Source organism: Longimicrobiales bacterium (assembly GCA_028823235.1).
Taxonomy (GTDB): domain Bacteria; phylum Gemmatimonadota; class Gemmatimonadetes; order Longimicrobiales; family Gaopeijiaceae; genus UBA2589.
Window position 1 is genome coordinate 1 of sequence record JAPKBW010000017.1, and the last position, 57,671, is coordinate 57,671.

The following is a 57,671-nucleotide window of genomic DNA, read 5'->3' on the forward strand; positions in this document are numbered from 1 at the left end:
GGTTTTTATTACCTTCCGAGCTGGCTATAAATACGTCGCGCCAGCGACCATACGTCCGAAAACACGAACTGAGCAGCATGATCATTTTCACAGATCGAGCCCGTGACATGGTGACCTCTTTCCTAGGCGAAGGAGACGACGCCGGCCAGGCTCTGCGTATTCGAGTGTCTGGGGAGAGCACCTCTCCGACCTTCGACCTCACGCTGGTCGACCCCGCCGAGAAGTCCGCCGACGAGAGTGTCGTCGATGCTGATGGCTTCGATGTGTATCTGCGTGAGGGCGACACGACGATGCTCGAAGGTGCGACCGTCGACTATGTAGACCGGGTCAACGAGAGCGGCTTTGAAGTTCGTCCGGCAGACGGCGTCGTGCCACAGGTCACGAATCGGCGAGGAAAGAAAGAGCCCACAGGCGAGATCGCCGAGCGTGTGCGGGAAATCCTGGACGCCCAGGTCAATCCTGCCATCGCATCGCATGGCGGCCTAATTTCGCTGGTCGACGTGAAAGAAACCGAGATCTATGTCGAGATGAGTGGTGGATGTCAGGGGTGCGCGCTTTCGGCGATGACGCTCCGGCAGAGCGTCGAACGAATGTTGCGCGAGGCAGTTCCAGAGTTGACTGCAGTTCACGACATCACGGATCACGCGTCTGGCGAGAATCCGTTCATGTAGGTAGCACCGAGGAGCGCCATGACATCGGGGTAACGTCGTCATGGAAGCGCACTGCCTTCCTGATCGCCTTCGCAGTGTGCACGGTAGGCCCAGTCTCGCAGTTTCTCGCCCAGTCATGCAGTGAGACCTCGTCGGTGGGGCCACCACGGGGGGGGCTCATCGCCGGCGGCGGCGGCGAGCTCGATCTCCAGATCTATCGGCGTTTCGTCGAGTTCGCAGGTGGCGGGACGGCCACATCGTGCTGATACGGTAGTCACGACGGATAGACCGCGATCGAAGAACTCCGAAAGGCTGGACCGGAGCGACTGGAGGTTCTTCACACGCGCTCGTGCTCAGTATCCGACCCGGAGGGTTTCGCTGCCCACTGCAACAGGCCACGGGGGTCTGGTTCTCCGGCGGACAACAGTGGCGACTTGTCCTTGGTGGCGGTGCTCATCGGCCGACCGAGGATGAAGAGCTTGGTCATCTGGATCTGGGTCTCCGGCGGATTCCCATCGGTGACAATCACATTGCCGAGCTTGCCCGGCTCGAGCGTACCAATGTGGTCGCCCAGGCCAAGCATCTCTTGCAGGGTTCCTGGTTCCGGCTTCCAGCGCAGCTTCGACTGAGAGGCCAAACGGGGCCGCAAGCGGCCCCATACTGGAAGGCCCGCGAATCCACGGAATTGGAGGTGGCGAACGCAATGTTCACCCCGGTGGCTATGCAATAGCCCCGGGTTCGCTTAGGCACCCGCCCCGTGATGAGGAAGCTCCAATTCTGCCCCTGCGCTCACTCGACCGCGTTTGGAATGTTGTGTTCGCCGTTCGCCGCAAGCAGCACCGTCGTGCAGCCGCGGTTCCGCCCGTCGTCGAGTCGCTGGTCGCCCGCAGTCATGTCTTCGGCGGCGCACGACCGGCCAACATGTATTCGGGGGCAGTCCTCTACGAATGTCGCCGTGCCTAGTTCATACCTCGTGCCAGGCCCATCGCCTCTGCCAATGCGGCCAAAGTCGGCACCTCGAGATCGGGCCGCGCATCGGACCGGGGCGTAGCGCCGGTGCCAGATCGTCCTGCCCGGCGGTTGACCCAGACGCAGGTGAATCCGAGTTCGGTGGCTGGAAGGATGTCGTGATAGAGGCTCTGCGCCACATGAAGTACCCGTTCTATCGGGAGCCCTAACCTCCGCACAACTTCGTGAAAATGTGCCGGCGCCGGCTTGTAACTCTCCACCTGACTGGCCGTCACCACCTGGTCGAAGTCGGCACCCAACTGCGCAGCCGAACCGGCGAAGAGGTCTGCGTCCACATTGGAGACGATCGCGAGACGGTAGCGCGTGCCGAGTGCGTCGAGGGCCGCAACGGTGTCGGGGAAAGGAGGCCACTGTGAAACCGACTCGGCGAACCGTTCCGCAGCCCTCCCATCAATCTCATGATCAAACTCTGCGGCAAAGCGTCGCGCCACGTCCTTGAGCACTTCGCGATAGTGGCGAAAATCGCCGTGCTCAGCCTCCGGTTCAAAACGCCCATACCGCTCCAGTAGGGCACCTGGTGGCTCTCCTTCAGCTGCCGCCCCCAGAAGATCACCAAGTGCCCGAAGGATCCCGGTCTCCCAGTCAATGAGCGTTCCATAGCAGTCGAAGGTCAACGCGTCGAATGCTTCAAAGTCTATCAATGGAGCCGCTTTAACGAGAGCCACTTCACTTGATGATCAGGATGCGGTTGTTCACCGGGTACAGCCACTCGACACCCCGCTCCGTGATGACAGCATCGTCCTCGAGCGGTACCCGGATCTTGGCGTTGTCCCAGTCGGGGTTCGCCGTATACGCGAACAGTTCAATCGAAATCAGCGTCCCGGGACGCAGCTCATAGGTCATTCGAGTTGGATTGAAGGACGCGAGCGACGGACCAAGTCCATGTCCCCAGTTCCCTACTGAGTGAGGCCCAAGAGCCACGTCGGTTATCGCAGGGTCTTGCGTAGGCTGGTTGAACTCGATTCGGTTGAATCCTTCCGCCTCCAGCGCGACCCATGTCCTTTCGAGCGCCTCTCCCGCGGACGCGGCGGGTCGGATGGTAGCCTTCATAACGTCTCGCACCTCACGTCCACGCTCGAACGCGTGCCGAATTCCAGAAGGCGCCTCTGTCTCATCGTCGCGAAGCACATAAGCGATGCGCTTCATGTCGGTGTAGAAGTCAAGGTACCCGACCCCCCAGTCGAGCATGAGAAGATCCCCACGCTGGATGATTCGGTCGGAGGACGATGCAACGATGCCTTCTGGTCCGGTGACGTAGACCGAGGGCATGTCGAACGACGATTCCAGGCCACGATCCAGCTGTTGGTCAGACATCCACCACGCGACATCTTCGAGCGTCGTCACACCGGGCGTGATCACCTCGTTCGAGAATGCGCGCTCTGCGATCTGGCGACTGATCTCGCCGGCTTGAGCAAACGTCGCGATTTCGAGGGCGGTCCTCGTGGATCGGAAGTCCGACACGAACCTCTCAGCGGACACCAGTCTATCGCCGTACGAGCCAAGCTCCTCAACGAGGTGGTTGTAGGACGTGTGAGAAAGACCGTCTGCCCCTCCGATAGACTCGGCCATGTTCACGCCGATGCGGTCCGGGTCACGCTCTGCCACGTAGGAGGCGAGTTCGCCAGCTCCACCGAAATAGTCGTAGACGTGGCATTGCTCCAGCCGGTATCCGCTCACACCGAGTGCGGCACGCTCGACACGGTCTCCCTGACTGGTGAAAACGTAGTAGGCCCAGTCCCCTACGTAGCCACGGCCCAATGCCTCCCACATCGGATCGAGAAGGCCTTCGCGCATCACCACGATCCACATATCGAGATCATTGTCCTGCATCGCCTGCGGCATGACAAGCTCAAATTTCTCCGATCGGATCTCGCACATGCGCTCCCATCGGGAACGTGCCTCCTGACCCGATACCGCGCTTGGTATTGTGGTGAGGATGGCTGCGGCAATCAGGCCTCGCGAAATCAACGTAGGGCTCATGGCGGTTCAGTTCGTCGGAGTGAACAAGTAGCTCAAGGGAATCTCCGTCGTCGACCATTGCATGGAAAGATCGGATGGCTCGGAAGACACTTTCAACCATCCCCCACCCACTATCAGAGACCGTCGCACGTGACCGTAGCACCGACCGCAGTTCGCGTTTCGGGCATCCTCTTCGCTGTCCCTAGCAGAGCGGGTCACATCACCTATCTCAATGCTCTGTGGCGGCACGCGCTCGGGCCCTAGGTCGCAGGAGACACGAACCCTGCGACGATTCGTCCTGCTCTGCGTCCACGCCGTGTTATCGGTCGAGTGCTGGATCCTTTGGATCGCGTTCGTTCGCAGAGACTCGAGGCACTGCTGGGCCGCGAAACACTCACAGGACGCAACCTGCGCCAAGGCGTTGGCACTGCCGTGTCGTTTGCCGTGATGCTTTCCACCTAGCTCAGTCTGTCAAAACTGATCGACCGATTGTTGCCGGTCTGAGCCAGCAAGAGCCGCGAGTCGTGATAGCTATGCTGTTTTCGGGCGCAAGCACCCTTGACCGAAACCCCGCGTGCGCTCTATTTACTCCGCGCAACGCAAAAGTCGTACGAGAAACAGGAGCTAGAATGTCGGAACACGGTGGCGGCCAGATCCGGGTCACGCTTCGTTGGGTCCAGATTAAGGACAACAAGGAAGCCATGTGGGACGACGAGGGTGAGTTCCGCTTCCGTTCCGTGATCACGACCGCTGGTGAATCGCACGAGATCGAGTTCCCGGAGCAGGGCTACTGGGCGATCTCTGACCACCCGCGCCGGAACAAGGTCGACAAGATAGACAAGGTTCTTTTCGAGGGTCACGCCGGTGACAACTTGGTCGTGGAGTTGTTCGGGTTAGAACTCGACAAATTTACGGCCAACGACCATCTAGCTAACTACCGCCGGGAGTTCACGGGCGAGGCAGCGAGCTGGATCGATCGACACCAGCCGGCCGACGAAGGGTCGGAAGATCCCGAGAACATGGTCGACTGGCGGGTCTGCTACGATATCGAGACCGTCTGACGCCGTAGCCTCCGCATCGAGGCCTCGCCCGAATTGGTTCCGGGCGGGGCCTTTTTTTGTCCATGTCCGATGCAGGACTGTCCCGAAACGCAGTTGTCCCATATCTCGACACTTCGGTGTTTATAGGGTTCCGGGTGGCTAGCGGTCCCGCGCGATCTCCGCCTGAAGTTCCAGCGCCTCCGCCCGAGCTTCGTGCTCCATCGGGGAGGTCGGAGTCATCGCGATCACGTGCTCCAGTTCCGCCTCAGCCAGCTCGGGTCGTTCAGTGTCTAGGAAGACTCGGGCTAGTTGCAGGTGATGATCTGGCACCTCTGGCGCCTTAGACTCAGCGAAGACTAGGTGCCGCTCGGCCTCTTCCCATGAGGCACTCTTCAACGTCGCACCTCCGAGCAGATTCGTCGCCAACCAGCGGGTAACACCCCCCATCCGCCGAATGCCTGCGTGCAGTCGACCCATCATGTAGCGAGCCTCCGCGTGATCCGGATCGAGTTCGAGCACGACCTCTAATTCGTCGTAAAGTGAAGACGCGGCACGGATTTTAGTGAGACCACCTTCTCGATCGGCGCGCATGCCGAGAACCGCTGCAAGAGCGAACCGACGTCCCACGTTGGTCTCATTGTCCACCACCGCATCCCGAGCATGCGTTTCCGCCTCGCGAAGCATCTCCTTCATGGTGTCGTCGTCCTCCGTCACGACGGAGGTCTCCATGAGGACCCACACGGTGTCCGGCACATCCCCGACCACCCAAGCGGGCTTGACCAGCTCTAGCTCTGATGTCTCGGCAGCTGACGGATCGACCCCAAGACGAGCCGTTTCGACAGCAGCGTCGAACCACTCTTGAGCCTGAGCAGGGCTGTGCCCGACTAGGATGAGTCCCAACAGACCGAATATTCGTGTGTGTCTGCTCATGCTTCCCTCTGCGCGGCGGCCCCAGATTTGACTTGTTGTCCTGGGCTAGGATCAGAATCAGGACTCGGCGCCCCTGAATGGGGGGCACAACAACAATAAAGCACAAGGCTATAAAGCACAGTCGGCCCATCGACTCAACAACTACCTGAGCGCGTCTGTCGAACTCATGAAATTCCTCGCTCGTGCGTGCAAACACGATCGTATCGGAGGCTGCACTCAGGATTATCTGACGACCTGAAGGACATCGCGGAACTCGCCGGTGTGGCCTACGCGGGCCTCTCGTAGTCCAAAACTGTGGGGACCTCTGTCATCACTGCCTCGTGTGACCATCTCCGAAGACAACGAACTTACGGGTCGTGAGCTCGTTGGCGCCCATGGGTCCGAACGCGTGCAGCTTCGAGGTCGATATTCCGATTTCTGCCCCGAGCCCAAGCTCGCCGCCGTCCGCGAACCGGGTACTAGCGTTCACCAACACCGTCGACGATTGCACCGCGCCGACAAAGGTCGCAGCACTGTCTTCGTCGTCCGTGACGATGGCCTCCGTATGCGACGATCCGTGCGTGGCGATGTGATCGAGTGCATCCTCCAGGTCGGGAACGATGCGGATCGCGAGAGTGAGATCCAGATATTCGGCGGGCCAATCCTCGGCCGACGCAGTGTGGATCGGGAGATCGGACAGTGCCGCCCTCACGAGTGGGCAGCCTCGAAGCTCCACCCCTTCCGCGATCAGCCGGGCCGAGATCGGACGGAGCACCCGGGGTACAGCGTCCGCGTGGACGAGCAGCGTTTCCAGAGAATTGCATACACCGGGTCGCTGGACCTTGGCATTGGTCACGATCTCGACGGCACGCTTGACCGGCGCGCTCGCGTCGATGAACAGGTGACACACGCCCTTGTAGTGCTGCAGGACGGGGATCCGACTCTTCTCGGTGACTGCACGAATCAGCCCTTCGCCACCGCGCGGAATCACGAGGTCGATCCAGGCTTCCTGGACGAGCAACACATCGATCGCGGCGCGGTCCACGACCGGGATCAGCTGCACCGCGTCGACCGGCAGCTCGGACGCTTCCAGCCCTGTGCGAATCGCAGCCGCGATCGCCCGATTTGAGTGGATCGCCTCCGACCCGCCTCGCAGTACGACCGCGTTTCCGGCCTTCAGGCATAGAACAGCCGCATCCGCGGTCACGTTTGGTCGACTTTCGTAGATCATGGCGACCACGCCCAGCGGAATCCGCATCCGACCCACGCGGAGCCCATTGGGTCGAACGATCTCGTCCTCCACGCCTCCCAGCGGGTCCGGCTGGGCCGCGACTTCGCGGATTGCCGAGGCGAGCTTCTCTACCCCCGCCTCGCCCAACTCCAGTCGATTCCTCATCGCGCCGGTGATTTCGTTCGCATCCGCAGCCGCGAGATCGGCCTCGTTTGAGGCAACGATCTCACCCGACGAAGCCTCGATGGCGTCAGCGATGTCATAGAGGGCCTCGGTGCGACTGGCCGGGGTCGATCGCGCCATCTGCCGAGAGGCATAACGAGCTCCCCTGGCCATTCCTTCAATCAGGTCGGCCATCGGCACCTCAGACGCGGGTGACTGAGGCTCGTCAATCAGGGGCTTAACGCTCATCCTCACTTTCCCTCTTCTCCAGTTAGGACCATCCGGTCCGGCCGCATGACAACATGTCCGTGTTCGACCCCGAGGGTCGTCTTGACCTCCAGCGTGTGTAGGCCCCGAATCCGCTCGACATCCCGATCGTCGAAGCGGACAATGCCCCTGGCGTGCTCGACCCCGTTGCCATCTACCACAGAAACGAGGTCACCTCTACGGAAGCGTCCGCCAACTCCCACGATACCACTCGGAAGCAAACTCGCCCGACGAAGGAGTGCCTGAACGGCACCATCATCAACGATGAGGTAGCCGGTCAGTCCCTTCTGTACGGCCATCCAGTGCCGACGGGCCGGGAGAGGTTTCTCGTCGGCCTCGATCCAGGTTCCGGTCGGCTGGCCACGGACCACAGCCTCGAGTGCTTGGCGGTCGGTTCCCGAGGCGATCACGGTCGGCACCCCGAACCGTCCTGCCAGTTCAGCCGCCTCGAGTTTGGTCACCATTCCGCCGGTAGACTCGAGGGCCCTTTTCTTGAAGCACCGTGCCCTGAGCTCTGCCGAACTCGAAGCATGCTCAATCACATAGGCATCAGGGTCCACCGCCGGGTCGGCGCTAAGCACACCGGGTACATCCGTGAGAAGCGCGAGCAGATCGGCCCCGACGAGCGCCGCCGTCATGGCGGCCAGATTGTCGTTGTCCCCTAGGCCGATCTCGTCGACGCGGACTGTGTCGTTCTCGTTCACGATCGGCACTACGCCAGCTTGAAGCAGAGCCCCGAGTGCACCGCGGGCCGCGTTGTAGCGTTTCCGGTCCGTCAGGCAATCGTTCGTCAAGAGTACCTGAGCGACGTCCCGACCGACCGAGGCGAACACCGCAGCCCACATCGACATAAGACGAGTCTGCCCAACGGCGGCCGCTGCCTGTCGGTCCCGGATCTTCGTAGGGGGGGTTGAGTGCCCCAGTACAGGAAAGCCGGCAGCGACTGCACCACTCGAGACAATCACGACGTCTCGCCCTGGAGCTCTCGCTACGGCCTGGGCGACAGCGTCCATTCGCACAGGATCCAACCGCGTTCCACCACCCGTAAGCAACCGACTGCCGAACTTCAGGACGACCGGTCCGGACTGGTTCACACCCCGGGTATCACACGATTCGGGAGTTTCGGCCACGGCTGTAGATTTATACATGGATAATGAATAATTCATCATCTCAAGCGGGCCAACCCTTTTGGACCCTCGCGCATGCCTTCGAGCACGTGCAAATTCCACGTACTCACTCCTTTCACTTGGATTCAGCTCCTGGTGCATCCACCTCTTGTCGTCCTCGCAGCCGGTCTGTCGACTCGCTACGGCCGATTGAAGCAAATCGCCCCACTCGGCCCCAGGGGCGAAGCGATCATGGACTTCAACGTCCTCGACGCCGCACGGGCGGGCTTCGGTAGCGTCACCTACGTCGTCCGACCCGGTATCCTCGATGACGTACGAAATCACGTCGAAGCGATGATTGGGAACACGTTTCCGACAAACTATGTTTGTCAGGAACTCGACACCCTCCCCGAGGGATTCCGGGCTCCTCCCGACCGGGTCAAGCCGTGGGGTACCGCGCACGCCGTCCTGTGCGCAGCTGCTGAGGTCAACGGGCCGTTCGGCGTGTGCAACGCCGACGACCTTTACGGACCTGGAGCATTTCGCCTGCTGCACGAACAGCTCACCATGGATCCTTCCCAGGCCGAGGCCACACTCGTCGGATACAAGCTCGAAAAGACGCTGTCCGGCGCCGGAGGCGTAGCCCGAGGGATCTGCATGCTCGCTAAGGGAGACGAACTGGAGAGAGTGACCGAGGTCCAGAACATCAAACGTTCCGATGGATGGATCACAGGACGCACGACCGACGGGACGCCAGTCGAACTGACAGGCCAGGAAATGACGTCGATGAATCTGTGGGGCTTCACTGCCCCCGTCATCGAGTTGATGAACAGACAGTTCACACGCTTCTTGGAATATTGGGGATCAGACACGCAGGAAGAGTGCTTTCTCTCTACGAGTGTGAACGCACAGATCGAGATCGAAGCCACGCTCGTGCGTGTCGTCCAAGCTCCGGACACCTGGCTCGGAATTACTCATGCCGCAGACCGCGAGTGGTCTGAGGCAATCCTTCGCGGGCGAGTCGCGTCGGGGGCGTATCCCTCGCGACTCGCAGACGCCCTAGCCTGCCTACGCTGACAACTATGCAACTATCTACCCTGGACTGGATCGTCATCGGCTCTTACGGGCTGCTCGCGGTCAGTGTTGGTCTCTACTTCGCTCGAAGAGCCGGTAGTGAGACGGGAGAATTTTTCCTGGGCGGGCGGAAGATGCCCTGGTGGCTCCTCGGAACGTCAATGGTCGCGACCACGTTCTCCACAGATACACCCAACCTGGTGACAGACCTGGTGCGTACCGGCGGTGTGAGCCAGAACTGGATCTGGTGGGCCATGGCGATCACCGGCATGTGCACTGTCTTCTTCTATGCGAAGCTGTGGCGAAGATCAGGCGTTACCACCGATGTCGGCTTCTACGAGCTCCGCTACTCCGGCAAACCGGCTGCCTTTCTGCGTGGCTTCCGAGCCATATACCTTGGCGTTTTCTTCAACTGCATGATCATGGCGACCGTCACGCTCGCCGCCATCAAGATCGGTGGAGTCGTGCTCGGAGCCTCGAAGTACGAGGTCGTCATCGTGGCCGGCGCCATTACTGCATTGTACTCCGCGACGTCGGGGCTCTGGGGCGTAGTCGTCACGGATCTGCTGCTGTTCGGTATCGCGATGGTCGGGTCGTTCGCAGCTGCGTGGTACGCTCTGGCCCAACCCGAAGTCGGCGGCCTTCAGGGCCTGTTTTCCCATCCTGACGTGGCCGGGAAGCTATCTCTGGTCCCGGATTTCACCGACTGGAAGACCGCTTCGACGGTCTTCATCATTCCGATTGCGGTCCAGTGGTGGAGTGCGTGGTATCCCGGAGCCGAGCCCGGCGGTGGTGGCTATGTCGCCCAGCGCATGCTCGCTGCCAAAGACGAGACACACGCCATGAAGGCGACGCTCTGGTTCAACATCGCCCACTACGCATTGCGGCCATGGCCGTGGATCATCGTCGCGCTCGCCTCGCTGATCGTGTACCCAACCCTCGAGTCGATTCAGGCTGCGTTCCCCTTGGTCGACCCGTCGATCGTACGAAACGACCTCGCCTACCCCGCGATGCTGGTCTTCCTGCCCTCCGGCCTGCTGGGTCTCGTGGTCGCGTCGCTGGCCGCCGCCTACATGTCGACAATCTCGACGCACCTGAACTGGGGTGCTTCGTATGTCGTCGATGACGTGTATCGACGCTTCGTAGCTCCAAACGAGGATGAGGCCCGTTACATCTTGGTCGGCCGCATTGCCACGGTCGCGCTCATAACGATGGCCGGCACGATATCGCTTTTCCTGGAAAACGCCTTCCAGGCGTTTCAGATTCTGCTTCAGGTTGGAGCCGGTACCGGGCTGGTCTTCCTTCTCCGCTGGTTCTGGTGGCGCATCAACGCGTGGAGCGAGTTCGCCGCCATGGTCATTTCCTTCGCAATGGCGCTCTACTTCCAGTTCGCACACGAGGCTCTTGGCTTCACGGCGCTCGACCCTGCTGTCCAGCTCGTCGTGGGTGTCTTCGTCACGTCCGTGGGCTGGATCACGGTCACTTTCCTGACGCCGCCGGCAGATCCAGAGACGCTCCGTTCATTCCACACCCTGATTCAGCCGATGGGTAATGGATGGAAGGGAGCAGGCCTCGAGCTTTCGGAGACGGAAGACCAGGACAGCCCGGCTGCAGCATTCCTCGCTTGGTTCCTCGGTTGCACCGTCGTCTACGGGGGCGTCCTCGGTACCGGGTATGCGCTCTACGGGCAGGTCATGCTGGCGGGTGTGTGCCTCGGGGCAGCGGCCATCGCCTCGGGCGCCCTTCTAAAGACCCTTCCACGCGTGGGCCTGCGCTGAAACAGAGAGAAGCGGCGTTAGCTGCGCGGCGTGACCCACCAGTAGCGGAACGCGATTGGCCAAAGCTTCGCCAAGAGCGCGACGAAGAAGATCAGCGAAATGAAGCCAGTCGACGCAAAGAGGATTCCGTTCCAAGCCGATAGCCACGCCGGCGGAACGTAGACCTCGCCAGGGGCGAATCCCGCACGGGAGATTCCAGTGATCGTGCCGGAGACGTGCAGCCATCCAACCAGAGCGGCCACGGAAAGATTTAGCCCCAGTACGATGCGGCGCATCCCCGGGGTATGAAGCACTTCAGAGGCGCCTGCACCCTCACGCGCACCCAGGTGCTCTCCAAGGATCCAGATAACCGCACCCAGCAGCACCATCGTGTCGATGCCGATAGTGGCGCCCATCGCATGCCCAGTAACCGCATACGTCCCGTGAATAATCGCGTTGAGGGGCGGAATTGAAATCAGAACCGCAGACAGGAGAATGAACACCGACCAGTATTTCGATGCGGCGAAAAAGCCTCGCGCGGCGCAGAACTCCGACTGATCCGTAGTGCGCACGAGCTTCCACAGGTCGTAACTGGCCCGACAGAGAATCAAGATCTCCATCGTGCTCACCACGAACGAGATCCACTTCACCAGGTGATCCTGGGGCAAGTGATAGGAGTGGTGTGCAAAGTTAGTAAAGGAGTTCAGCAGGCCGATCGAAAAGAGCCCGTAGGCAACCTTGGAATGCCCGTAGGCAGGGTCCCGGCTGATTCGCTCACCGATGTAGATGATCGACCCGTATACGAACAAGTTGAACGAGCCCACCAGCGTGCCCGTGGCCTTCCACTGAACCTGCATGTCCTGGAGAGGATCAGAAAAGATTCCGGGAAGCAGATACAGGTGCTGCTCAACAAACGTGACCATGAAGAACAGCATGCCCACACCCCACATCGTGAGGTAGAGCGGCCGCTCGAAGAAATTGGGACCCGCGATCCTGAAGAAATTCCAGGCATAGCAGATCCAACCGACCATGATCAAGACACTGAACACGGGGTGAAAGCCCACGTACTCGCGACCTGATCCGACGCCAAGAGTCAGTGTTACCAGAATGCCGAGTCCCGCAATTACCCACGAGATGATCTGAACCCGCATCCGCATCCGGTCGCCCCAGGTCGGCGTACCGCCGTAGTCCTGTAGCCAACGATGCACGACAGCAATGCCACCCAGGAAGATCCAAGCTGACGCGAACGTCGTATGCAACGGCCGAAGCTGCCTCAGATCCAACCCCATCGACTGAAACGCGGGGGCGAGCGAAGGGACAGAGTAGAGAGCGCCCAGGATCCCTCCCACGATCGTAACCCCGATCGCGATCAGTCCGCCGCGAATGAAAAGCAGCGTCGCCAGTTGGCGCGCCGGATCACCCTCTTCGAAGGGAAGCCAGAAGCCTCCGGTTGCCTGGCGGTTCGTCATCGAAACTCCCACCAGTCGAGCCGAGACCAGTCCACGCTACGCTGGCTCATTCTCTGATCCGTCTCACTCTCGAGCGCCACTCGGTTTTCATTCAGCCAATGGAACCAGGCAATCAGGTCAGTCCTCTGATTTTCGGAAAAATCTGGAATCGGCGGTGGCATCCCGAGCGCAGGACGGCCGTCGGTAAGAACCGTTCTCAGCTCTTCGTCGGAGACACGCTCAACCGCGGTAGAGAGATCCGGGGCGCCGACAATAGATCGCTGAAAGGGGAAATGGCAGGTTGAGCAGATACCACTGCGAAACGTCTCGAAGCCGGCCCCCGCTGCCCCCGCCGGCGCCAGCGTCGCGACCGCATTCTCGAAAGCCGCCTGCGGTGTCGTCCCCGAATCCGGGTCACCCAGGCGCAGCTGCCCGCGCCCGAGATCCGGTCGGTCGATTTCCTCAAGAAACGCGCGGAGGTGTCCAATCTGTTCGGGCGAATAGTTGAAGGCAGGCATCTGTCCGCTACCCACGGTCAGCAAAGAAACGAGCCGCGTCTCATCGAGGCGGCTCGCTGCATTTGTCAAATCAGGACCCAGGAATCCCCCCTGTCCCCAAAGCTGATGACAGACCTGACAGGAGCCGTCGTGGAAGAGTTTTCGCCCCTCGACCGCATCCTCAGACAGGGTCAGATCAACGCTGTCCGAATAGACCAGCCCCGTCTGGATCGCGAAACACACGACCAGAACGGAGAGCATGACCTTTTTCGTGAACGGCTGGAACATGGAGCAGAGGCAGAGAGAGTCGGCCGCGAGAAGACGGGCACGGAGGACTGAAGATTAGTTTTGGGAAAGTCCAGTCAAGTCGCAGACGCGAGATCGCATCTTCTTCAGCCGTCGATCGGACCGAATGACGCCCCTGGACTTGGAACTGCAACGAAGAGCCGATCGTCGATGCGGTCGGCCATATTCCGTGGTTCGAAGTACTCCGAGGCCAGCGTCTCAAGCACTCCCTCGACGGTCCGTCGGTCCGCGAGGGCGACAATACAACCACCGAAACCAGCACCCGTCAGACGAGCCCCGGCTGCGCCACCCTCGCGGGCGACCGCTACGAGTTCATCTAGCTCCGTAGAACTCACCGAGTAGTCGGTGCGCAGGGAGGCATGCGAGGCGTCCATAAGCGCGCCGAAACCGGTCACATCGGCAGAGTAAAGCCGATCGACGGCCTCCTCTACCCGGTCCGCTTCCGTCACGACATGGCGGAATCTGCGCAGCAAGTCGCCTTTCAATGCCTGTTCTCCCACGTCGACCAGTGTCTCGACATCGAGAGCGGCTAGAAGATCGGGGTACGAGCTCGCGAATTTCTCGGTGATGTGATTGGTAGCAGCATAGTCGGCCACCTTCCGCAGGGCCTCCTCACACTCACTGCGGCGTAGGTTGTACGCGACCATCGCAGCGCCCGACTTCTCCGCTCGAACCCCGGTGTCCGCGACGATGAAACACCAGTCTTCCGGGACGGCAACGTGCTTCAGTCGAACCGGGTTGAAGGTGATCTTCGCCGCGCATCGATCGCGCGCGCCAAGAGAGATGGCCTGGTCCATCCCACCTCCACGAGTACCGACATACTGCTCCGCGTGGGCCATAATCGCCGCGAAGTTGCCAACGGCGGCAGGCACCTGATTGAGGTGCCCGAGCGCGAGGCCTACCGCGTTCACGACCGCAGATGAAGACGACAGGCCTGCCGCAGGGGGAATATCCGACGATACGACCCCTTCGAATCCTCGCCAGATCGCGAATCGGCGTGCCAGTTCGCTGGCCGGAGCCTTCGCGTAGTTCCCCCATGAGCCCTGCACGTAGGGTGGAATCGAAGGCTCAATTTCGAACTCGACGGAGGGGAAGGCCGGGTTCGTATTGTGGACCACGACCAAACCGTCCTCGCGAGGGCGGAGCGCGATACGCACCTCGCGCTGGAGAGCCATCGGAAAGACCGGCAGGTCGTTGTAGTCCGTGTGTTCGCCGATAAGGTTTACCCGCCCCGGTGCACGGGACAGGTGAGTAGCTGACTCACCGAAGATCGACTCGAACGCCGCTTCGGCAGTCGGCCCGAAGGAAGAAGACACGTCCGCTAAGACGCGACCGCTGCACCGAGAAACTCCAGCGAGGGCCACTGCGCCCAGCGCCCCCTGGTAAAGTCAGGAACGTCCACGGGCCGTGACCGGTTGGCCACGGACCACTCGGTCAACGGGCAGATTACCGAGAGCATCGCGGCGTCGTAGACGTTCATATCGGTTGGCTTCCCTTCGCGGAGGGCCTTCACGAGCTGATAGTCCTCAATAAAGTCCATGCCACCATGACCGGCTCCGGCGGAGCGTTCCTCGAGTTGCTTCCAGATCGGATGGTCGAACTCGTCCCGTCGATCCATCCAGTCCTCCCAGCGATGGTCGGGACTCATGCCCTCCACATGTACCCGATGCGGGTAGCCCTGGAAAATTCCGCGAGTGCCCTGGACAGTGTGAAGTCGGGAGTAAGGCCGCGGGAGATTCGTGTCGTGGGTCACATAGATCGTCTTGCCGCTGACGGTCTTGATCATCGTCGTGTTCACGTCGCCCTGCACATAGCGCTCGCGCAGCTTCGGGTCGCCATCCGGATAGTGCTCTTCCGCCCAGTTCTCCAGACCCCGCGCCGGTGTACTCATTGAAACCAGGTAGTCGAGCTGGTCTCCTCGATTGATCTCGAGCACGTTCGCAACCGGACCGAGCCCGTGCGTCGGGTAGAAATTTCCGTCCCGAACCATGGCGTGAGCACGACGCCACAGCCCCTCGTCGCGGTCCTCGAACTTGATTGCGCGCAGGTCGTGATTGTAGCCGCACTCGGCGTGCAGGATCTCACCGAACAGACCTTGCCGGGCCATGTTGAAGACCATCATCTCCGGACGGTCGTAGTTGCAGTTCTCCATCATGACGCAGTGTTTTTCATACTTCTCTGCATACTCGACGAGCTTCCAGCAGTCCTCGACCGTATAAGCCGCCGGGACCTCGGTCGCCGCATGCTTGCCGTTCTCCATGGCGGCCACGCAGACCGGCACGTGCCATTCCCAAGGAGTGGCGGTGAATACCAGGTCGACGTCCTCTTCCGCGCACAGACGCTCGAAATCTGTCTCGTTCCGCGTGTACAGGGTCGGACGCGGTCGACCATCGGCCTCTACCCATCCGGCGACCTCTTCGGCGCGCGCTGCGTTGACGTCACAAAGCGCGACGATCTCCACACCGGCGAGGGCCAGAAAATTCTTGACGTGCGAGCCACCCTGGAGTCCGACGCCCACAAAACCGACTCGCACCACATCCAGTGCGGGAGCCGCGAACGGTGTCGCTGGCGCGGGGCCGAGTGCCGGTCTCTCCTGAAGGCGCTGGATCTCCTCCGCCGTGAGGGGAGCGAGCCCACCCGTCAAACCGAGACCGACCCCTGCGGCACCGAGGCGCAGCAGGTCACGGCGGTCGATCGATCGATTCGATTCTGTGTGGTCAGTCATCTGTTCCTCGTGGGATTCTCCGGAACCCGGAACGTGCGCGTCGCAGTCCTCCTGCTCAAGGGCCACCCGTTTCTCATTTGCGCACCCGCCAGTGCCTCCGCCAATTGAGGGGTCTTCTCTTGTGACTGGAGTCAAACCCGTGCGCTCGATACTTCGCCGCTTCGTATCCGTCACCCTGTTCTCAGCAGTGCTCGCGATCCCGGGCACCGGCCAGGAGCTCCCCAGAACGACTCCAGAGGCCGTAGGCATGTCATCGCAACGTCTCGACCGGCTTACCAATGCCCTGGACGGCTACGTAGCGGACGGGAAGCTACCCGGCGCAGTCGCCATGGTCCTGCGGGACGGTAAGGTTGCTTACTCATCGGCTGTGGGATATCAGGACCGGGAAGCAGGGATTCCGATGCGGGATGACGCGATCTTTCGCATCGCTTCCCAGACCAAGGCACTCATCAGCGTCGGGATCATGATGCTTCAGGAAGACGGCCGACTCCTGATTTCTGATCCCGTCGCGAAGTATCTCCCTGCGTTCGGTATTACGACCGTTGCCGCAGCTCGCGACGGGGGTGGTTATGACGTAGTCGATGCCAATCGCTCGATCACTCTGCGAGACCTTCTGACGCATACGGCCGGCATCGGTTATGGGAGTGGTCCGGGTGGCGACCAATGGGACCAAGCGGGGATTACCGGATGGTATTTCGGGCATCGCGACGAAGCCGTCCGTCAGACAATCGACCGCATGGCCTCACTCCCCTTCCCCGCCCAGCCTGGGGAACAGTTCGTTTATGGATACAACACCGACATCCTAGGGGCCGTGATCGAGGTCGCATCGGGACAGACGCTGGATGCGTTCGTCCAGGATCGCATTCTCGGACCGCTCGACATGCGCGACACGCACTTCTACTTGCCCCCGTCCAAAGAGAGTCGTCTTGCCGCGGTCTACAACCTCGGAGATGGCCTGAAGCGGGCTCCGGACGGTTCGGGTATGCAGACCCAGGGGCAGTACGTCGAGGGACCGCGGGCCAGCTTCTCCGGCGGAGCGGGACTCCTCTCCACCGCACGTGACTACGGACGATTTCTCCAGATGATGCTTGATGGCGGTGCTCTGGAAGGAACCCAGCTGCTTTCGCCGGCGACCGTGGGCCTGATGACGAGAAACCATATCGGTAATATCTCGGTCGGCGCCGGAATGGGTTTCGGACTGGGATTCTCCATCAGAATGGATGTCGGCCGAGCAGGCGAGCCTGGTTCGATGGGCGAGTTTGGATGGGGTGGCGCCTACCACTCGACCTACTGGGTCGATCCGGTTGAAGACCTCGTCGTGGTGTACTTCACGCAGGTCATCCCCGCTCCCGGACTCGATGATCATGCGAGGCTCCGCGCCCTGGTCTATGGGGCGATCGTCGAGAGTGCGGCCGGGTCCGGGCCGCATTGAAGTCACTTGTTATTCCCCGGTGACCGGTCGAATCTGAGCCCAGAGACTCCTACGCGAAGCGCACACCCGTTGTCTGGGGTTCGCTGTGATACTCGATGACTCCGGCATGCGGCGTAGTGACGCACTCCGCGCCATAATGGGATTCGCCAAGGCGATCGTCGCTGACGGTGACGTCTCTGAAGGCGAGGCGAAGGGTTTTCAGCCCTGGATCGATGCCCACGAGGACGTGCGAGGGCTACCCGCGGTGGACTAGATCGTCGGGATCCTCACAAACTTCTTTGCCGACGGAGAACTCTCCGAGTCAGAAAAAGCTCAGTTGATCAAGGTCTTGGAGGATTTCAGAGGCTGACGTAAGCTTGCTCAAGCCAGCGGCTTCGGTCACCCGCAAATGGCTCCGGCCCTCCCGGATCGCATTGAGGTACTCGAAAGGGCAGTAGTGGTTGTGGAAGCCGATAACCATGGAATTCCACGGTCCCAGTCCTGCCGCTGCACACCTGGTGCGGTGTGAATTCAGTGGTCAGGATCCCTGGAAATAGACGTCTTGGTATACATAGCCAGTTGGTGTCCATCGATTGAAACTCAGGGGTTGCCCCTCACCTTCTCCCGCGACATCCTCCTCCCCCGTGACTGCACACAGGGAAGGATCTCAGGGGGGCGAACCCACGTTCGCCCGCAACCTCGGCCTCTTCGACGCCACCATGATCGGTGTCGGCGCTATGATCGGTGCTGGCATCTTCGTGCTTACAGGTATCGCGGCTGGTGAGTCAGGACCCGCTTCGATTCTGGCGTTTGCGCTCAACGGCGCCGTGACTCTACTCACCGCGTTCGCATACGCGGAACTCGCGGCGGCGATCCCAGAAGCTGGCGGTGGCTATGCCTTCGTGCGGCGCGCCTTTCCCGGCGCGGTGGGCTTCACCGCCGGATGGATGCTCTGGTTCGCTTATACCGTCGCCTGTTCGCTGTATGCACTGGGCTTCGCCGGCTATTTCTGGGAATTCTTCATCAAGTACACGCCTGGCATTCCAGAGGTCGTGTTCTCGATCGTGGGAGAGCATGGTGCCGGGCTCGTCGTGACGTTCGTTGTGGGAGCACTCTTCGTGCGCCTCAACGCCCGCGGTACCGCGGTTGTGGGTATGGCCGAGAACGTTCTGACGGTCGCGAAGCTCATCATTCTGGCCGTCTTCATCGGCTACGGACTGAGAGCACTTGGGATGGCACCCGAGGGCCAGGTACAGGAGGCGTTCAATCCGTTCTTCCCCCGAGGCTTCGGGGGAGTCTTCGTCGCCATGGGTCTCACCTTCATCGCATTCGAAGGATACGATCTGATCGCCACGGTGGCGGAGGAGATCAAGGAGCCGGAAAAGAACATCCCGAAGGCGACGTTCATCTCGCTCGCCGTAACGATGGTCATGTACCTGCTGATCTTGTTCGTGTCACTCGCCGCGGTTCAGCCACCGAGTGGAGAACCCGCATGGCAGTTCCTCGGCAACTATGGTGAGACGGCCATCGTACGAGCCGCCGAGAGCTTCATGCCAGCCTTCGGGGTCGCCGTGATCGTCTTTGGTGGGCTGCTCTCCACGATGTCGGCGCTGAACGCCACGATTCTCGCTTCCTCACGGGTGGCCTTCTCTATGGGGCGGGATGGCTGGCTACCCGCCGCGACAGCCCGGATTCACCCCGAGCGCCGCACACCGCATGTGGCCATCTACGCAACCGGCGTCATCCTGATCGTGATGGCCCTGACGCTGCCCATCGAGGCGATCGGCTCCGCAGCGAGTCTGATTTTCTTGCTCACGTTCGCCATGGTGAATCTGTCAGTTATCGTGTTGCGCCGGAAAGCACCTGAGTTGCCTCGCCTGTACCGGGTACCGTTTTACCCGTTCGTGCCGATTCTAGGCATCGTGCTGAACGTCTTTCTCGCAGTCTACCAGTTCACGTTTCAGCCCTTGGCGTGGTACGTGACGATCGGTTGGGTCGCACTCGGGCTCGGGCTCTACTACGGCTACTTCAAGGGCGCGGCCGCAGAGCATGCACCGCAGGTTCTGGACCGCCCAGTCCCACCCCGTGTGGTCACAGAGAACACTGTGGTCGTTCCGCTGCACAATCCTGACCACGTGGCGGTCCTGCTCGACTACGCGAAGCCGATCGCCGAGGCCCGGGCGAAGGCACTCCTCGCGTACTCGGTGGTCGAGGTTCCGCGCCAACTCCCCATCCATGAGGGGCTCCGTTTCACACAGCATCGTGAAGGGCTGATCAAGGCCGCCCGAGAGCACGCCACCCAGGGGCAGATGACCCTGGAGACCGACCTGGTTATCGCTCACCACGCCACCGACGGAATCCTCTCCGGTGCGAAGCGTTATCGGGCAGACTGTCTGGTCATGGGCTGGAAAGGCCATACCGACACGAGAGACCGAATCTTCGGTGAGGTCGCGGATCAGGTGATCCGGCACGCGCCGTGCGATCTGGCGTTGCTCAAAATCGAAGGAACGGAGCTTCCGAAGCGATGCCTGTTCCCTACGGCAGGAGGTCCTCATGCGCGGCTCGCCGCCGAGATGCTCAACGTCCTGGCACCCGCGTTCGGGATGGAGGTCACAGCCTGCTACGTGGTGCCCCCGGGGGCCACCGCCAAGACGCGCCGCGAAGCGGACAACTGGATCTCCAAGACCCTCGAAGCGATGGAGGTGACGGCACCCGTCGAGCGCAAACTGATCGAGTCGACCTCGATCGCAGGTGGCATCGCCAAGGAAAGTGCTGACTATGATCTCGTCGTCCTTGGTGCGGCCCGCGAACCATTCCTCAGCCAGGTGATGTTCGGAGAGATTCCGGAGAAAGTTGCCCGTTTCTCACCTGCTTCGGTGCTGGTGGTCAAACGGTACGACGGACACGTACGATCCCTCATGCGTCGGGCCTTCGGCTAACCCCGGCTCTCCGGCAACGTCAGGTGGTCGGCAGCACCTTGGCATACCCCGCCCCACATCGGACCGGCGAGAACAAGACCCAGACCGATGAGGCTGTCCCAATGAAGGTGGACGTCCCGATGATAGTGCCCACGACCAGCGCTGTGGCGTGAGGTAAGCCGACCGCGCGATTGAGTTCAGCACGGCTCATCGGAGACGGATCACCCTGCTTAAATCACTCCATCTCGGATGACGCACACGTCCGTGCCCGACGGCTCAATCGTCGAGAAGCTTCGGAGGCTCCTTGGTGTCTTTCACGCCAAGTGCGACGCCGGTACCGACCCCTGCCCCGATCGCGATCGCGATCGGAGCTCCCATCAGGGCTTCGACAAACGGCACAGAACCGATGAGTCCAACCACCGGTGCCGCGACGACGGCGGCTCCGACACCTGCCCATAGACCCAGGGCCGGTTTTTCGACGATCGATGTGTAGCGGAGCTTCTGACCAACGAACTTCCGCGACTTGATGTGCCCGTACACGCCGACGACTCCGGCAGCGATCAATCCAAACATGAAATCCCCCGAGTTGATGCCTTGCATTCCATAGTAGAGGTCTGACCTCACCCACACTACGGAGTCGACGATGCTCCTGTTCCGAATTCCAGATCTTCCTCTTTGATCTTCTGGTCAGCCACGGGGATACCTACTGACTCAAACAGACGTCTGGCGTGCTGCGGGACATCCTCCAGAGTCATTTCGATGCCGGCCCGTTCAGCCTGTCCCAGCATTTCCAACAGTGTGTACGCACCGGACAGGTCGATTCTACCAAGCCCGCCGCACCGCATGACCACCGCTCGCACATCACGCTCGTCCGCGAGCTTCGCGAAGATCAGGTCTTCGAGCGCCGGAGCGGAACCAAACCAGAGCACTCCACTTGGCTCTACTACGAGCGTGTCTCCGACGCGTTCGGACGTCAGATGCGGCTTCAACTCACGCCACAGATGGACAGCTGCAGAAAGGGTGATCCCGAACAGGATCGCTCGGTCGATGTGTGGCGACATCACCAGGGTCGCTACGAACGTGGCCCAGCCGACCACCGCTTGCACGGGAGACACACTCCAGAGCCCAAGGAGTTTCTTGGGCCGAACGAGCGCCCAGATCGCAGCGATCACAATTCCCGAGAGAATCGCCCGCGGCAGGGCGCTCAGAATCGGAGCCAGCGGAAGGAAAGCCAGAACGGTCACGCCGGTCACCATGCCACTCCAGCGGCTCTTCGCTCCCGCGAGGCGATTGACACTCGTGCGGGAGAGCGATCCGCCCACAGGAAGGCCGCCGGTGAACGCCGCTGCGATGTTCGCCATTCCCTTGCTGAGGAACTCGCGGTCAGCGTCCCAGTGTTGCCGCTCCTCGGATGCAAAGACCCTCGAGATCGATACCCCCTCAGCAAAGCCGATCACGGAGATCACGATCCCCGGCAGAATCAGCGACGGCAGGCGATGCCAGGGAAGGTCAGCCGTGATCGGTGGGAACCCGCTTGGAATCGTGCCGACGGTCGCACCCGAGTAGCCAGTCACGATTGAGAAAATGAGACCGGCCGCCGCCGCGAAAAGGACCCCCGGCATCAGCGGGTGGATCTTCCCCGAGATCACGACGGCTCCGACCGTGAACAAGGCCAGGCCAACGGCCGTTCCCTCCCAGGCGCCCGGACTCAATACCGCGTACCACGCGCGCTGGAGAACGCCGAGGTCTGCGGGGGGCGCCACCCCGAGCGCCCCGGGTAGCTGAGACGAGAGAATGAGAATCGCGGCAGCCGAGAGAAAGCCGGTCATCATCGAGTGGGACATCAGATAGACGAGCCACCCGGCCTTGAGCATGCCGACGATGATACGGGCCACACCCACGACGAGCGCCAGTAGGGCCGCGAGGGCCGCATACTCCGCAGTCCCGACGGGGGCGAGCGGAACGAGCGCACCGAACGTCAGAAGCCCAGTCAGGGCCACCGGGCCCGTCTGCAGATAGGGTGACGAGGCCAGAAACGCTGCCGCGATGAGCGGAATGGTGGCGGCGTAAAGGCCGTGGTGAGGCGGCAGGCCAGCCAGTTCGGCGTAAGCCATCGATTGAGGAATGAGGATCAGCGCGACGCTCACCCCCGCCAAGATGTCCGAACGTGAAATCCTGTCCGGTGGCGCTGACTTCATGAGACGCCTGCCGTGGTATCCGCAGACTCTTTGCCCTCCGCTGCATCTTCCGCCGAGAGCGCTCCGCTTTCGGCCAGTTCACACAGCAGCGTCTGGGTCCGCAGCGCGCGATCCGCCAGGAAGCACGCCGTGCCGCCCAGCCACTCTTCGCGAGCGGCATGGGCCATAGCCTGTCGCCCCGCCTCTTCGGAAAGCGCGTTGAGAACACCCGGTGCGTCCTGCGCGAGGATGTGCTCAAGCGCGTAGCGTCTCTCTCCTGCCCTGAGGCCGACGTCCAGAGTCGATGCAATGCGACCAAGATCGGATCGAGTGAAAATCGCACCCGACCGGACCGGAGCGAGCAGCCCCGCCAGGAAAGCTTCCGACCCGTCCTCACGGGGATCCGGCAGAGGCGGTGCTTCCCGTAAATGGACAGGCAGCGCACCCCCGGAAGTCACCTCGCTTCGAAGCACGTCCCGGAGCAGGATCGCCCACTCTCCATACGGCCCTGACGTGAGTTCGACGACTCGATCGAGGTACGCGAAGACCCATGGCGCCAGGTGCTCCTGCAGCAAGGCCCCTCGACTCTGGTCGAGGAGCATCGCCTCAGCAGACGCGCCCTCCGCATTCGCAATCGCAATCTGCTCGGTCAATCCAACGTAGAGACCGAGGAGCGCCGAGAGGTGGTCGGGCTCGGCCGGCGGGGTCTGCCCAACCGCCGTCCAGAATCCCGCGACGCGCTCGCGTGCATCGCCCCCCATCATGCCCTCCTGCCCGAGGTGCACGGACGCGTAGGGATACAACTGGAACATGAAGACGTCAGAGTATTCAGACGAGCTCGGAGCCGCCTGCATACCGAGCGCTGCGATGATCCCTTCGTGCTCCTTCGACGGTGGCTCCGCGAGAACAGCGAGCCCCCGCAACAGCTCGACCGGCGTTCCCGACTCAGGCACCGACGGGCTCGCGCTCGGGAAGGTCGTAGGCGGCGCGTTCAGGCCGGACGGGGCGCAGCATCCACCACGGGCGACGGGTGCCATCCGGCGAGTGGGTCGAAGCTGCCCGAGTCATCTCGAGCCACTGGTCGTACACGGCCCGGGACTTCGCGGTATCGACCGAGACGTCCCCGAAAGAGTCACCGGGCTGAGCCTTCCGCACACGCACTGCCTGGTGCCAGCAGTGCATCCCCGACACAGGATCGGGATGGACGGGGTGCGTCAGATTTTGGTGGACGCCTACGTCGGTCCACCACACCCGCATCGTGTCGGGATCGGCGGACTCGAAGGGGCCCCCGCTCTTCTTTCGGGTGAGGTCCCAGTCCGACTCGTTCTGGTCGAGCGCTACGGTGTTCATGCCCAGGCGCGGTCCTTCGTGCCCCTCGGGCTTCCAGCGACCCATGTGATGGCTGCAGGCCAGCACGCCGGGGCGAATGCCTTCGGTAATCCACGCCTTAAGCACGAAATGACCGATCTCCGTCTCGACCCGCACGAGATCCCCAGTCTTGTCTACACCGGCCCGCGCGGCATCGGTCGGGTGAATCCACAGCGGATTCGTATGCGCGATCTCATCGAGCCACTTGGCGTTCGCACTACGCGTGTGAATCTGAACCGGTACACGGAAGGTCGTAATCAGCGGCATCTGATCGGAGTCGAGATTCTGCTGATGAATGTGACTCTTCACGTAGGTCGGCGTCGCTAGCTCTGGCCACCCCCAATCGCGCAGAGTCCGCGACCAGAACTCCAACTTTCCGGTCGGCGTCGGCCATCCCTTCACGATTTCGCCATCGACGCGCACGCCGACACGCCTGCGGCCGTCCTCGTCAGGATCAATTTTCGTCCCTCCGGGAGCCTTCGGACTCGGCGGCACAGGAGCGTGCGTATAGACGCGCCCCGCATCGTCGACGCGGATGTCCTCGAGTTCCGAATCCGGGACCGGCTGCTCGTGTACCTTGCCGACCTTGTTCGCGACCTCGAAAGCCCCGTAACGGCGCATGTATTCGAGAGGTGTTACACCTTGAGCGACCGCAGCCTCGGGCAACCCAGGCACGGAGTTTTCGAAGATCCAGCCGTAGTACTCATCGACCGTCATCTTCTCGCCGGGATTTTTCACCGATTCGAAGAACTGGCGAATTCCGAGTGATCCGTCGGGATCGATCCGCCATGTGAGCTCGATCCAAAATTCGTTCTCTTCCCAGACTTCACCTGGGTTCACCTGACGCGTGTCGGTGATCTCCTCACCCAGTCGCTCGCGAGCAGCGCGCAGCACTGGCTGCCGAAAACCGATCCACTGACCGTTGTACTGCTCGTACGATGTGAGATCGTGCCGCTCTGACGAGTGGCCCATCGGGAGAACGTAGTCCGCAAAGTACGCGGTCTCATTCCACGTAGGCGTCATCGCAATGTGTTGACCGATCTGCTTCTTGTCGGTGAGCATCTCGATCCAGCTGAAGCCGTCCGGATTCGTCCAGACCGGATTGTACACGCGTGTGAAGTAGACATCGACGAACGCTTCCTGCTGACGCATGAGATGCGGCATGAGGAAGGACATCTCCATGAGCGCCAGCGGGTACTCGTCCGGCCAGAGCACGTCATTCCACCGCCGCGGGTGTTGATGCGGAAGTCGGGGCGGCTTCGGCGTGAACTTGTTCCAAGAGTTCGGAAAGGTGCCACCCTCTGTAGCGAGGGCACCGAGCAATGCGTTGAGCAGCGTAAGGGTCCGCGCGACCTGCCACCCACCAAGGTTTCCGGAGCCCGCACTACGCCAGTTGTGCGTGGCCAGCCGCGTGCCGGCCGTCGAGACAAGTTCGGCTACTGCCTTGAGTTGATCGACGCTGACCCCTGATTCCGCGGACGCGAACTCGAAAGTATACGAGTCGTACATCTGCTTAAGGGCGGCCTCGAAGTCCTCGAAGGTCCCCTGGGGGTTTCCTCCCACCTCTTCCAGATATTCCTGCCAGTTCCACCAGCGGCGCACGAACTCACGATCGTAACGCCCCTCCTGAATCATCCAGTTGGCGATGGCGAGAAAGATTGCCGGCTCGGAACCAGGATAGGGCGAGATCCAGTGGTCCGCGTGTGTCGCGGTGTTGGAGAGGCGGGTATCGAAGACGATGAGCTTCGCTCCGTTCTGCTTCCCCTCCATGATGCGCTGAGCATGCGGATTGAAGTAGTGCCCAGTCTCCAGGTGACTGCTGACCAGCAGAATCACCTTCGCGTTGGCGTGGTCAGGGCTCGGACGATCCATGCCCATCCACCAGTGATATCCGGCGCGTGCACCGCTCGAACAGACGTTGGTGTGGGAGTTGTGACCGTCTACACCCCAGGCCGCGAGCATCCGCGTGGTGTAGCCGTCCTCCCCGGGGCGACCGACGTGGTACATGACCTGTTCGTGCCGCTCTTCTTCGAGGCACGTGCGAATGCGACCCGCGATGTCGTCGAGTGCTTCATCCCAGCTCACCCGCTCCCACTTTCCCTCACCGCGCTCACCTGAACGCTTGAGCGGATATAGGATCCGGTCAGGGTCCGTGATCTGATTGATCGTCGCCGGCCCCTTGGCACAATTTCGCCCACGGGATCCGGGATGCTCCGGATTGCCTTCGAATTTCCTTACTTGCAGCGTGTCCCGATCGACGTAGGCCAGAAGACCACATGCAGACTCGCAGTTAAAGCAGGTCGTTGGGACCAGCATGTAGCGCTTCTCGACACGCTCGGGCCACGACTTCGAGTCGAGCTCGACCCAGTCGTTCCAGCGCTCCCTCGGAGGAAACGCGGCCAAGTGGATTCGACTCGCGCCGGGATAAAAGGTCTCACCGCGCGCTTCCACTTCTGCCCGGGCGGCGGATACCCGCCGGTTCAGGTCATCGAGCGTCATGCGAGTGGCACCGATTGGCCCGCCTGAACGAAGGCGTGCTCATAGAAAAGGAGACTGACCAGCGTGGCTCCGGCAGCGATGACCGGCGTCGATACCGCAAATATGAAACCCAGCACACCCAGTGGCACGGCAATCCAGAAGAAGTGGGCATACTCGCCCCTGATCATCGCCCGAGCCGCGAGCGTCCCATGGGCGGTGGGGTGGCGCATGGACGCCTCACCGAGCACGAGCAGGAGATGGGTCGCGAGCGACAGCCGGAAGCAGACGACAAGTGAATCTGGAACACTGCCGTTGGTGATCAGCATGAGGACAGCCGCCCCCGCCACCAGGGCCTGGATCAGGAGGTGTCCGGGGAGAAGCGGACTCTGCCACAGATCCCGCGCTCGTGCCTGCGCGAACAGGTACGCGGTGTACACCGCCGTCATGGCCGCAAGTGGCCCACCGATCCAGCCCAGCACAGGAGTGATGTCCGCCCGGCCGAGGAGCGAGGCGCCCAGATGGACCGCCAGAACTCCCCCATATCCGGTAATGATGAAGCCCCCACGAACAAGCCAGCTTCGCCACTGTGGCTTGAGCAACACCATCCAAAAACGCTCCGGATGCTCGAGATCCCAGATCAGCAGTGCTCCGGTCACCATGAGTCCGACCATCGCGACGATCGGTGCGTACAGGCCCCAGAGCGACGAAGTGAACGGGAGTACGCCAATCGCACCGAGAATCAGCGGCACGAGGTACGCGCCGGCAGCGATCGACTTCGTGAACGTGTAGGCTGACACTCGCCAATCCCACGGCGCTCGGTGCGGAATGTCGTAGCTGAGGACTGCCGCGGCCGAACTGTTCCACGGCCCCGGATGCCCGGACGGCACCTGGTGATCGACATTCCCCTGCTCGCTCCACATAAACAGGCCACCATCCGGGCGCCTTGCCGCCAATGGGTCGAGTGTCACCTGATCTGCGCCCTTGTAGAAGAGCTTGGGCCGAGTCTCTTTTTCCGGTTTACGAACCACCACGGCATCCCGGTGAATGATCTCACTGACGGCGGACAGAGGATCGTTCATATCTCCGACCATGAGGGCCTCGGTCGGGCAGACCACGACGCACGCAGGCTCCAGTCCTACATCGATGCGATGCGCGCAGAAGTTGCACTTTTCCGCGGACTTGTCCTCGGGATTGATGAAGATCGCATCGTAGGGACAAGCCGCGATGCACGCCTTGCAGCCAATACAGATCGACTTGTCGAAATCCACGATCCCATCGGGCCGCTGGTGCATGGCAGCGGTGGGACACGCCGTCACGCAGGGAGCGTCCTCACATTGATTGCACCGCGTGACCTGAAACGAACGTCGAGCCTGCGGGAAATAGCCGGTATCGACGTACTTCACATACGTCCGGGTGACCGAAAGCGGCACCTCGTTTTCCGACTTGCAGGCCGTCGTGCAGGCGTGGCATCCGATGCACTTTGTGTGGTCGACGACCTTGGCCCAACGGGGCGGAGCGGGCGTCGGTGTCGCTGTCGTCAGAGGCATTCGCGGAGCGTCGCGGGTGCGGGTGCTACGGACCATGCCAACTTACCGCCCAAGCCCCCGAAGTTCCACCGTCGAGGCCACGCTGAGTAACCCTCACCACCGGGCTCTCGATACTCCGCGACCAGACCCAACTCGACTCGCGCACAACGCCGGAAGCGGGAGAGAAACTACCTCCACCAGAATCAGCACGAACGGCGCGATCGCAAACGTTCGAGGGTCGGCCGTAGACAGCCAAGAGGAGCCCCGAGAAGGCGCCACGCTGGCACGGAGCACCGACCCGCGCGGGAACCCGGCGCACGCCAAGACGGCGACAACTCCCAGCAGCAGCGCCCAAGGACCACACATCCGCCGACTCAGCGCCAAAGCGCAGGTCGGCGATGAACCGATTGCCGAGAAGGCTCACTGTTGTGGACACACTGTCGACGCTGGAGTGTGCCGAAGGGGTTCGCGCGATCAGGTGTGGTACTTGGAGGAAGCCGTCCACAGCTACCCCGCCACCTCTCGGCGAGGGACCTCAGTAGTGATTTCACGCAGCGCCTTGTCGACCTGTTCACCCAGTGCCCGACTGAACAGGTGACGGTTCTGACCGAACCAGGCCGCCCATGACGGCGCACGCAGGTGATGCTTCAGGGTGGCGCGATACGCCTCCCACATCTGGTGGTCGAGGGTCCCCATCCGATGCGAGTACTGCAGATTTCCGAAGTGGCGATAGACCGCAGTCATATAGGAATCCCACCGCAACTGCTCGGCTTCGTTGAGTTCCGTCAGATCCCGCTCAGCCTTGGCCAGGAACGCCGCGAACTCCGGGTCACGGAACGAGTGCTCTGTGAGCCGAATGCTGTTTTGAACCATCGAGTTGAACGAAGCCGCCCGAACTGAAACCGTGTTCTGACTCATCTGCCGGGCGAGATATATGAGTGAGACAACGACGCCCAACGCGCCGATGAACTCCCCGAGGTTTCCAAGATCCTGGAGCGACATGGCAATCCTTGTCAGGGCTTGTCCTTACGGCCCGAAAGATACCTCACGTGGGCCGCGAGTCTCCCCCCCTCGGTCTCCGATCCAATACTTCCGATTTAACCGGAGCCGCAGCCTGTGCTCGGTGGTAGAAAACAGCAGTAGGGCCAACCCGATCGGGACCGCTCATCTCCGCAAAACATCCAGGCCAAACGCTCCCACGGCGGCACCCGCGGCCAGTGCCACACCTGCCAGAACTTCCCCGATAGCGAACGGAGAAAACCCTCAGCTCACTCGGGGCCCGGGCCGCACCTTGCGCAGCCCCGAGGTCCGAGGTCAAGAGGCAGATGTCACCATCGGACGAACTCCAAGGCGAACCCGAAGATGAGAGCGACCGCGAAAGTCTCGCCCTAGGTCAGGCCGAAGAGCTTCTGGCAGAGGGTAGTGACTGAAAAAGGAAGATGAAGAACATGGGCGATTCGGCTCGTCAGCCTTCGAGGAGGTCGTCCACCAGGAAGAGATCCGTGAGCAGCGCACGCATGTGAATGAAGGCATTGAGGTTGTCGATCAACTCAGAACTCACCCCGGGCCTCGCTGAGATCAGCCGAACCATAGCAAGAGCAGCTGTCGCATCCGATCGGACCAGTGCGACGACATCGGCCCACGAATCGGACGGCTCTCGCCCGGCTACCGCTTCCGTTACCAGCTCGGGTAGTCCGTTCATGGCTTTCTCAATCTTCGCCAGAAATTCGCGGAGTTGAGCACCAGCCTTGGCACCCTCATCAGTGGTCAGGCCTTGAGCAGCATACGCGAGGAAGAACTCGTAACTCGATTCGATGGCGTCGATTCTCGCCTTTACTTCGTCGGTCGCCGAAGACACGGCTGGCATCGCTCACTTTAAGAGAATATCTGGTCCGCGGCGATCCGCGAACGGGTCCTGAAAAAGAGAGGCCGAACGCAGCGCGTCCGGCCCCTCACCTCGTTCAACTTTTCGTGTCATTCCTCTCGACGCGGAGCACTCACAGTCGAGTCGGTCAACGCCCCAGAGGGGGAGTCGCTCGACTTCACCGCTTGGTCCGTCACGACCCACTTCTCAGGATCAAAGTGCTCGGCATAGTGCTCCCGGTCGATCCAGCCACGGACCATGGACCAGGTGATCCACCGCTTTTCGGGACGGAGAGCGAAATAGATGTGCGAAGCGATGAGGAGGATCAGCGACACGCCGGACAGGCCGTGAACGACATACATCACGCCCCAGACATTGTCGGCGAACAGGTACGGATTTGGCGTCCAGAAGGGTGTATCGATACGAACCATCATCAGTGCGCCCGTAACGATCGCCGAAAGCGACACCACTACGATCGCGTGGTGATACATGCGGTGGTCGAACGGATATTTTCCGGCCTTCGGTGGCGCAGGCGCCTTCGAAGACATGAGATGCTTCACGGTCGCAACGCCTTCCGAGATCCCAAGCTGGAACATCGACCAGAAGTCCTGCCAACCAATGGCGTGGATCACGTGGTAGACGACCGTTGCGATCAGTACGAGCCCGGCAATCCAGTGGATCTGTACCCACGGGAACTGAAGGCCCATAACCGGGACAAACGCGGTGACTAGCAGGACCAGCATCGAGGCGGACATGGTCCAGTGGAAGATCCGCGCCGACAACGTATGGCGCTCGATCTTCTCAGGGATGCCCGCGGGCAGATCGGTCACTGGCTCATGCGCCTCAGCTGATCTCGTCTTGATCCATACGGCGTGGCCGATCAGGAAAAGGCCCGCCAACGCAAGCGCGGCCCACATGAGATCCCAAGACAAGCCAATGAGGACATCCTGACCCCATGGATTGCTAGCTCTCCTCCAGAATTCCATCAGGCGACACTCCTAACAGCCCGGCGGACCAGGTTGCGCATCATCGGGATTTTGTAGTCGTTGTGTCTCAACGCTCGCGCGCCGTCGATGGCGACTTCACCGGCGGCGTTGGCTGTAGCCTCATCGCCGCTCATCCCTGTTACGAGGCGTTCGGCTGCCTCGAGACGTACTGGGTAAGGAGCGACACCGTTCACAGCAATTCGCGCGTCACGAATCGTACCGCCGTCCATCTGGAACGCCGCGGCCACGCTCACGAGCTGGAAGTCCCAAGACCCACGATCCCTCACCTTCTCGTAGTAGAACTCGGCGTTCGCCCACGTTGAAGGGATCTGAATTCGGGTCAACAGATCTCTGGGCTTCATCACGGTCATCTGCGTAATGTCGATCGCGGGTCCAATGAAGAAGTCCTCCGCGTCATGGACGCTCGCCCCCCCTGAGTTCTCGACGATCATCTTGGCCCCCAGCGCGACAAGCGCGGGTGCGGTGTCCGATGGATTCACCGCTACGCACCGGCTACGGCCCATGATGCAGTGTTCACGGTTCATTGCCTGAGGCGCCGAAGCGTAACAGGTGTTTCCACCTGCACGGTAGCAAGGCCACCCACTCCTGTAGTACCAGCACCGGGTGTCCTGCGAGACGTTGCCGCCCACGGTACCCTGGTTGCGGATCTGAGGCGTCGCCACGTGCTCGGCCGCGTCGGCCAGCACACGATACTCGGACCGAACCCGCTCGTGGCGGACGACCTCAGTGAGCGTCGTCATCGCACCGATCTCGATGCCGTCTTCTACCTCACGGATCCCCGTCAACTCGGGAATACCGCCCAGGTCGATGACTGCCGACGGACGTTTCACCCGGTCCTTGAACCAGTCGAACGAATCGAGCCCACCCGCCAGCACCCACCCACCCTCACGATGCTCGTCGAGCAAATCCATCGCTCCTTCGATCGTGGTCGGCTGAAACAGGTCGAATGCCGGAATCATATCTCTGATCTTTGCCATGTCTCGTGCTCCCTAGCCGACGTGTTGGTCGAGGCGGCCGTGTGCGGGATCTCGTCCTTCGATCTCCGCCAGGATGATGTCCGGTGTCAGCGGGGTGCGGCACAGGCAGCGACCGCCGAGCGCGTCTGCGACCGCGCATGTCAGCGCTGCGGCACCAGCGCCAACCGGGGGCTCACCGATGCCCTTCGCTCCGACCGGATCGGTGGGGTCGGGAATGTCGACCGCGCCCCACTTCAAGTCAGGCGGAACGTCCAGGATTCCAGGAGGTCTTGCCGTATAGAGTCGGTTGGCAAACGGCACGCCCCACTTCGGGTCGAAGACCCAGCGCTGCGTCATCGCCATGCCCATGCCCTGAATGCTCCCACCGAGCAGCTGCGCGCCGAGGCTCCTCGGGTGAACGACCGTTCCACAATCCGTAATTCCCACATACTCCTTGAGATCGACGACGCCGGTCTCCTCGTCGAGCTCTATCACGGCGAATCCGGCGACCCAGGAGTAGATGGAACCTTCCCCGCCGTAATTGTCTTTCGCGATACCCATGAGCCCCTGCCCCGCGAGCATCTGCGCTGCAGGTACGGTCTGCGCATGGATGTCTTCCGGGAGCTCGTGGCCTGCGTACTCACCACCCATTGCGATCGCCCGTTCGGCCACCCTCGCCATGGTCATCGTACCGCCGGGTCCGATAACCCTGCCGTTGTCGGCCCGATATTGGCTCGGTGAGCCACCCAGGGTGGCAGCCGCGACCTCTTTCACTTTCCGGAGAGCGTCCATTCCTGCCGCATGGTTCGCACGTGTGTGGGCATGGGTGGTCTGGCTTCCCGCCTGGACGGTCGAGCGAGGCATTCCCTTGCTCGAGTCTCCCCACACAATGACGACGTCTTCCCAGTTGTAGCCCAGAATCTCTGCAGCCGGCCGTGCCGTATCCGCAATCGAGTGCGTACCGAGATTTCCAATCCCCTGGTGCACATAGAGTCGCCCGTCCGGACGGATGAGCATCATGCCGTCTCGACCACGTGACCCAGCGGTGTAGGGCGAGAGGCCGACGCCTATCCCGGTAACCTTCGACCCGTTGCGCTGACCGGAAAGAGCGAGCTTGCTCTCCCAGTCGAACATCTCCCGGCCCATCTCCAGCGCTTCACGAGCGTGCACGCTCGTGAGCGTAGTGCCCCGAGGACCGAACTCGACGTCGGGCCCGGGCGCGTTGAGCAGATGTGCCTCCAGGCGGTCCACACCTAGTTCGCGTGCTGCCTTCTCGAGGATCGGCTCCATCATAGAGATGATCTGTGCTCCACCCGGACCACGCTGCGCGGCCTTCGGCGGGGTGTTCGTGTACATCGGCACGCCCCGGAAGCGCATATTATCCGGGGTGTATGTCAGATCAGCGATCGCCGCTGCGCTGTTAAGATCGCTCGCACCGTACGGGCCGCTCTCCTGAACAATGATCAGATCAATCGCGTTGCATTTACCGTTCTCGAGGAAGCCCATCTTGAGCCAGCTCTGGAACCCGGGGCGCGCGCGACCGATGTAGTTCTCTTCATACCGCGTGATGCGATGCATGACCGGTGTCCCGCCGAGCTTCCGCGAGAGCAGAACCGGGATCTGCATGACGGTCGATCCAGCAATCTTCGATCCGAATCCGCCGCCACAGTACTCACCGACGAGCGTGATGTTTTCCGCGTTCATATCGAGCGCCCCAGCCAGTCCAAACTTCGTCTGCTGGGTGCTCTGGGTGGATACGAAGGCGAAGAGGTGATCACCCTCCCAATACGCCATGTTGGAGCGCGGCTCCATGGGGTGATGGCTCAGTGACTGATGGACGATCGTCTCTTCGAGCACCAGCACCGACTGCGCAAACGCAGACTCCGGGTCTCCCTTCACCCACTCCGTTGGGCACTCCGGGTCTGGCCTCTCCCCGGCATCGATACGAGCGAAGTCTTCTGCGGTCCACTTCGTCTCTGTCCAGCCGTCCGCTCCGAATGCGTTGCCCTCGGGATACGCATTCGGACCTCCTGGACGAAGACTCTCAAGCGGATCCAAGACGAAAGGAAGCGGCTCGTAATCGACCTCGATCAACTCGATGGCCGCTGCTGCCGTTTCCTCATCCACGGCCGCGACCGCTAGAATCGGCTCGCCCTCGAACCGCGGATGGTCGGTTAGGCAAGCCTCACGCGGTCCCTCACGGGACGGCACGTCGCTCGCTCTGAGGATATCAATGACACCAGGCAGCGCGAGAGCACGTGACGCATCGACGCCCCGCACCCGGGCATGCGGCATGGCGCTAAGCAGCAATTTGGCGAAGACCATTCCCGGGGCCCGGAAGTCTTCGGCGTACTTCGCACGACCCGTGATCTTCGCATGAAGATCCGGTGCGGCGATGTCGGTTCCAAGCAGTTTGTCGGCCATTGGTCCCTCCCCTATACGCTGCGTGCGAGTTCAGCCGCTCGCATCGCACAGTTGAGGATTTTGTCGTAGTCAGCGCAACGGCAGAGATTGCCGGACAGCGCGTGGGCCGCCTCTTCGCGGGTCGGATTCGGATTGTCATCCAGCATTGCCGTCATGCTCATGATGAAGCCCGGCGCACAGAAGGCGCACTGGAAGCCACCTTCCTCCATCACCGCCTGCTGCACAACACTCAGGGCACCCGTATCAGGATTCTCCAGACCCTCAATCGTCGTCACCTGACGGCCTCTGACCTGATGTGTGAGCATCGAGCAGCCGTACTGAGACACGCCGTCAACAAGAAGCGTACAGGCTCCGCACTCTGCCCGATCACAACCGAGCTTCGTACCCGTCAGCCCCAGCTTGTAGCGCAGGGTCATGGCCAAGGTCTCGTGCGGAAGCACGTCGACTCGGCGTTCCTGACCGTTGACGTTGAGCGTGATAAGGCGCTCGGTGGCGGTCTGCATCGTCGCAGCGCCAAGGAGACTGGTCCCCTTGAACATGTAGCTGGTCGATGAAGCGGTTGCGCCTGTAGCGATCACGCCTTTGATGAAGGTTCGCCTAGAGAATTTCTTCTCCAGCACACCGACGGATTCGGACGGGGCCATCGAGCACTCCTGCGGGTGTGGCGTCATGCGGATCTCGCCAACATAGGAGTGTGCACGTCGCAGCGACAGGAGTTTCAGCCGCGACGAACCCGGCTGGAGACGGCCCGGATCAGGGCTTCACAGGATGCATACGGCCGAAGAGATCGATGTGTGCATCCACAATTCGCTGGCGGGCTTCCGGGTCAGGCTCCAGAGACCAGTCACCCTCTACTGACGTACCCCCGAGAGCGATCCCATCGGAGCGCGGAGACATATGCACAAAACCGCCAGCGAGAGGCGAAGCGGCTCCGAAGGTCGAGTAGTCGACACCCTCTTGGGGCATGAGCAGCGTCAACTGTCCCTTGAGTGGCGTAAGCTCCGAGTCTCCGACCAGATCTCGGGCTCCGAGGCCCGTGCAATTCACGATGATCGGGTCGGGAAGGGTCGACAGATGTTCCCTTGAGTCGAAGGCACGGATGACGATCTCTGCCCCGGATTCTCGAACGTCCGACACCAAGCGATCAAGGTAAATCGAAGGCTCGATCCGCATGGATGGTCTCATGGTCGCGTACGGCGTCGGGAACGAGTGCTGACCCGGGCCGAACACGGTCGACCCAGCTGAAAGATCGGGTGGAAGCAGCGGGTCCGCCGCTACCCTCGCACCCGGTGGCCCCTGATGGAGCGAATAACCCTCGATCCAGGAAACACCGTAGCCGCGTCCGACCAGAAGCTGCAGCTCACTGTAGGCGATCCTAGCCGCCTCGCGGAACTGAGAATCCCACTCCGCGGTGCGTCGTTCGGCTGCAACCAGACCCGAGGTGGGCGTCCAGCTGGCTAGAGACATATTCGACGTTGTATTCGGAGGGACGTTTTTCGCGTACACCGTGACGTTGAAGCCACGACGCTGCAACTGTCGAGCCGTGGTCAAGCCAACGACGCCGCAGCCCACCACCGCGACCGTCCGTACCTCTCCACCCATTGCGAGATCCGCCGCCATCTTCCCGGTGCCCCAGGAGAGGGACATACCGGAGCCGCCATGCCCGTAGTTGTGGATCAGTACCTTTTCTCCGAGGCGCTCCGCCCGGAGGACGAAGCCGGAGCGGCGATATGGCCTGAGCCCCACGGTGGTTCGGATCACACGCGCCCAAGTAGCATCCACGGGGGTGAGGCGCCGGGCCGGGCGGACTCGGCTGACGCGATTCGGCCCTGAGGCACACCCGAAGGTCGCCAGGCCCACGAGGCTCGTGCCGCCGCGCAGCAACAGGGTTCGTCGATCCATGGCTGAAAAAGCAGAGAGGAACGCAGTGGTACCGGACGGAAATCGGATACAGCGGTTAACGGCAGGGTGTGCCCCGAGGGGACACTCGGCAAGTGCCGCTGTGCCACTCGGCCTCAAACCGGATAAACCCGCCGTCCTACTAGACGGCGAGCGCGCCTACGTCACACCTGCCGAGGTATGCAGCTAGGAGATCTTGGCCTGCAACCGCTGCCCGTACGAAGTTTACCAGGCCCATCCCCTCCCGATTCGAGCAACGTGCCCAGTTATCAGCAGTCGATTGTCATCGCGCAGCCGCCGCCCGCTGTATACGCGTACATGGACGACGTATCCAGAGAGCATGAGTGGCAAAGTCATCTCGTTGAGGCTTCGCAGACCCCGCCCGGTCCGACCCAGGTCGGATCGCGCCGCCGATACGTGTCCGAGTTCATGGGAAAACGGCTTCAGAACACCTACGTCGTCCAAGAACTAGACCGGGGTCACCGCGTCGTTTGCCGGAGTACCGAGGATTCGGCGATATCCGCGACGAGCGTTCTGACTTGGAGTCCAGAAGGAAATGGTACCCGGGTATCGATGGCGCTGGAAGGCGAGGCAGGTGGAGCGCTCCGGTTCGTCCCAAATCGGATGATCGAGGCCGCGTTCAAAAAGGAAGTCGATAGTGCATTGGTTCGACTGAAAGCCCTTCTGGAGGGTGGCGACTGAACCGTCATGTGGTATCCGAAAGGGTTCACAAATCAGAAATTTTCTGCGACCATAACAGGATTAAAAATACGCGACAACAGATTGAAAATTCAGAATGTCTTCGGCTTGGGCTTTCCAGAAGTGAAGATCTCGCCACGTCAGCCGGAGGAACCGATGAGCAATGTTCCGACCTACACCACGAGACAACTGGCCGATGCCGCTGAAGTCGGAAGCCAGACGCTTCGCTACTATGAGCGGCGCGGGCTGCTGCCTAACCCACCGCGGACTCAAGGTGGGCACCGCATTTACGGGGCCGAGCACCTTGAGCGACTCATCTTCATTCAGCAGGCTCAGCACCTCGGCTTTCAGCTCGAAGAGATCCACGAGTTGCTGAAGATTGAAGAGAACCCAGCAGGGCCGTCGGATGCATCAGAAACACTGACCCAGTTCATTGGACAGCTCGACAAGAAATCGTTCGCGCTTTCCGAAATGCGTACGTCGCTGGCGAAACTTCGAAGTCAGGTCCAAGTGGAGCTGGCTGAGGGTTCGCGCGAAGACTGACTTGGGTCAGCGACTCGCAGACCCGAGTTGCTCAATTTCCGACTCGACGGTTGACCACGTATCCATCTCACGCTCCACCCGTCCCTGCAGCACCTCACGCTCTTTCTCGAGTCCGGCGATCCTTTCGGCGGGTGTGTTTTCATAAAATTGATCGGTGCAGAAAGTCTCATCGATTTCAGCAATCCGTAGCTCCGCTGTCTCGATTGATCGAGTGAGCTCGTCTCCTCGGCGCTCGAGTTTCTTGCGTCGCTTTTCAATACCTGCCGAGTCGAGAGGCACCACCGGCGCAGGCGCCTCCCGCGAGTCCTTCTTCTTCGCACGCTTCTCCCGGCGAGCCTTCAGAATCACCGTATCTGCATCCAGGTGGTCATCCCCGGAGTGATGAACATACTCCTCGTACGTGCCTTGGTAGTCGGTCACCACGCCCGGCTTGATCTCGACAATCCTGGTCGCCAGGCGGCTCACGAACCAGCGATCATGTGACACGAAGATCAGCGTGCCTTCGAATTTCTTCAGCTCTGAGACGAGAGCCTCGATCGATTCGAGATCCAAGTGGTTGGTGGGCTCATCGAGAACCAGCACGTTGGGCTTCTCCAGCGCGAGCCGGCTAAACACTAGGCGAGCCGCTTCGCCACCAGACAGTGCGCTCACCTTCTTTTTTCCGTCATCTCCCGAGAAGAGCATCAGACCCATTTGGCCGCGTACGAAACCCCGATCTTTCCCCGGGCAGAACGACCAGAGCCATTCCTCCGTGCTCTCCTTCCCGTCTTCGAATCCGTCCTTGTTGTCCTGGGCGAAGTATCCCGGGTGAGTCTCGTACCCCCACTCGACCTCACCCGCGTCAGGCTCGAGTTCGCCCATAACAATTTTGAGTAGTGTCGACTTTCCGATTCCGTTCGGGCCCATGATCGCCAGGCGATCACCGCGCCGGACCTCGAGATCAACCCCATGGAGAACCTCATTGTCGGCGAAGGCCTTCCGGATCCCGGCGACGCGAAGCACCTGTTTTCCACTCGGGCGACGCTGTTCAAACCGGAAGGTCGGATATCGCCGGGAACTACCGGGGAGCTCGTGTAGCTCGCTCGCCTTGCGCTCGATCAGCCGGAGCTTGCTCCCGGCCTGTCGCGCCTTGCTGGCCTTCGCCTTGAACCGATCGACGAACTGCTGATGGTGCGCGATTTCCTTCGTCCGGCTTTCAATGTCTTTCTCCCGACGCTCCCGCTCCGCGATCTTCGCCTCGAGAAATTGTGTGTAGTTGCCTCTGTACGCCTGCACCGTGCCATAGTCCACATCGAGGATGCGCGTCGCGACGTTGTCCAGGAAACGATGATCATGAGAGATGACCACGACCGGTCCTGAGAACGCGTGGAGGAACTTCTCAAGCCATCGAATCGACAGGATGTCCAGATGGTTGGTCGGCTCATCCAGGAGGAGCACATCGGGTTTCGCGGCCAGCACCTGAGCGAGCAGCACTCGGAGCTTGAACCCCCCGGATAGCGTCGAAAGCGGATTCCGGTGGATCGCCGTCGGCAACCCAAGACCTTCCAAAATCGTCGCAGCGCGTGCTTCGGCCGAATATCCGTCGAGCCGCTGAACGGTCTCCTCAAGTTCTGAGAAGCGGTCGACGTCGAAGTCATCCTCTCCCCGAGTCAGAATCTTCTCCTTCTCCACCATCGCGTGCCAGAGCTCGGGATCCCCCATGAGCGCGACACCAAGGATCTCCTCCTTTTCGTACTGGAAGTGATCCTGCCTGAGCACGCCAAGCTGGAGAGACTTCGGTACCGACACCTGGCCTTCGGTGGGACTTGCCGATCCGGCGAGGATCTGAAGCAGCGTGGTCTTACCCGACCCGTTCGCCCCTACCAGACCGTAACGTTCACCGGGATTGAGCAAGAAAGACGCGTTCGCGAAAAGGGTGCGATCAGCGAACGATTTTGAGAGAGCGGATGCGGATATCATGACGGCGTTGCAGGGTTCGGAAGCACCTGAATGTCAGGTGCGATCAAGTGTCGAGAACCCGATCGATGATCGCGTTCAACTCTGCGAGTCCAAATGGCTTGGCGAGGACGTCGACCGCACCAAGCGCACCCGCATTACCAAGCAGAATTTCGTGGGACATCAAGCCACCGCCGGAGACGATCATCACTGGGAGATCGGGATAAATCTGACTGAGTGTCAGGATGACTTCGATTCCATCCATGTCGGGCATGTTGATGTCGGTCGCGACGAGAGCAAACGTCCCGTCCTCGAGTTCGGCCATCCCGTCCGTGCCACTCCCGGCTTGCACGCCCGTTCCGGTCCCCGGGCAACCGCAGCGCGGAGCGTAGCGTGGTCGTCTGTTACCAGGAGTCGCGGCATGGTCGTTCTTCCTGATCGGATGGGAAGCAGAGTTCCTGCAATGGAATGGCCGCACCGCGGCTACGCTCTAGGAAGATGTGCGGCGGCGTGGCCGGTTCAACCCCCAACCCCGATCACCCCATCGGGTCTGGAGGTCGCTGGGTGTGGTGATCGGTGGTCGCCTGCCATGCTGCAGCGATCGCCAATAGTCGCTCTTCTCCAAAGGCAGGTGCCGCAAGCGTCGCACCTCGTGGGACCGAAGCGCCGGTCTCCTTATCGGTGTCAAAGCCGATCGGCATGCACAATGCAGGGAGGCCAGTCCCGTCGAAGGGTCCAGTCCCATTGGTGAGGACCACGTCGCACTGATTGAACAGCTGTGTGTGAATCCTGTGGAGAAGGAGCATGCGGGCCTGCTGAACTTTCACGTAGGTATCGGCGCTCTGGAGCATTCCATTGAGGAAGCGGGGCAACCGACTCGCAAAGTTCCGGACATCCTTTCGCAGATGCTCGATGAAGAATGCGGTGGGATCACCGTGCGAGCCACCGAGTGGTTGGGCCGTGAGTTCGTCCCATTGATCGGGCAGGCTGATCTCCGAAACGAGCTGAACCGTCGGATTCCGATCGAGCTCCTCCAAAAGTGTCCGCCGCAGAGCGTTGACCCGCTCGCCGCTTCCGTCGAGGTATCCGGGCCATACGCCAACTCGAGTCGGCCACCGGACCGCAGGGGCCTCTCCAGGGTGTGGGGTCGCGGCCTGGATGAAGTTCGGCACGGGCGGCAAGCCAAGTGTACGCGGGTCGAGTGGATCCGGGTGGGCCAGAAGCTGAAGCAGGATCGCGGCATCGAGTGCGTTACGCGCCATCGGACCGACATGATCACGGGTGTAGCTCAGGGGGATCACGCCGTGGAGTGAGATGCGACCGAATGTCGGCTTGATGCAGGTCAGTCCCTGAGCGTTGCCTGGCCCGAGGACCGACCCTCCGGTCTGCGTGCCGATCCCGGCCACCGCGAGGCGTGCCGCGACCGCCGTACCGGTTCCGGAAGAGGAACCGGCAGGGCTATAGCGGACATCGTCCGGAGTCCAGGCGTTCCTGGTTGTCGGCGTGTTGGTTCCGTAAACCTGCGCTCGGCCACCGGCGAGGTTACCCATCTGAGCCTTGCCCACAACCAGACCGCCCGCCGCCCGCATTGTTGCGACCGCGGTCGCATCATAGGTGGGCTGGAAGCCTTCGAAGACCAAAGAGCCTCCTTCCGTAAGCAGGTCACCGGTGTAGAAGTTGTCTTTCGGAGCGAGACAGACTCCGCGAAGTGCTCCGTCGGACCCGTCGGAAGGGATCCGCTGAGCAGCCTCTAACAAGGCTTCACGTTCCGGCCGCGCGGCAAAAGCCTGGTAGGACCGGTCGAAGCGTTCGATCCGATCAGCGTGGGCGCTCACGAGATCTTTGGGCGCAAGAATCCTCCGCCGGACGAGCGACACTGTTTCTGCAAGCGTCAACTCTGTGAGGTCATCGACAGACTGGAGTGAGGCATCGGCAAGCCCGAGGAACGCATCCCGCGACGCCCATCCTCGCGGTGTCGCACCAACTTTCACAGGAAGTAGTGTCCCCGCTGCCGCTGCCGTCGCGACCCACGCCATACGATCGAGAAACCACCGTCTCGAGACCCGTGTGTCCTGGGGGGGCCTGTTCGCGCCGCTCATCGGCCCGATCCCCCTGATTCGTCTGTCCATGCGACGAAGGGCGCCGGGTGAGTCACCGGAAGATTGAACTGGGGATCGATCTCGAAGTCCGCAGCAATGGCGTCCTGCCGAAGGATAGATCGGCCGTTTGCGAGCAACCGACGTCGATCCATCGGGGCTTCCTCGTCTGACTCCGGGAGGACCGAAATATCGATTCCAATGAGGGAGTACCGGGTCATGATGTACCGGTCGAGCTCTTCGTCTGTGGGTTCCGCTGGCGGCTTGGGCTTGTTCAAGGGCGTCACTCGTTGGGTTGGAGGGTCTCTCTCAGGCTGCCGTTTCTTCCGATGGGATGGTGATCTCCAGTACCGTGGCCTCATTGGAAGCTTCGAGCGTGACTGCCGCGAGAGCAGCCGGCAAGACGATCGTGTTCCCGGCCCTGGCCTTCAGCGCTTGAACCCCAGCCTCACCCCATCGCACCTCCGCCTCGCCGCTCAGCAGCATGAGGACGGCGACGGCGTCTGACTCCAGCGTGAGTTGGCCCCCATTCGGGATCGACCACTCTCGAATGGAGAAATGCTCGCAAATTACCAAATCACGCCCGGTGGCGTCGTCGCGCTCCGAGACCGTGCCTGGTTCGAACCCACTGGTTTCCGCGGGCCCGTAATCGATACATGCGAGTGCGTCCTCCACGTGGAGTTCGCGGCCCGTACGGCCCCAGTCGAAGACACGGAAGGTCGTGTCCGAAGCGGTCTGGACTTCGGCCACGAGAATTCCACCCCCCAATGCGTGACACGTGCCGCCGGGGATATAGTGACAGTCGCCAGCTACCGCAGGTACCCGAATCATCAACTTCTCGACAGTCCCGTCCTCAATCGCGGCAGCAAAGACATCGCGGGTCGTCCCCGCCTTCACACCCTTGTAGATGACCGAGCCCGGTTCGGCCGCGACGATGTACCAAGCTTCTGACTTGGGGCGGGCATCCGAGTGACCGGACGCGAATTCCCCCGAGGGATGGACCTGAACCGACACGTTCTCCGTCGCGTCGAGATACTTCAGCAACAAGGGGAAAGAACCGTCAGGGTTCAGCCTCGCCGCACCAGTGACAATGGGTCCGAATTCCTTCACGACCTCGCCAAGCGCTCGTTTGTTCAGCGGACCATTCAGAATCTTCGAGTACGCAGCCGCACCTCCCTCACCAGACGGGCTCGCAGCTGCGATATCGGCGAGTTCCCAGGACTCACCGATCAGATTTGTGTCGCCGCCCGGCAGGGTGCGACCGAGCGTCTCGAGCGTGCGCCCGCCCCAGACCTTGTCCTTGTAGATCGGATCGAGAACCAATGGGTAAAGCGGCACTGAGTCTCCGTGCGTCAGAGCAAAGGATCGAGGATCGCGATCAGATCTGCGACCTCTTCAAGGGTGTTGTAGTGGACCATGCTGACACGCACAACTCCGTCGTCGCTGGACAGCCCCAATGCACCAATCAGGCGGGCGGAGTAGAAGTGACCGTAGCGTATGCCGATTCCGTGCTGGTCGACCGACTCGACGACCTCCCTGCTGCTCATTCGGTCCGAGACGAAGGAGATAATCGATACGCGCTCGGCCCGGTCGGCGCGGGGTGAGCCAATCACCCGCACACCCGATTTGCTCTGCAAGAAAGCAAGCAGCGACTCGCTCAGTCGCTCCTCGTGGAGGGAGATCTGGTCAAACGCCTGAGTGACGGGGCGGTGATGCCAGGTCCGAGTCCAATCGTCCACACCTGCTGCCAGTCCAACCTTTGCCGTCTGCTCGACCCCGGCCAGCTGTTCCAGATAGTCCAACAGGCCCAGCAATGAGTAACTCAGTTCGTAATTCACGTTGCCGGGCTGGTGCTTGTAGGGTACGTCGCCTTCCGGGATGAAGTAGAAGCCCTGCCCAGGAAGTGTTTCGAGCAGGTGACGCCGTCCGTACAACACCGCGTGATGGGGCCCGAAGGTCTTGTAGAAACTGAACGCGTAGAAGTCCGCGTCGAGAGCCTGAACATCAACCGCACGGTGGGGGGCGAACCCGACCCCATCTACGCAGAGCCATGCGCCTGCCTCGTGAACCATGTCAGCGACCCTGCGCACCGGGTTGATGGATCCGAGAATATTCGACGCATGGGTCATGGCAACGAATCGAGTGCGGTCCGACAACAGATTCCCTAAGGCTTCGATGTCGAGCTCGCCGGACGAGGGGTCAACCTGCCAGAATCGAACCACGGCCCCGGCCTGCTCGAGCTCAACCCACGGAGCGATGTTGGCCTCATGATCCCCGTTGGTGACGATCACCTCGTCACCCGGTTTGATCACATGCGCCAAGCTGCGCGCGAGCATACTGAGAAGCGCCGTGGTAGACGGGCCCATCACGACCTCGTCAGGATCCGTCGCGTTGATCAGAGCTGCGACGGCTCGGTGCGCCTGAGCCACCCGCTCTGCGGCCACACCTGATGTGGCATAGGTGGCGCCCAACTGGACGTTGGACCGAACCAGAAACGCCTGCAGTCGATCCAGGACCGGCCGGAGAATCTGCGAGCCGCCGCCGTTGTCGAAAAAGCATTCACCGCCCTCGAGCGCAGGGAACTGACTGCGTACGAATGCAAGGTCGAGCTTGGTCATCGATTATCCGGAGGTCTGATAAGGTCTTGTGAATGCACCATAGTCTAGAGAGAGGCGTCGACATGATATACAAAGGAATCAGGGCGACGCCGTGCATCCAGCGCCGCCCCGATCTTCCGTCGGCCTAATCGCTCAGAGCGATCGGCGAGTCTTCCTACCGGCTCTCGATCCGCTCGCGGATGATGCCAGCTGTCCGCTCCGATCGGGCGTCCGCGATCTCGTCGGCCCACTGCAGGGCCTGGTTCAGGTCAGAGATGTCGACACCGTTGATCATTGCCTCACCGGTCGCGACCCGCTCCGCCCAACGGACCGAATTCACATCATCGAGCATCATGTTCAGACCGATACCCGGACTGTCGTGCAGCCCGTCGCTTGGCATGCCTTCGTGAGTCACCCCGAGCTCTCTCAAGACGTTCCTCGACCCCTCCGGACTCCGGTAGTACTCAGGGATGAAGTGGGCGGCAGCTGATCCGCCCCACTTGGCATTCAATGCGTCAGCGACGTTGCCCATTCCGCTCTGATTCCCACCACTGTCACCGATGAAGACGATGTTCTCGAAGCCGTGTTGGTACAGGCTTTCCGCCATATCGGTGAGGACCGCCTCGAACGTCTCTTGACGCAGACTGATGGTCCCAGGACTCGTCATGTGTCCCGACGGAGGCTCGATGCTCCCCTCCGGTACGAGTTCCAGCACCGGCGCACACAATGCGTTGCCAAGATAAATCGCAATGCGCGGGCAATTCTCACGAAGCACATAGTTGTGCTTCCCGGTCACGAGCCAAGGACCGTTAGGCTCCATTCCACCCGTGGAAATAATCGCGGTCGTCTTTCCAGCCGCTAACGCGTCCCGCACGTCCATCCACGTCATGCGCTCAATCCAGAGCGTCTCAGTGGCCGGTAGTGGGTTCGGTGTGTCTGCGCAGTTGAAGGTGTTATCGGCGCACTGGCCGCCGCCCATGTTGCGTGGATCAGGGGCCGGGCGCTGCCCTCCCCCAGGAGGCCCTCCACGCCCACCACCAGCCCGTGGCGCGACGGGGGTGGTCCGCCCCTGGGCAATCGCCTGATTGATGAAGCCGACCGTGTGGTCGGCTCTGAAGTCTACGATTTCCCGGGCCCACTTCAGGCTTTGAACCCGGTCGGAGATGTCCACACCGTTGATCGTCGCGAGTCCCGCGTCGACACGCTCCTGATAGCGGACCGAGAACGGCTCATCCGCAAACATGTTGAGTGTGATGATCGGATCGTCGTGCAGGCCATCCCCTGCTCCACCCTCGGGGAATCCGCGGAAAGCCATGTAGTCGCCCACGGTGCCATAGTCGTAATATTCCTGAACATGGGCGACGACCGTGCCGTCCCACATCGCGTTGAGCTTCTCGGCAACGGCCCGCTGACCGCCCTGATTTCCACCACTGTCACCGAAGAAGATGATGTTCCGGAAGCCGTGCATCTTGAGACTGTGCGCCACGTCCGTGAGCATCGCCTCGAAGGTCTCCTGACGCATCGAGATCGTGCCAGGGCTTGTCATGTGACTGCTCGGCGGGTCGATGTTGCCCTCTGGCACGAACTTGATGATCGGCGCGCAGATCGCATCCCCGAGCTCGCGAGCGATCGCATCGCAGTTCGCGCGGAGCACGAAATTGTGCTTCCCCGTCGCCAGCCAAGGGCCGTTAGGCTCCACGCCGCCCGTCGGGATGAGTGCTGTAGTCATACCAGAAGCGAGCGCGTCCCGGACGTCCATCCAGGTCATCTCTTCTAGCCAGACCGTGTTGGGCGCTGGGAGTGGATTCGGTGTCGTTGCGCAGTTATAGACGTTGGCAGCGCAGGCACCACCACCCATCGAGTTGGGGTCGCGCTGCTGCTGTGCCTCGGCCGCGGTCGCGGTCAGAAGCACGGCGCTAGCCGCGAGGAGTATCTTTTTCATACAGCATCTCCGAGTAGGCGAATCTCGCACGAGACTGCACGTCCCGTGCGCAACGCGCCAGAGGGACTCGCGGGCGCCCTATCGCCAGGTGAACTATGCGCCGCAGGCACGCCTCTGAGCTGTGAGCTCCGAGACCGCCAGAGAGAGGACTCCAAGGTCTCGTGAAGCTCCAGCCCCTTCTGACTGCCGGCGCTACAGCTATCGACGATGGCTCGCTTCCGCTGCCGCACGACCCCGAGGCCTAAGGACACGTCACCCGTTTTCACTCCGTAGTCAGCCGCTCGGGACGCGAAATAAGCGACACGCGCGCTGGCGACCATTGTCTTGGTTGGCGTGCACCCACGGATCACACAAGTCCCACCAACCCGGTCCTTCCTCGATGATGGCCGTCTTCCACCGCGCTTCCGCCAACACTCCAGCCAGAGGATTCCCGGCCTGTCCAGTACCGATGATGAGTGCGTCGATAGGTTCTGCTTCAGGCATGTCGGGCTCGCTTCGAAGGATTCGATTCGGTCTCAGTTCCGAGCGCCCAACGACTCTGAGCACCGTGCAGGAAGCGGCTGTGCATGTGGCAGGTTCAGCACTGAATCTGCTCATTCCTGCGCCCAGAAAGGAAGCTCGTCAGCCGCCCCCTCCGGCCCCTGGACCATCGCAAGTGTCGGGCCAGCCCCGGGCACATGCCAACGCATACAATTCGACCGGGTCCCGAGTCCTCACTGGGCCCTTGCTGCCGCGAATGATCGTCGGAAAATCCTCGATCGGGGGCGGCGCAGAGGCAAACGATTCACTACCGGTCTCGACGACGATCACATTCGAGCAACCGGTGCGGAAGGCCAGCGCACATGCGCGCTGGAAGTCACTCCGAGCGGTCTCCGTGTCGCCAAATGTGTCGATGAGCGTCAACCCTCGCTCGTTGCACGCCCAGCCTGATCCTCGTTCGCAGTAGACCCGTTCAACGGAAATCACGTAGGTGCAAGCCCGCTCATTCCCGGCTTCGCACGCCTGATCCCAGAAGGGGAGATACTGCCCCGGATGCTCGTCACCGACCCCTCCTGTAAGCGCCAGTCCACCGAAGAGCATCGCCCACAACCCGGCGGTGGCGAGCCGAGGGGTCCGGAGACCCACGAGTCCGAGAATCCGCGCCGGTTCGAGATATTTGAAAAAGCCCGTCACCGCGACCCGATCGATCCGTCGCACCATGAGATTCAAGATCGGGATCGGGAGCAGCTTGTCGTAAAAGGCCGGGGCGCCCACACCTTCAAGAATCCCAGCCAGTGCAATGGTAAACGAAGCGTACAGTACTCCGAAGATTACCCGACCCTGCTCTGATTTCGGCGACGTCGCCGGATCAGTGAAGAGCAAATGCATCCCGAGAAAAACGGCGATCGGAATATATGCATCGCGAAAAAAGAACGTGCCCGTCACCCCGAAGTAGAGAAGACTCCAACTGTATGCCGTGATCACAGAAGCGATCGTCATTGTCGCTACGCCAAACAGCATCTGGGCCGGCAGCGTGACGAGAAACACGGCCAGATAGATCAGGGGTGGATTGAACAACGACTGGGCAATTTCGAGCCCAAAGGTGTGGTCCGTCGTCCCTGTCAGAATCAAAACAAGAGAAAAGACGGAGAGTGGAAAAGACGACGGATTGAAGATGTGCCGTTTTTGACCGTCTCGTTCCCAGTGGATGAACGACTTCACCAGAAAGCCGAGCGCCACGATCGCGAACTGCCAGTAGTACCACTCGGGCCGGAACCAGAGGAAGAAGTTGATACTGATCAGAATGGGGAACGGGCCGAACCCGATCTGATAACGGTCTCCGCGATACCACTGAAGGAGCGCATCGAAGCCATACGCGAACAGAAGCTGTCCGATGAGGAGCGGCAGGTTCTGATAGACCGACGTTACGTGCCATCCCCAGTACAGCATGAGCGTGCCCTGAGCACACGCCTGAAGCCAGTGGGGCGTTCGGATCGCCACCTCGATCGTCAATTCACGGCGGTTCCGTGAGGCGGTAAGGAAGAGTACGACGGCGCCCAGCAAGAGCACGGAAGACGCCCCGAGGAAACTCCGCAGGACCATGGGCTGCTGTGCGACCTGTGGGAAAATCCGGGTCGCGACGGCGATGCCTGCCGCGAAGCCGACAGGCAGGAGAGCGGCCTGGGCGGGGGGGAGCCGCTTGGAAATGAGATTTCTCCTTTCAGCCATAGCTCGGTCCGACGAGAGAATTCTAGCCGGATCCGTCGGACGAGAATAGCCAAGTCAGCCAACGACCGCTCACGCCGCACCTCCTTGCGATTCAGCGGAGCGGCGGCACAATACCCGTTCCACCATTCCACAACAACTCGACCCATCGAGTAGAGACATTGCCATGAAGCGCATCGGCACCCTCGCCCTCATTGTGTCCGCTTTCGGCGGCATCGCTCCGGCTCCTGCCACGGCACAGGCCCCGGACCTTGCCACGACGGTCTCCCGACTGGGATACCGGGAAATCGGCCCGGCCCTCATGGGCGGCCGAATCGCCGCCCTCGCAGTGGTAGAATCGAAGCCGCAGATGTTCTACCTCGGCACGGCATCCGGCGGGCTTTGGAAGACAGGGGATCATGGGACATCATGGACGCCGCTCTTCGATGACCAACCGACCAGCTCGATCGGAGACGTCACCATTGATCAGGCCAACCCCAATCTCGTCTGGGTAGGCACAGGGGAGCCGCAGAACCGGCAGTCGTCCCCCTGGGGCAACGGTGTCTACAAGTCGATGGATGGTGGTGAAAACTGGGCGCACATGGGCCTAGAAGAGACCAAACATATTGCGCGGGTCCTTATCCATCCGCGGAACCCCGACGTCGTCTACGTCGCCGCAGTCGGTGACCTGTGGGGGCCCAGCCCCGAGCGTGGGGTCTTTCGCACGACCGACGGCGGGCAAACGTGGGAGAACGTTCTGTTCATCGACGAAGACACGGGTGCGATCGATCTCGCCATGGATCCAGATGATCCGATGACCCTCTTCGCAGCCATGTATCAGAGGCGGCGCACTGGATGGGGCTTCAACGGCGGTGGACCGGGATCCGGCCTGTACCGGACGATGGACGGCGGAGCGAACTGGACCGAGCTCACGGAAGGACTTCCCGAGGGTGACAAAGGTCGGATCGGTGTCGACATCTTCCGGCAGGACGGCAATGTCGTGTATGCGCTCATCGAGGCGGACCTCAGGTCCGCCAGTCAGGGCTTCGGTGGAGGAGGCGAGTCGAGCGAGAGTGGCATCTTCCGCTCCACGGACCGCGGGTCCACATGGGAAAAGATGTCGGACACGAACCCTCGACCGATGTACTACTCGCGGGTCGAGATCGACCCGAGCAACTCCGATCGGATCTACGTACTGGGGAGCGCGCTGATGGTGTCGGACGACGCCGGCAAGACGTTTCGCAGTGATGGCGCGACCCAGATCCACGTGGATCACCACGCGCTCTGGATCAACCCCAAGGACCCGGATCACCTGATCTTGGGAAGCGACGGCGGCGTCTCAGCCTCCTGGGATGGCACCGGACACTGGCGGATGTTTGACAACCTCGCTCTCGGTCAATTCTACACCATTTCCTACGATATGCGCGATCCCTACGCAGTCTGCGGTGGTCTGCAGGACAACAACCCCTGGTGTGGTCCGTCAAACACGCGGTCCTTCCACGGCATTCGTAATCAGGACTGGTACGAGACTGCCTACGGGGACGGTTTCTGGACCGTGGTCGACCCCACCGACTCCACGATCGTTTTCTCGGAGTCGCAAGGCGGAAACATGAACCGGTACGACCTGATTACCGGGGAGAAGACCCCGATGCGACCGATCACCGGCCCGCGTGAAAATGGAGACACCGCCAAGGCGTACCGCTTCAACTGGAACGCACCTCTTCTGATCTCACAACACGACCCTGCCACCATCTACCTCGGTGGCAACTATCTCATGCGCTCGCGCGACAGAGGCATGTCTTGGGAAGAAGTCGGCGGCGTGGACCTCACCAAACAAATCGATCGGGCCGAGCTGGAGATCATGGGTGTGCCCGGTAGTGAGCCGATGATGTCCATTCACGACGGGACTTCGACATACGGCAACCTGACCACATTGGCTGAATCCCGGTTCACACCGGATGTGATCTACGCTGGGACCGACGACGGAAACCTTCAGGTCACGATGGATGGTGGTGACACGTGGGAGAACGTGGCGGATCGAATTCCAGGTCTCCCCGAGCGTACCTACGTTAGTCGAGTCGCTCCCTCGGCCCACGCCGAAGGTCGCATCTACGCGACCTTCGACGGACATCGGAACGGCGACTACTCTGCGTATGTTTACGTCAGTGAGAACTACGGTAAAGACTGGAACAGAATCGACGACGGACTCCCGCACGGATGGTCCGTGAACGTGATCACTGAGCATCACCGCGCGCCGAACCTGCTCTTCGTCGGGAACGAGATCGGGGTCTACTTTTCGATTGACCGCGGTGAGTCGTGGACGCAGCTGAAGAACAATCTTCCGGTGGTCCCGGTCGACGACATCGCCATTCATCCACGAGAGAACGACCTGATTCTCGGCACGCATGGCCGCAGCGCGTGGATCATGGCTGACATCGCGCCGCTCGAGCACCTCTCACGGTCGGTGATGGCGCAATCTGGGCATGTATTTCCGCTAAAGACGACGGTGATGTGGGCTCAGATGGGCGACTGGCCGTTTTACGGCGCGACCTACTCTGCTTCAAACCCACCGCGGGCGACCCCTATCCGCTACTACGTCCGTGACGAGGGCGCAGACGAGCACGACTTTAGCGTCGAAATCACAGACAGCTCTGGGGCGACGGTCCGAACGTTTGACGGGCCTGCCGAACCAGGAGTGAACGAAATTCTCTGGAACTGGCGGTATGATGCACCATATGAAACTCGCGCCGGTGAGGGCGGCGGCGGTCGAGGCCGGGGGGGTGGCACACCCCAGGGGCCGATCGTCATGCCGGGGCAGTACACCGTGACGCTCCACGTCGGGGAAGACGACTTCAGCTCGACCGTGGAGATCCAGGCCGACCCAAGGCGTTCGATGACGATGGCCGATCGACGGGCCAGGCAGGATGCGCTGATGAGTCTAAATCATTTAGCCGCACCACTTTTTGAGGCCACTCAGGCCGCACAGCGCCTTACCGACCAAATGGAAGAGGCGGAGTCCCTGCTGGAGGAATACCAGGGCGAGACCGAGGCGCTGACCGAGACGCTCGCCGAAATCCAGAAAGAACTGGAAGCAGTGCGCACCGGGCTCGGTGAGGCCAGTGCATGGGCAGGGGTCGGTGGTGCGATCCAGGGCTCCTCGACGCTGCCTACAGAGGACCAAATCTGGCAGGTCGACGCCGCCTGGCAAGCGGTCCCACCACTAGTGGAGCGTCTCAACGTGCTCATCGAGATTTCTGTGCCTGCCCTCAACGACGCGCTGGACGCCGAGGGCGTAAGACCCGATCCGGGAGCCCCGCTAACCGTCCCCACCCGACGAGGCGGCTAGGTAATCAGGCCTGCACCAGAGATAAACGCGACAACCTGATCCATAGGATCTCCTGTCCACTCCGCGACGCTCGACATCAGGCATACGGACATGACGATCCCTGCGTCGACGGCGGTAACACTCCGTATAAAGGCGTCATTCACAAAAATCGACACACTAATCACGAAGGATACGCGCGCGCGCCACTTACAAGCCGCTTTCGCACGCGATGTGGTGACGATTTTCTTCACTGTCTAATTGTCGCCTTCACAGATTGAGAGGACGAGGGAATACGAGTAGTACTCCCCTTAATTCTGCCCCTGTCCCGCTCAGGCCCGCAACTTAGGGACGCGCAGAACCGAGCTTGATCGCGTGAAGATACCATGGCACCTCTCGCCCACTATCTCCTGTATGTCCCGTCTGGCAATACAATCGGAAAGACGTATTGAGGATCAATCAATAGCTGATATATGGCCCCATCCATCTGCTCGACCTTGGCTTTCGTATTGAGCTTCCATTCCTGTTGAATCTCACCTGCGCGGTTCTCCTGTGCCCCCAAGACTGAGGTCATCGCCCAATAGATGTACTCAGTGGCCATACAACCGTAATCACAAGTTTGGTCATCATACGTGTACCACGCCGCCCCCGGATAAGGGGTTGGAACCGACTGGAAGCGTCCACCTCTCGCGATGTCCATAGCGTTCGTCAACGATGTGCCAGCGTCTTCTCCGAACGCATCCGGATAGGCCTTGGCAAACCCGGAGTGCGTGATGACATGCCAAATTTCTTCCAGCGCGGCATCGAATCGGCTCGTATGCCCGTTGTTATGCCAAGCAGGAACCGACTCATCTGCGCCTAGATCTTGGGCATTAATTGAACCCTGCTGGCTCTCTTGCTTCCACATATACAACGCGGCGTTGCTGGATATAAGGGCACTCATTAAAGCCGGATTGTCGACGACGCCATCTTCATCATTGTCTAGGTACTGAGCCATAATATTAGCGGCGTGCAGTAGCTTCACGTCCTCTACATTAGCGTACGCATAGATGGGCACTCCAAGAACATCAACCTTTCGATTAGTAGACGTGAAACCCGCATCGGAATGGGCGACAATAGTGAAGTTGGGGTCGTTTCCTGGGTCTGTCGGCCCGGTAGCATCCTCGCCGCATGAGACGAGCAGGAACAAAGGAACGAGCGGAATGGTCAGCGCGAACAGCAAGTCTTTCTTCATGCCTAATTCTGCCCACACACCACTCATACCCGCAACTTCGAATGAGTGAAACAGTGCTTGATAGCGAGGTGCGGCTATATGCCACAGAGTGCCCGGGGCCTAATCGCCGCTTCTCAGCTGGCGTGCCACATCCTCAACATTAGGACCTGCCTCAGCATGCCCGAAAGCTATCGAGTAACCTGACCGCCCGCTCGAGGGAGCGGGGATCTGTCCACATGACCAAGCCATGCAACAACCCCGCAGGAGGCTCCGTGCTTTAGGGCACGACGGTTATCAACAGCACTCGAGGGTGAGAGAGCTAGGGTCCCGTTTGGACTGAACGATGTAGCTGGACTTCAAGCCTCACCGGGTCGACATGGCACTCGTCAGCAGTCACCTCAATATCGTTCTGAGTCCACGTAACATACCCGTCCGCCACAATCGTCAGCTCGTAAAGTCCTGCTCGCTCTCCCGCTCCGAAGAGAACGTTACCCCCGACCTCCATCTCTTCACGATACGACCCTTCCACGAGGACGCCGGAAAGTCCCTCCGTTGCCTGGGCACCATCCGCCGCATCCGTGACGGTAGCCATGACCCCGTAACGGAACTCCCTTGTGCAGATTACCGCTTGGGGCTCCGTCAATCCGCACGCCGTGCCCAAGAGGGCTAGGAGCAGCGCGGCCGCACCCGCGACAAGATATCTTGGCATATCCCGGTGTACGGGTCGGGCGCTTCGATGTTCCCCCGGCCGTGCCCCCTGCGAGACCGTGTCGCGCGATACGTGTAGACGGACGGGAAACGGACAGAGCTGTATGTAACCGTCAAGGGCGACGAGAGGAGGACGAAACTCTCTCTACGTCACTGGATGATGGTACCTATTTTTTCAGGAAACGCCGACCCCACCCTTATGGAGCACCACACTCCACCGCCGGCACTCTAGCCACCCCAGTCACTCTCGGCTCTCGGGCACCAGCATCCACCAAGAATGGAACGACCGTCATCATGGGTTGATCCATGCGGACAAGAACGCCTGAGCCGTCCGTCTCGGTCTGGAGTTCCAAGAGCGTGATCTGTGACTGGAGCGTAGTCACCTGTTCTGTGCTGAGCGCATAGGCGCACGGAGGGGGATCGAGTATCTGGTCCGGGGTCGGGGCGTTGTCATCCGCTCCAAACAGGTAGAACGGTTCAGAGCGCTCCCGACCGGTGGCTTCCTTGGCCCCCGGCGCAGCTGTGACCGCGGTGACGATCTCGCTCGATCGGTTCCAGAAGAACTTTAGGACCGAGTTCATCGTCTCCTGATGGGCAGCCGCGCGCAGCGGCGCTCCCAGCTGGCTCGATGATTCGACGAGAAGCCCGAGGGCATGACGAAGCCCGACGGTATTGCGCAGCATCCTTTCGTCTTCGCCGCCCGCCCCGCCTGGGCCCGCGCCGTATAACTCGACACTATAACCGGCTAGGGGAAGCTGATCGAAGAGGTGGTCCTCAACCAGGGCTCGCGAAAGGTCCCGGACCGGCCCGTAAACGTTGAGATTCCGAGGCCAGAGCAGCTGCAGGTCGGGCGTTGTGGCCCCTCGCTCGTGAGCGTCCACCACAAGATCCGGTCGGAAGTCCCGAATGACCTGCGCAATGGTCCGGGCCTCGGGTGAGACGAGGGCGAGATGGTCCCGGTTGATATCGACGTTGTCCGCATTGCGGCGTGTGTTCGCGACCCGTCCGTCGGGATTCGCGGTGGGAATGACTAGGACCGTGGCTGTGCTCAAAGCGTCGGGAAGCAGGCTTGCCTCGTCGAGGGCGAGGTCGCGCAGGAATTGGAGCGCAGCCTCGCGTCCTGCCGGCTCGTTCCCGTGCTGAGCGCCTACGACGAGGAGTGACGGCCCTGCCGCGATCTGATCATCGGGAGCTGGCTCCGGATAGCCGAGCCGCACGAGGTGGATCGGGCGGCCTCGGACCGACGTCCCGACCTCGGTAATTCGGACTCGGTCGGATTCGGCATCGACCGCGGCCAGAAACGCGAGTTCTTCTGAATGAGTCGTGAACTCTAGACCGCTCCGCTCCTCGAACCCGGTTACGGTAGGGCTAACTTCCTCGGGTGGCCCGAGTCCCTGGTCCGAGCACGCTCCGAGAATCGGAAGAAGGCCGATCGCAAGCAGGGATGATCGACGCGAACGGGGGCCGGTCTCCGCACTCCACTCCGTCCGCCGCCGACTCAAGGAACCCGATGGACAAGGGCACGCTCGTACTTCGGCATCGTCGGGTCTAGAAGTCATCAGCTTATCGGTCTCCTTCTGTTGAATTACAGGAATAGCTAAGGGGCTGGATGCACGCTCTGCCATAAGGGGATGCATAATAGCAAAGCCCCCCAACAACCTAAGTCATTAGAGGGCTTTTCTTTCCATAAGTGGAGCCAGGCGGGATCGAACCGCCGAGCCTGAACCCATCCTCGGTCTTGAAGGTGGCGGGCACCCTGCAGTCGCCATGCTTTGCTTTGCAGGCCTACAGGTAATTCAGCGCCTCGCGGACAAACCCGTCGAGGTCTTCTCTTGCAGCCACTGGCGCTCCAGGCATCGATCGACTCGCTCGCCTGGTCCCAGGTCAGTGTGATGCGGCACTAGCGATAAGATGTCTTGGCATATCCCGGTGTACGGGTCGGGCGCTTCGATGTTCCCCCAGCGGTGCCCCCCTGAAACGAGACCGTGCCGAGCGATACGTGTAGACGGACGGGAAACGGACAGGGCTGGGTGCCACGGAGGAGCTAGGTGCCGCCGCGGGGATGCGCCTCTAGCCACTCGCGGGACAGACGTTGGGCTTCGGCTATTTGTTCGCGAGTCATCCGCTGTTCTACGATGCCTTTGTTGTCCAGCGCAATCTCACTTCCTCGGTCTGCCGCGAGATTGTACCACATATAGGCTAGGACATTGTCCTCTACCACGCCTTCGCCGTTGTCGTACAAAAACCCGAGGAGGTACTGGGCATCGGCATCCCCTTGCTCGGCAGCTAACCGAACCCAGCGTGCTGCCTCCGCATAGTCCTGCGGCAGGCCGGCACCATAAATGTGCATGAGCCCGAGGTTGCTCTGGGCAGCGGCATACCCCTGCTCAGCTGCTAACCGATACCAGCGTGCCGCCTCCGCAGCGTCCTCCGGCACACCCCAGCCTTCGGAGTGCATAACCCCGAGGCCGTTCTGGGCAAGCGCATTCCCTTGCTCGGCAGCTAACCGAAACCAACGTATCGCCTCCGCATAGTCCTCCGGCACGCCTTCGCCAGTGGCGTGCATACGCCCGAGTCTGGTCTGGGCAACGGGATACCCCCGCTCGGCACAGGAACGGACATCCTCCAAGGCAGACGACGGGCTTATGTCCGCGCAAGAAGCCGATGGAGTGACCTGTGCATCAACCCCAACGGGGATGACTGCTAGAGCAAGCGCAAATAACAGAGTTTTCTTCATGCCCCAATTCTGCCCCTGCTCCACTCAAACCCGCAACTCAGGACGAGCAGAACACTACCATACTGATCCTATCTATGAACTGCTGATAGAACGCTCTTGAGTATTTGATCAACGTTCTCTGGTTTCGATGAGGGATCTACAACTTCGCCTGGGCCCAGGATGAAACCGGTACCACCAGATTGCTGTATCGCGTCCGCAACTTCACGATCAACATCAGTTGTTGAACCCGCTACCAATGGACCGCCCGCGCTTGGTGTAATCCCGCCGATCAGGCACTTGTCAGTGCGTGTGCGCATTTCTGCGATGGATGGGCCATAGTCTTGGTCATGCCAGTTGAAAGCCTCGACAGGATAGTCGAGAACACCGTCAAAGTTTATATCGTGAGCATGCAGGTGATAGATATTGAACCAAGTCTTGCCCTTTAGCGGTTCGAGCATCTGTAGGTCGTACGGTTTGGAAAATTCGTTGTAGAGATCCGGTGGCAGAAGGTCTAACCCCGCCCATTGATTGGCGAAAAAGACACCATCCGCCCCACCAGAGACGACCCTTTCGACGAAGCTTCGGCTAGTTTCGGTGATAACTTCGAGGGCGGCATGTACTTGTCTTGGGGAGTCCTGCATGTACTGCAGCAGCTTGCCAGGTCCTGCGATCTTTGATGCTGAGGTTAGTGGTGAAAATACCGTCTGCACAAATGGTACGTCACCGTTAAGCATTTCAAGGGCAATACGCTGAGCTTCAAGTACAATGAGATATTCACCAGCATCGCTTCGGACCGGTGTGATCTTCAGCCAGTCGTCGGGCTTTTGAATCGGGCTTTCCGCCAGGATTGGTGTATCCGATCCTCCTCGAACATTTAGTTGGACACCCCAATCCACAACAGAATACAGCCCGTAAGGAGAAAACTTGACGAAGTCCATATCAAGCCGTCGCTGAAGGTGAACTGCTAATTCTGCAAGGCGTCTCGGCGAGCGATCTTGGTTTGCCCAGTGCCACCAAAAGCTCAGCGGGGTACGGTCAGTTGGGAGATTCGCCAAGGCAGCCTCAATCCGAGCGCGGTGACTCATTTCAGTGCTGTATGCTATCGGCGGCAAGGCGGCACTAGCGATGGTCAGTCCCGCGGCGCTTAGAAACGTCCTTCGTGAAACATTATTCAATTGAATATCACCCAGATGTTCGAGGTTTTCCGTGGGGTTGTTTCAGCACACCCGACCGCTATCAGCGCGATCCCGAATAGTAGCTTTCTATTCATGCCCTTATTCTGCCCCTACCCTCATCGTACCCGCAACTCAGGACGAGCAGAACACTGCTAGGCAGCTAGGTGTGGCTGGGTGCCACGGAGGGGGGCTAGTTGCCGCCGGGGGGATGCGCCTCTAGCCACTCGCGGGACATCCGCTGGGCTTCGGCTATTTGTTCGCGAGTCATCCGCCCCTGAATCGCCGCCTTGGCGGGGGACATGGTCTCTCCTTCGATCCGCACTAGCCGACCACCCCACTCCTGAACAAGGCCC

General features: G+C 61.0%; 48 protein-coding genes (1 of these 48 running past the window's edge). 10 read left to right on the top strand and 38 right to left on the bottom strand.

Going from position 1 to position 57,671, the window contains the following annotated elements; genetic code table 11:
• The first annotated feature begins 77 nt into the window (after positions 1-77).
• Positions 78-671 carry a NifU family protein gene (locus tag OSA81_10330; GenBank protein MDE0899403.1) on the top strand — a complete coding sequence of 198 codons (594 nt, stop codon included), beginning with the start codon at positions 78-80 and terminating at the stop codon, positions 669-671.
• A gap of 316 nt (positions 672-987) precedes the next feature.
• On the opposite strand, the gene OSA81_10335 is transcribed toward OSA81_10330, so the two are convergent.
• The 3 genes from OSA81_10335 to OSA81_10345 all read right to left on the bottom strand — a co-directional run bounded on the left by OSA81_10335 (position 988) and on the right by OSA81_10345 (position 3,557).
• On the bottom strand, positions 988-1,233 hold the full coding sequence (locus tag OSA81_10335; GenBank protein MDE0899404.1) for a hypothetical protein: 246 nt from the start codon (positions 1,231-1,233) through the stop codon (positions 988-990).
• Between the two features lie 376 nt (positions 1,234-1,609).
• Positions 1,610-2,344, bottom strand: coding sequence for a haloacid dehalogenase type II (locus OSA81_10340; protein MDE0899405.1), 735 nt, complete (start codon positions 2,342-2,344; stop codon positions 1,610-1,612).
• 1 nt (position 2,345) lies between these two features.
• Positions 2,346-3,557 carry a M24 family metallopeptidase gene (locus OSA81_10345; GenBank protein ID MDE0899406.1) on the bottom strand — a complete coding sequence of 404 codons (1,212 nt, stop codon included), beginning with the start codon at positions 3,555-3,557 and terminating at the stop codon, positions 2,346-2,348.
• 710 nt (positions 3,558-4,267) lie between these two features.
• Between OSA81_10345 and OSA81_10350 the strand changes: the two genes are divergently transcribed.
• Positions 4,268-4,699 carry a hypothetical protein gene (locus OSA81_10350; GenBank protein ID MDE0899407.1) on the top strand — a complete coding sequence of 144 codons (432 nt, stop codon included), beginning with the start codon at positions 4,268-4,270 and terminating at the stop codon, positions 4,697-4,699.
• Between the two features lie 138 nt (positions 4,700-4,837).
• Here the strand turns inward: OSA81_10350 and OSA81_10355 are convergent, their stop codons facing one another.
• The 3 genes from OSA81_10355 to proB all read right to left on the bottom strand — a co-directional run bounded on the left by OSA81_10355 (position 4,838) and on the right by proB (position 8,341).
• Positions 4,838-5,608, bottom strand: coding sequence for a hypothetical protein (locus OSA81_10355; protein MDE0899408.1), 771 nt, complete (start codon positions 5,606-5,608; stop codon positions 4,838-4,840).
• A 310-nt stretch (positions 5,609-5,918) separates the two neighbouring features.
• Entirely contained in the window at positions 5,919-7,229 is a 1,311-nt protein-coding gene (locus OSA81_10360) for a glutamate-5-semialdehyde dehydrogenase (GenBank protein MDE0899409.1), read from the bottom strand.
• Positions 7,230-7,231: 2 nt separating this feature from the next.
• Positions 7,232-8,341: a glutamate 5-kinase gene (gene proB, locus OSA81_10365; GenBank protein MDE0899410.1), complete on the bottom strand. Its 1,110-nt coding sequence runs from the start codon at positions 8,339-8,341 to the stop codon at positions 7,232-7,234.
• Positions 8,342-8,509: 168 nt separating this feature from the next.
• On the opposite strand from proB, the gene OSA81_10370 reads away from it, so the two are divergent.
• Together OSA81_10370 and OSA81_10375 are read left to right on the top strand one after the other, a co-directional pair.
• Positions 8,510-9,430: a hypothetical protein gene (locus tag OSA81_10370; GenBank protein ID MDE0899411.1), complete on the top strand. Its 921-nt coding sequence runs from the start codon at positions 8,510-8,512 to the stop codon at positions 9,428-9,430.
• A gap of 5 nt (positions 9,431-9,435) precedes the next feature.
• On the top strand, positions 9,436-11,205 hold the full coding sequence (locus tag OSA81_10375) for a Na+:solute symporter (protein ID MDE0899412.1): 1,770 nt from the start codon (positions 9,436-9,438) through the stop codon (positions 11,203-11,205).
• Positions 11,206-11,222: 17 nt separating this feature from the next.
• On the opposite strand, the gene OSA81_10380 is transcribed toward OSA81_10375, so the two are convergent.
• The 4 genes from OSA81_10380 to OSA81_10395 form a co-directional block, all read right to left on the bottom strand.
• Positions 11,223-12,653 (bottom strand): cbb3-type cytochrome c oxidase subunit I, encoded by a 1,431-nt coding sequence (locus OSA81_10380; protein MDE0899413.1) that lies wholly within the window; start codon positions 12,651-12,653, stop codon positions 11,223-11,225.
• On the bottom strand, positions 12,650-13,390 hold the full coding sequence (locus tag OSA81_10385; GenBank protein MDE0899414.1) for a cytochrome c: 741 nt from the start codon (positions 13,388-13,390) through the stop codon (positions 12,650-12,652). The genes OSA81_10380 and OSA81_10385 overlap by 4 nt, the downstream gene beginning before the upstream one ends.
• Positions 13,391-13,521: 131 nt before the next feature.
• Positions 13,522-14,751, bottom strand: a complete 1,230-nt coding sequence (galK, locus tag OSA81_10390) for a galactokinase (protein MDE0899415.1) — start codon at positions 14,749-14,751, stop codon at positions 13,522-13,524.
• A 5-nt stretch (positions 14,752-14,756) separates the two neighbouring features.
• A complete protein-coding gene (locus OSA81_10395) occupies positions 14,757-16,160 on the bottom strand; it encodes a Gfo/Idh/MocA family oxidoreductase (protein ID MDE0899416.1) in 1,404 nt (467 codons plus the stop codon).
• 139 nt (positions 16,161-16,299) lie between these two features.
• On the opposite strand from OSA81_10395, the gene OSA81_10400 reads away from it, so the two are divergent.
• From OSA81_10400 to OSA81_10410, 3 genes are all read left to right on the top strand, one after another.
• Positions 16,300-17,592 (top strand): serine hydrolase, encoded by a 1,293-nt coding sequence (locus OSA81_10400; GenBank protein MDE0899417.1) that lies wholly within the window; start codon positions 16,300-16,302, stop codon positions 17,590-17,592.
• 106 nt (positions 17,593-17,698) lie between these two features.
• Positions 17,699-17,845 (top strand): hypothetical protein, encoded by a 147-nt coding sequence (locus OSA81_10405; GenBank protein ID MDE0899418.1) that lies wholly within the window; start codon positions 17,699-17,701, stop codon positions 17,843-17,845.
• Positions 17,846-18,215: 370 nt separating this feature from the next.
• Positions 18,216-20,510 carry an amino acid permease gene (locus OSA81_10410; protein ID MDE0899419.1) on the top strand — a complete coding sequence of 765 codons (2,295 nt, stop codon included), beginning with the start codon at positions 18,216-18,218 and terminating at the stop codon, positions 20,508-20,510.
• Positions 20,511-20,765: 255 nt separating this feature from the next.
• Here OSA81_10410 and OSA81_10415 read toward each other — a convergent pair whose 3' ends face one another.
• The 12 genes from OSA81_10415 to OSA81_10470 form a co-directional block, all read right to left on the bottom strand.
• Complete coding sequence (locus OSA81_10415) at positions 20,766-21,113, bottom strand: hypothetical protein (protein ID MDE0899420.1); 348 nt, start codon at positions 21,111-21,113, stop codon at positions 20,766-20,768.
• A 5-nt stretch (positions 21,114-21,118) separates the two neighbouring features.
• Positions 21,119-22,687, bottom strand: coding sequence for a SulP family inorganic anion transporter (locus tag OSA81_10420; GenBank protein MDE0899421.1), 1,569 nt, complete (start codon positions 22,685-22,687; stop codon positions 21,119-21,121).
• Positions 22,684-23,619, bottom strand: coding sequence for a molecular chaperone TorD family protein (locus OSA81_10425; protein ID MDE0899422.1), 936 nt, complete (start codon positions 23,617-23,619; stop codon positions 22,684-22,686). The genes OSA81_10420 and OSA81_10425 overlap by 4 nt, the downstream gene beginning before the upstream one ends.
• A complete protein-coding gene (locus OSA81_10430; protein ID MDE0899423.1) occupies positions 23,612-26,533 on the bottom strand; it encodes a molybdopterin-dependent oxidoreductase in 2,922 nt (973 codons plus the stop codon). Before OSA81_10430 ends, OSA81_10425 begins: the two co-directional genes overlap by 8 nt.
• Positions 26,530-27,942, bottom strand: a complete 1,413-nt coding sequence (nrfD, locus tag OSA81_10435) for a polysulfide reductase NrfD (GenBank protein MDE0899424.1) — start codon at positions 27,940-27,942, stop codon at positions 26,530-26,532. The genes OSA81_10430 and nrfD overlap by 4 nt, the downstream gene beginning before the upstream one ends.
• A 603-nt stretch (positions 27,943-28,545) precedes the next feature.
• The gene (locus OSA81_10440) at positions 28,546-29,040 is read right to left on the bottom strand and encodes a hypothetical protein (GenBank protein ID MDE0899425.1); all 495 of its coding nucleotides are present in this window, start codon (positions 29,038-29,040) and stop codon (positions 28,546-28,548) included.
• A 463-nt stretch (positions 29,041-29,503) separates the two neighbouring features.
• Positions 29,504-29,896 carry a hypothetical protein gene (locus OSA81_10445; protein ID MDE0899426.1) on the bottom strand — a complete coding sequence of 131 codons (393 nt, stop codon included), beginning with the start codon at positions 29,894-29,896 and terminating at the stop codon, positions 29,504-29,506.
• 116 nt (positions 29,897-30,012) lie between these two features.
• A complete protein-coding gene (locus OSA81_10450) occupies positions 30,013-30,888 on the bottom strand; it encodes a cytochrome b/b6 domain-containing protein (GenBank protein ID MDE0899427.1) in 876 nt (291 codons plus the stop codon).
• A complete protein-coding gene (locus OSA81_10455; GenBank protein MDE0899428.1) occupies positions 30,888-31,886 on the bottom strand; it encodes a xanthine dehydrogenase family protein subunit M in 999 nt (332 codons plus the stop codon). Before OSA81_10455 ends, OSA81_10450 begins: the two co-directional genes overlap by 1 nt.
• 12 nt (positions 31,887-31,898) lie before the next feature.
• Entirely contained in the window at positions 31,899-34,289 is a 2,391-nt protein-coding gene (locus OSA81_10460; protein MDE0899429.1) for a xanthine dehydrogenase family protein molybdopterin-binding subunit, read from the bottom strand.
• A gap of 11 nt (positions 34,290-34,300) precedes the next feature.
• Positions 34,301-34,960 (bottom strand): (2Fe-2S)-binding protein, encoded by a 660-nt coding sequence (locus OSA81_10465; GenBank protein MDE0899430.1) that lies wholly within the window; start codon positions 34,958-34,960, stop codon positions 34,301-34,303.
• Positions 34,961-35,042: 82 nt separating this feature from the next.
• Complete coding sequence (locus OSA81_10470; GenBank protein MDE0899431.1) at positions 35,043-36,191, bottom strand: FAD-dependent oxidoreductase; 1,149 nt, start codon at positions 36,189-36,191, stop codon at positions 35,043-35,045.
• 255 nt (positions 36,192-36,446) lie between these two features.
• Here OSA81_10470 and OSA81_10475 point away from each other — a divergent pair, with 255 nt between their 5' ends.
• The gene (locus OSA81_10475) at positions 36,447-36,890 is read left to right on the top strand and encodes an SRPBCC family protein (protein ID MDE0899432.1); all 444 of its coding nucleotides are present in this window, start codon (positions 36,447-36,449) and stop codon (positions 36,888-36,890) included.
• A 153-nt stretch (positions 36,891-37,043) separates the two neighbouring features.
• Positions 37,044-37,430: a MerR family transcriptional regulator gene (locus OSA81_10480; GenBank protein MDE0899433.1), complete on the top strand. Its 387-nt coding sequence runs from the start codon at positions 37,044-37,046 to the stop codon at positions 37,428-37,430.
• A gap of 6 nt (positions 37,431-37,436) precedes the next feature.
• Here the strand turns inward: OSA81_10480 and OSA81_10485 are convergent, their stop codons facing one another.
• The 9 genes from OSA81_10485 to OSA81_10525 form a co-directional block, all read right to left on the bottom strand.
• A complete protein-coding gene (locus OSA81_10485) occupies positions 37,437-39,389 on the bottom strand; it encodes an ABC-F family ATP-binding cassette domain-containing protein (GenBank protein MDE0899434.1) in 1,953 nt (650 codons plus the stop codon).
• Positions 39,390-39,432: 43 nt separating this feature from the next.
• Entirely contained in the window at positions 39,433-39,717 is a 285-nt protein-coding gene (locus tag OSA81_10490; protein ID MDE0899435.1) for a response regulator, read from the bottom strand.
• Positions 39,718-39,901: 184 nt separating this feature from the next.
• On the bottom strand, positions 39,902-41,464 hold the full coding sequence (locus OSA81_10495; GenBank protein MDE0899436.1) for an amidase: 1,563 nt from the start codon (positions 41,462-41,464) through the stop codon (positions 39,902-39,904).
• On the bottom strand, positions 41,461-41,739 hold the full coding sequence (locus OSA81_10500; protein ID MDE0899437.1) for a hypothetical protein: 279 nt from the start codon (positions 41,737-41,739) through the stop codon (positions 41,461-41,463). Before OSA81_10500 ends, OSA81_10495 begins: the two co-directional genes overlap by 4 nt.
• A 31-nt stretch (positions 41,740-41,770) precedes the next feature.
• The gene (locus OSA81_10505) at positions 41,771-42,799 is read right to left on the bottom strand and encodes a hypothetical protein (GenBank protein MDE0899438.1); all 1,029 of its coding nucleotides are present in this window, start codon (positions 42,797-42,799) and stop codon (positions 41,771-41,773) included.
• A gap of 14 nt (positions 42,800-42,813) precedes the next feature.
• Positions 42,814-44,079 carry a cysteine desulfurase-like protein gene (locus OSA81_10510; protein ID MDE0899439.1) on the bottom strand — a complete coding sequence of 422 codons (1,266 nt, stop codon included), beginning with the start codon at positions 44,077-44,079 and terminating at the stop codon, positions 42,814-42,816.
• A gap of 154 nt (positions 44,080-44,233) precedes the next feature.
• Complete coding sequence (locus OSA81_10515; GenBank protein MDE0899440.1) at positions 44,234-46,000, bottom strand: creatininase family protein; 1,767 nt, start codon at positions 45,998-46,000, stop codon at positions 44,234-44,236.
• Positions 46,001-46,273: 273 nt separating this feature from the next.
• Positions 46,274-46,483, bottom strand: a complete 210-nt coding sequence (locus OSA81_10520; GenBank protein ID MDE0899441.1) for a hypothetical protein — start codon at positions 46,481-46,483, stop codon at positions 46,274-46,276.
• Between the two features lie 138 nt (positions 46,484-46,621).
• Positions 46,622-48,208: a hypothetical protein gene (locus tag OSA81_10525; protein ID MDE0899442.1), complete on the bottom strand. Its 1,587-nt coding sequence runs from the start codon at positions 48,206-48,208 to the stop codon at positions 46,622-46,624.
• Between the two features lie 163 nt (positions 48,209-48,371).
• Between OSA81_10525 and OSA81_10530 the strand changes: the two genes are divergently transcribed.
• Entirely contained in the window at positions 48,372-51,530 is a 3,159-nt protein-coding gene (locus OSA81_10530) for a hypothetical protein (protein MDE0899443.1), read from the top strand.
• On the opposite strand, the gene OSA81_10535 is transcribed toward OSA81_10530, so the two are convergent.
• From OSA81_10535 to OSA81_10565, 7 genes are all read right to left on the bottom strand, one after another.
• Positions 51,527-51,760, bottom strand: coding sequence for a hypothetical protein (locus OSA81_10535; protein MDE0899444.1), 234 nt, complete (start codon positions 51,758-51,760; stop codon positions 51,527-51,529). The genes OSA81_10530 and OSA81_10535 overlap by 4 nt on opposite strands.
• A 149-nt stretch (positions 51,761-51,909) precedes the next feature.
• The gene (locus tag OSA81_10540; GenBank protein ID MDE0899445.1) at positions 51,910-52,740 is read right to left on the bottom strand and encodes a hypothetical protein; all 831 of its coding nucleotides are present in this window, start codon (positions 52,738-52,740) and stop codon (positions 51,910-51,912) included.
• Positions 52,741-53,038: 298 nt separating this feature from the next.
• A complete protein-coding gene (locus tag OSA81_10545) occupies positions 53,039-53,428 on the bottom strand; it encodes a hypothetical protein (GenBank protein MDE0899446.1) in 390 nt (129 codons plus the stop codon).
• 196 nt (positions 53,429-53,624) lie between these two features.
• The gene (locus tag OSA81_10550; protein ID MDE0899447.1) at positions 53,625-54,986 is read right to left on the bottom strand and encodes a M14 family zinc carboxypeptidase; all 1,362 of its coding nucleotides are present in this window, start codon (positions 54,984-54,986) and stop codon (positions 53,625-53,627) included.
• Between the two features lie 485 nt (positions 54,987-55,471).
• Positions 55,472-56,164: a tetratricopeptide repeat protein gene (locus tag OSA81_10555; GenBank protein MDE0899448.1), complete on the bottom strand. Its 693-nt coding sequence runs from the start codon at positions 56,162-56,164 to the stop codon at positions 55,472-55,474.
• 68 nt (positions 56,165-56,232) lie between these two features.
• Positions 56,233-57,198: a hypothetical protein gene (locus tag OSA81_10560; protein ID MDE0899449.1), complete on the bottom strand. Its 966-nt coding sequence runs from the start codon at positions 57,196-57,198 to the stop codon at positions 56,233-56,235.
• A gap of 310 nt (positions 57,199-57,508) precedes the next feature.
• Positions 57,509-57,671 carry the end of an NAD(P)-binding protein gene (locus OSA81_10565; GenBank protein MDE0899450.1) on the bottom strand. It continues 224 nt past the right edge of the window, so the window shows 163 of its 387 coding nt (coding positions 225-387); its start codon lies beyond the right edge, outside the window; the stop codon is at positions 57,509-57,511.

Excerpts from the sequence above, each read along its gene's own strand:
- OSA81_10330 (MDE0899403.1), top strand. The coding sequence starts at position 78 with ATGATCATTTTCACAGATCGAGCCCGTGACATGGTGACCTCTTTCCTA.
- OSA81_10335 (MDE0899404.1), bottom strand. The coding sequence starts at position 1,233 with ATGCTTGGCCTGGGCGACCACATTGGTACGCTCGAGCCGGGCAAGCTC.
- OSA81_10345 (MDE0899406.1), bottom strand. The coding sequence starts at position 3,557 with ATGTGCGAGATCCGATCGGAGAAATTTGAGCTTGTCATGCCGCAGGCG.
- OSA81_10350 (MDE0899407.1), top strand. The coding sequence starts at position 4,268 with ATGTCGGAACACGGTGGCGGCCAGATCCGGGTCACGCTTCGTTGGGTC.
- OSA81_10355 (MDE0899408.1), bottom strand. The coding sequence starts at position 5,608 with ATGAGCAGACACACACGAATATTCGGTCTGTTGGGACTCATCCTAGTC.
- OSA81_10360 (MDE0899409.1), bottom strand. The coding sequence starts at position 7,229 with ATGAGCGTTAAGCCCCTGATTGACGAGCCTCAGTCACCCGCGTCTGAG.
- OSA81_10375 (MDE0899412.1), top strand. The coding sequence starts at position 9,436 with ATGCAACTATCTACCCTGGACTGGATCGTCATCGGCTCTTACGGGCTG.
- OSA81_10380 (MDE0899413.1), bottom strand. The coding sequence starts at position 12,653 with ATGACGAACCGCCAGGCAACCGGAGGCTTCTGGCTTCCCTTCGAAGAG.
- OSA81_10385 (MDE0899414.1), bottom strand. The coding sequence starts at position 13,390 with ATGCTCTCCGTTCTGGTCGTGTGTTTCGCGATCCAGACGGGGCTGGTC.
- OSA81_10395 (MDE0899416.1), bottom strand. The coding sequence starts at position 16,160 with ATGACTGACCACACAGAATCGAATCGATCGATCGACCGCCGTGACCTG.
- OSA81_10405 (MDE0899418.1), top strand. The coding sequence starts at position 17,699 with ATGCGGCGTAGTGACGCACTCCGCGCCATAATGGGATTCGCCAAGGCG.
- OSA81_10420 (MDE0899421.1), bottom strand. The coding sequence starts at position 22,687 with ATGAAGTCAGCGCCACCGGACAGGATTTCACGTTCGGACATCTTGGCG.
- OSA81_10430 (MDE0899423.1), bottom strand. The coding sequence starts at position 26,533 with ATGACGCTCGATGACCTGAACCGGCGGGTATCCGCCGCCCGGGCAGAA.
- OSA81_10440 (MDE0899425.1), bottom strand. The coding sequence starts at position 29,040 with ATGTCGCTCCAGGATCTTGGAAACCTCGGGGAGTTCATCGGCGCGTTG.
- OSA81_10450 (MDE0899427.1), bottom strand. The coding sequence starts at position 30,888 with ATGGAATTCTGGAGGAGAGCTAGCAATCCATGGGGTCAGGATGTCCTC.
- OSA81_10455 (MDE0899428.1), bottom strand. The coding sequence starts at position 31,886 with ATGGCAAAGATCAGAGATATGATTCCGGCATTCGACCTGTTTCAGCCG.
- OSA81_10460 (MDE0899429.1), bottom strand. The coding sequence starts at position 34,289 with ATGGCCGACAAACTGCTTGGAACCGACATCGCCGCACCGGATCTTCAT.
- OSA81_10465 (MDE0899430.1), bottom strand. The coding sequence starts at position 34,960 with ATGACGCCACACCCGCAGGAGTGCTCGATGGCCCCGTCCGAATCCGTC.
- OSA81_10470 (MDE0899431.1), bottom strand. The coding sequence starts at position 36,191 with ATGGATCGACGAACCCTGTTGCTGCGCGGCGGCACGAGCCTCGTGGGC.
- OSA81_10480 (MDE0899433.1), top strand. The coding sequence starts at position 37,044 with ATGAGCAATGTTCCGACCTACACCACGAGACAACTGGCCGATGCCGCT.
- OSA81_10485 (MDE0899434.1), bottom strand. The coding sequence starts at position 39,389 with ATGATATCCGCATCCGCTCTCTCAAAATCGTTCGCTGATCGCACCCTT.
- OSA81_10495 (MDE0899436.1), bottom strand. The coding sequence starts at position 41,464 with ATGAGCGGCGCGAACAGGCCCCCCCAGGACACACGGGTCTCGAGACGG.
- OSA81_10510 (MDE0899439.1), bottom strand. The coding sequence starts at position 44,079 with ATGACCAAGCTCGACCTTGCATTCGTACGCAGTCAGTTCCCTGCGCTC.
- OSA81_10515 (MDE0899440.1), bottom strand. The coding sequence starts at position 46,000 with ATGAAAAAGATACTCCTCGCGGCTAGCGCCGTGCTTCTGACCGCGACC.
- OSA81_10520 (MDE0899441.1), bottom strand. The coding sequence starts at position 46,483 with ATGCCTGAAGCAGAACCTATCGACGCACTCATCATCGGTACTGGACAG.
- OSA81_10525 (MDE0899442.1), bottom strand. The coding sequence starts at position 48,208 with ATGGCTGAAAGGAGAAATCTCATTTCCAAGCGGCTCCCCCCCGCCCAG.
- OSA81_10530 (MDE0899443.1), top strand. The coding sequence starts at position 48,372 with ATGAAGCGCATCGGCACCCTCGCCCTCATTGTGTCCGCTTTCGGCGGC.
- OSA81_10540 (MDE0899445.1), bottom strand. The coding sequence starts at position 52,740 with ATGAAGAAAGACTTGCTGTTCGCGCTGACCATTCCGCTCGTTCCTTTG.
- OSA81_10545 (MDE0899446.1), bottom strand. The coding sequence starts at position 53,428 with ATGCCAAGATATCTTGTCGCGGGTGCGGCCGCGCTGCTCCTAGCCCTC.
- OSA81_10550 (MDE0899447.1), bottom strand. The coding sequence starts at position 54,986 with ATGACTTCTAGACCCGACGATGCCGAAGTACGAGCGTGCCCTTGTCCA.
- OSA81_10555 (MDE0899448.1), bottom strand. The coding sequence starts at position 56,164 with ATGAAGAAAACTCTGTTATTTGCGCTTGCTCTAGCAGTCATCCCCGTT.